53 protein-coding genes and 2 pseudogenes (2 of these 55 running past the window's edge) are annotated in these 56,281 nt (G+C 73.4%); 35 read left to right on the top strand and 20 right to left on the bottom strand.

The genetic code is table 11. From position 1 onward, the window contains the following. Positions 1-960, bottom strand: partial view of an amidase family protein gene (locus tag FHX44_RS08520; protein ID WP_147254986.1) — the 5' portion only. It extends 342 nt beyond the left edge of the window; the window shows 960 of its 1,302 coding nt (coding positions 1-960); it begins with the start codon at positions 958-960; its stop codon lies beyond the left edge, outside the window. Next, positions 957-2,150, bottom strand: a complete 1,194-nt coding sequence (locus tag FHX44_RS08515) for an MFS transporter (RefSeq protein ID WP_246170268.1) — start codon at positions 2,148-2,150, stop codon at positions 957-959. The genes FHX44_RS08520 and FHX44_RS08515 overlap by 4 nt, the downstream gene beginning before the upstream one ends. Before the next feature lie 71 nt (positions 2,151-2,221). Here FHX44_RS08515 and FHX44_RS08510 point away from each other — a divergent pair, with 71 nt between their 5' ends. The 8 genes from FHX44_RS08510 to FHX44_RS08475 all read left to right on the top strand — a co-directional run bounded on the left by FHX44_RS08510 (position 2,222) and on the right by FHX44_RS08475 (position 9,652). Further along, positions 2,222-3,178: a helix-turn-helix domain-containing protein gene (locus FHX44_RS08510; RefSeq protein WP_147254984.1), complete on the top strand. Its 957-nt coding sequence runs from the start codon at positions 2,222-2,224 to the stop codon at positions 3,176-3,178. Positions 3,179-3,222: 44 nt separating this feature from the next. Further along, positions 3,223-4,155 carry an ABC transporter ATP-binding protein gene (locus FHX44_RS08505; RefSeq protein WP_147254983.1) on the top strand — a complete coding sequence of 311 codons (933 nt, stop codon included), beginning with the start codon at positions 3,223-3,225 and terminating at the stop codon, positions 4,153-4,155. After that, complete coding sequence (locus FHX44_RS08500; protein WP_147254982.1) at positions 4,152-4,982, top strand: ABC transporter permease; 831 nt, start codon at positions 4,152-4,154, stop codon at positions 4,980-4,982. The genes FHX44_RS08505 and FHX44_RS08500 overlap by 4 nt, the downstream gene beginning before the upstream one ends. Then, the gene (locus tag FHX44_RS08495; RefSeq protein WP_147254981.1) at positions 4,979-5,824 is read left to right on the top strand and encodes an ABC transporter permease; all 846 of its coding nucleotides are present in this window, start codon (positions 4,979-4,981) and stop codon (positions 5,822-5,824) included. Before FHX44_RS08500 ends, FHX44_RS08495 begins: the two co-directional genes overlap by 4 nt. 45 nt (positions 5,825-5,869) lie before the next feature. Then, positions 5,870-6,646 (top strand): tryptophan-rich sensory protein, encoded by a 777-nt coding sequence (locus tag FHX44_RS42040; protein ID WP_170308834.1) that lies wholly within the window; start codon positions 5,870-5,872, stop codon positions 6,644-6,646. Positions 6,647-6,704: 58 nt separating this feature from the next. After that, entirely contained in the window at positions 6,705-8,663 is a 1,959-nt protein-coding gene (locus tag FHX44_RS08485) for a TIGR03960 family B12-binding radical SAM protein (RefSeq protein ID WP_147254980.1), read from the top strand. Continuing rightward, the gene (locus FHX44_RS08480; protein WP_147254979.1) at positions 8,656-9,174 is read left to right on the top strand and encodes a GNAT family N-acetyltransferase; all 519 of its coding nucleotides are present in this window, start codon (positions 8,656-8,658) and stop codon (positions 9,172-9,174) included. Before FHX44_RS08485 ends, FHX44_RS08480 begins: the two co-directional genes overlap by 8 nt. Before the next feature lie 148 nt (positions 9,175-9,322). Next, positions 9,323-9,652, top strand: a complete 330-nt coding sequence (locus FHX44_RS08475; protein ID WP_147254978.1) for an antibiotic biosynthesis monooxygenase family protein — start codon at positions 9,323-9,325, stop codon at positions 9,650-9,652. A gap of 58 nt (positions 9,653-9,710) precedes the next feature. On the opposite strand, the gene FHX44_RS08470 is transcribed toward FHX44_RS08475, so the two are convergent. After that, entirely contained in the window at positions 9,711-10,757 is a 1,047-nt protein-coding gene (locus FHX44_RS08470) for a class I SAM-dependent methyltransferase (RefSeq protein ID WP_147254977.1), read from the bottom strand. Between the two features lie 86 nt (positions 10,758-10,843). Between FHX44_RS08470 and FHX44_RS08465 the strand changes: the two genes are divergently transcribed. Further along, a complete protein-coding gene (locus tag FHX44_RS08465) occupies positions 10,844-13,690 on the top strand; it encodes an AfsR/SARP family transcriptional regulator (RefSeq protein ID WP_147254976.1) in 2,847 nt (948 codons plus the stop codon). Here FHX44_RS08465 and FHX44_RS08460 read toward each other — a convergent pair. Next, positions 13,648-14,349, bottom strand: coding sequence for a PIG-L deacetylase family protein (locus FHX44_RS08460; protein WP_212612383.1), 702 nt, complete (start codon positions 14,347-14,349; stop codon positions 13,648-13,650). The genes FHX44_RS08465 and FHX44_RS08460 overlap by 43 nt on opposite strands. Further along, positions 14,346-15,482 (bottom strand): MFS transporter, encoded by a 1,137-nt coding sequence (locus FHX44_RS08455; RefSeq protein WP_147254975.1) that lies wholly within the window; start codon positions 15,480-15,482, stop codon positions 14,346-14,348. The genes FHX44_RS08460 and FHX44_RS08455 overlap by 4 nt, the downstream gene beginning before the upstream one ends. A 101-nt stretch (positions 15,483-15,583) precedes the next feature. On the opposite strand from FHX44_RS08455, the gene FHX44_RS08450 reads away from it, so the two are divergent. After that, on the top strand, positions 15,584-16,186 hold the full coding sequence (locus tag FHX44_RS08450; RefSeq protein ID WP_147254974.1) for an HAD-IA family hydrolase: 603 nt from the start codon (positions 15,584-15,586) through the stop codon (positions 16,184-16,186). Positions 16,187-17,032: 846 nt separating this feature from the next. Further along, complete coding sequence (locus FHX44_RS08445) at positions 17,033-18,343, top strand: HNH endonuclease signature motif containing protein (protein ID WP_212612382.1); 1,311 nt, start codon at positions 17,033-17,035, stop codon at positions 18,341-18,343. A 37-nt stretch (positions 18,344-18,380) separates the two neighbouring features. Here FHX44_RS08445 and FHX44_RS08440 read toward each other — a convergent pair whose 3' ends face one another. Further along, the gene (locus tag FHX44_RS08440) at positions 18,381-19,175 is read right to left on the bottom strand and encodes an SAM-dependent methyltransferase (protein WP_147254972.1); all 795 of its coding nucleotides are present in this window, start codon (positions 19,173-19,175) and stop codon (positions 18,381-18,383) included. A 100-nt stretch (positions 19,176-19,275) separates the two neighbouring features. Between FHX44_RS08440 and FHX44_RS08435 the strand changes: the two genes are divergently transcribed. From FHX44_RS08435 to FHX44_RS08405, 7 genes are all read left to right on the top strand, one after another. Continuing rightward, positions 19,276-19,878, top strand: coding sequence for a helix-turn-helix domain-containing protein (locus tag FHX44_RS08435; RefSeq protein WP_170308833.1), 603 nt, complete (start codon positions 19,276-19,278; stop codon positions 19,876-19,878). Positions 19,879-19,978: 100 nt separating this feature from the next. Further along, on the top strand, positions 19,979-21,028 hold the full coding sequence (locus FHX44_RS08430) for a BMP family protein (protein ID WP_170308832.1): 1,050 nt from the start codon (positions 19,979-19,981) through the stop codon (positions 21,026-21,028). After that, on the top strand, positions 21,025-22,515 hold the full coding sequence (locus FHX44_RS08425; protein ID WP_147254969.1) for an ABC transporter ATP-binding protein: 1,491 nt from the start codon (positions 21,025-21,027) through the stop codon (positions 22,513-22,515). Before FHX44_RS08430 ends, FHX44_RS08425 begins: the two co-directional genes overlap by 4 nt. 53 nt (positions 22,516-22,568) lie before the next feature. Continuing rightward, a complete protein-coding gene (locus FHX44_RS08420) occupies positions 22,569-23,618 on the top strand; it encodes an ABC transporter permease (RefSeq protein ID WP_147254968.1) in 1,050 nt (349 codons plus the stop codon). Next, positions 23,618-24,490: an ABC transporter permease gene (locus tag FHX44_RS08415; protein ID WP_147254967.1), complete on the top strand. Its 873-nt coding sequence runs from the start codon at positions 23,618-23,620 to the stop codon at positions 24,488-24,490. The genes FHX44_RS08420 and FHX44_RS08415 overlap by 1 nt, the downstream gene beginning before the upstream one ends. Further along, on the top strand, positions 24,487-25,800 hold the full coding sequence (locus FHX44_RS08410) for an amidohydrolase family protein (RefSeq protein WP_147254966.1): 1,314 nt from the start codon (positions 24,487-24,489) through the stop codon (positions 25,798-25,800). The genes FHX44_RS08415 and FHX44_RS08410 overlap by 4 nt, the downstream gene beginning before the upstream one ends. Before the next feature lie 45 nt (positions 25,801-25,845). Beyond that, complete coding sequence (locus FHX44_RS08405) at positions 25,846-26,838, top strand: isopenicillin N synthase family dioxygenase (protein WP_147254965.1); 993 nt, start codon at positions 25,846-25,848, stop codon at positions 26,836-26,838. On the opposite strand, the gene FHX44_RS08400 is transcribed toward FHX44_RS08405, so the two are convergent. Next, positions 26,799-27,614 (bottom strand): helix-turn-helix domain-containing protein, encoded by an 816-nt coding sequence (locus tag FHX44_RS08400; RefSeq protein WP_212612381.1) that lies wholly within the window; start codon positions 27,612-27,614, stop codon positions 26,799-26,801. The genes FHX44_RS08405 and FHX44_RS08400 overlap by 40 nt on opposite strands. An 82-nt stretch (positions 27,615-27,696) precedes the next feature. On the opposite strand from FHX44_RS08400, the pseudogene FHX44_RS08395 reads away from it, so the two are divergent. After that, positions 27,697-28,023, top strand: a pseudogene (locus FHX44_RS08395) (SRPBCC family protein); the annotation flags it as partial. Between the two features lie 69 nt (positions 28,024-28,092). Here FHX44_RS08395 and FHX44_RS08390 read toward each other — a convergent pair. The 4 genes from FHX44_RS08390 to FHX44_RS08375 form a co-directional block, all read right to left on the bottom strand. Further along, a complete protein-coding gene (locus FHX44_RS08390; protein ID WP_147254963.1) occupies positions 28,093-28,515 on the bottom strand; it encodes a DUF6640 family protein in 423 nt (140 codons plus the stop codon). Continuing rightward, positions 28,512-29,087, bottom strand: coding sequence for a TetR-like C-terminal domain-containing protein (locus tag FHX44_RS08385; RefSeq protein WP_212612380.1), 576 nt, complete (start codon positions 29,085-29,087; stop codon positions 28,512-28,514). The genes FHX44_RS08390 and FHX44_RS08385 overlap by 4 nt, the downstream gene beginning before the upstream one ends. A 54-nt stretch (positions 29,088-29,141) precedes the next feature. Then, positions 29,142-29,342 (bottom strand): DUF559 domain-containing protein, encoded by a 201-nt coding sequence (locus FHX44_RS08380; protein WP_170308831.1) that lies wholly within the window; start codon positions 29,340-29,342, stop codon positions 29,142-29,144. 333 nt (positions 29,343-29,675) lie between these two features. After that, a complete protein-coding gene (locus FHX44_RS08375; RefSeq protein WP_147254960.1) occupies positions 29,676-30,596 on the bottom strand; it encodes a hypothetical protein in 921 nt (306 codons plus the stop codon). Between the two features lie 96 nt (positions 30,597-30,692). On the opposite strand from FHX44_RS08375, the gene FHX44_RS08370 reads away from it, so the two are divergent. The 9 genes from FHX44_RS08370 (at position 30,693) to fxlM (ending at position 40,025) form a co-directional block, all read left to right on the top strand. Then, positions 30,693-30,908, top strand: a complete 216-nt coding sequence (locus tag FHX44_RS08370; RefSeq protein WP_147254959.1) for a hypothetical protein — start codon at positions 30,693-30,695, stop codon at positions 30,906-30,908. Positions 30,909-31,088: 180 nt separating this feature from the next. After that, the gene (locus tag FHX44_RS08365; protein WP_147254958.1) at positions 31,089-31,274 is read left to right on the top strand and encodes a hypothetical protein; all 186 of its coding nucleotides are present in this window, start codon (positions 31,089-31,091) and stop codon (positions 31,272-31,274) included. Positions 31,275-31,306: 32 nt separating this feature from the next. After that, positions 31,307-32,086, top strand: coding sequence for a TIGR03936 family radical SAM-associated protein (locus tag FHX44_RS08360; RefSeq protein ID WP_147254957.1), 780 nt, complete (start codon positions 31,307-31,309; stop codon positions 32,084-32,086). 177 nt (positions 32,087-32,263) lie between these two features. Continuing rightward, positions 32,264-35,323 (top strand): translation initiation factor IF-2 N-terminal domain-containing protein, encoded by a 3,060-nt coding sequence (locus FHX44_RS08355; protein WP_147254956.1) that lies wholly within the window; start codon positions 32,264-32,266, stop codon positions 35,321-35,323. Positions 35,324-35,437: 114 nt separating this feature from the next. After that, a complete protein-coding gene (gene rplU / locus FHX44_RS08350) occupies positions 35,438-35,746 on the top strand; it encodes a 50S ribosomal protein L21 (protein WP_147254955.1) in 309 nt (102 codons plus the stop codon). A gap of 12 nt (positions 35,747-35,758) precedes the next feature. After that, positions 35,759-36,016: a 50S ribosomal protein L27 gene (gene rpmA / locus FHX44_RS08345; RefSeq protein ID WP_147254954.1), complete on the top strand. Its 258-nt coding sequence runs from the start codon at positions 35,759-35,761 to the stop codon at positions 36,014-36,016. Between the two features lie 81 nt (positions 36,017-36,097). Next, the gene (obgE, locus tag FHX44_RS08340) at positions 36,098-37,564 is read left to right on the top strand and encodes a GTPase ObgE (protein ID WP_147254953.1); all 1,467 of its coding nucleotides are present in this window, start codon (positions 36,098-36,100) and stop codon (positions 37,562-37,564) included. A gap of 37 nt (positions 37,565-37,601) precedes the next feature. Continuing rightward, the gene (gene proB, locus FHX44_RS08335; RefSeq protein WP_147254952.1) at positions 37,602-38,723 is read left to right on the top strand and encodes a glutamate 5-kinase; all 1,122 of its coding nucleotides are present in this window, start codon (positions 37,602-37,604) and stop codon (positions 38,721-38,723) included. 66 nt (positions 38,724-38,789) lie between these two features. Continuing rightward, positions 38,790-40,025 (top strand): methyltransferase, FxLD system, encoded by a 1,236-nt coding sequence (fxlM, locus tag FHX44_RS08330; protein ID WP_147254951.1) that lies wholly within the window; start codon positions 38,790-38,792, stop codon positions 40,023-40,025. On the opposite strand, the gene FHX44_RS08325 is transcribed toward fxlM, so the two are convergent. From FHX44_RS08325 to manD, 3 genes are read right to left on the bottom strand one after another with little or no spacing between them, the layout of a single operon-like run. Next, on the bottom strand, positions 40,009-41,034 hold the full coding sequence (locus FHX44_RS08325; RefSeq protein ID WP_147254950.1) for an L-idonate 5-dehydrogenase: 1,026 nt from the start codon (positions 41,032-41,034) through the stop codon (positions 40,009-40,011). The two genes, fxlM and FHX44_RS08325, sit on opposite strands and share 17 nt — an antisense overlap. After that, positions 41,031-42,386, bottom strand: coding sequence for an MFS transporter (locus tag FHX44_RS08320; RefSeq protein ID WP_147254949.1), 1,356 nt, complete (start codon positions 42,384-42,386; stop codon positions 41,031-41,033). Before FHX44_RS08320 ends, FHX44_RS08325 begins: the two co-directional genes overlap by 4 nt. Before the next feature lie 10 nt (positions 42,387-42,396). Continuing rightward, positions 42,397-43,608 carry a D-mannonate dehydratase ManD gene (gene manD / locus FHX44_RS08315; protein WP_147254948.1) on the bottom strand — a complete coding sequence of 404 codons (1,212 nt, stop codon included), beginning with the start codon at positions 43,606-43,608 and terminating at the stop codon, positions 42,397-42,399. A gap of 82 nt (positions 43,609-43,690) precedes the next feature. Here manD and FHX44_RS08310 point away from each other — a divergent pair, with 82 nt between their 5' ends. The 4 genes and pseudogenes from FHX44_RS08310 to FHX44_RS44165 all read left to right on the top strand — a co-directional run bounded on the left by FHX44_RS08310 (position 43,691) and on the right by FHX44_RS44165 (position 46,031). Next, on the top strand, positions 43,691-44,398 hold the full coding sequence (locus tag FHX44_RS08310) for a GntR family transcriptional regulator (protein WP_147254947.1): 708 nt from the start codon (positions 43,691-43,693) through the stop codon (positions 44,396-44,398). 31 nt (positions 44,399-44,429) lie between these two features. Further along, a pseudogene (locus FHX44_RS44175) lies at positions 44,430-44,828 on the top strand (AAA family ATPase); the annotation flags it as partial. Beyond that, positions 44,806-45,255, top strand: coding sequence for an alcohol dehydrogenase catalytic domain-containing protein (locus tag FHX44_RS44170; protein WP_425469181.1), 450 nt, complete (start codon positions 44,806-44,808; stop codon positions 45,253-45,255). The pseudogene FHX44_RS44175 and the gene FHX44_RS44170, both read left to right, overlap by 23 nt. A gap of 206 nt (positions 45,256-45,461) precedes the next feature. Continuing rightward, entirely contained in the window at positions 45,462-46,031 is a 570-nt protein-coding gene (locus tag FHX44_RS44165; protein WP_425469180.1) for a zinc-binding dehydrogenase, read from the top strand. A 33-nt stretch (positions 46,032-46,064) separates the two neighbouring features. On the opposite strand, the gene FHX44_RS08300 is transcribed toward FHX44_RS44165, so the two are convergent. Then, on the bottom strand, positions 46,065-48,152 hold the full coding sequence (locus FHX44_RS08300) for a RecQ family ATP-dependent DNA helicase (protein ID WP_147254946.1): 2,088 nt from the start codon (positions 48,150-48,152) through the stop codon (positions 46,065-46,067). 288 nt (positions 48,153-48,440) lie between these two features. Here FHX44_RS08300 and FHX44_RS08295 point away from each other — a divergent pair, with 288 nt between their 5' ends. Further along, complete coding sequence (locus FHX44_RS08295) at positions 48,441-49,823, top strand: MFS transporter (protein WP_147254945.1); 1,383 nt, start codon at positions 48,441-48,443, stop codon at positions 49,821-49,823. A 252-nt stretch (positions 49,824-50,075) separates the two neighbouring features. After that, a complete protein-coding gene (locus tag FHX44_RS08290; RefSeq protein ID WP_147254944.1) occupies positions 50,076-50,951 on the top strand; it encodes an AAA family ATPase in 876 nt (291 codons plus the stop codon). A 43-nt stretch (positions 50,952-50,994) separates the two neighbouring features. Here the strand turns inward: FHX44_RS08290 and FHX44_RS08285 are convergent, their stop codons facing one another. After that, the gene (locus FHX44_RS08285) at positions 50,995-51,651 is read right to left on the bottom strand and encodes a hypothetical protein (RefSeq protein WP_147254943.1); all 657 of its coding nucleotides are present in this window, start codon (positions 51,649-51,651) and stop codon (positions 50,995-50,997) included. 257 nt (positions 51,652-51,908) lie between these two features. Between FHX44_RS08285 and FHX44_RS08280 the strand changes: the two genes are divergently transcribed. Then, positions 51,909-52,766 carry a phytanoyl-CoA dioxygenase family protein gene (locus FHX44_RS08280; RefSeq protein WP_212612378.1) on the top strand — a complete coding sequence of 286 codons (858 nt, stop codon included), beginning with the start codon at positions 51,909-51,911 and terminating at the stop codon, positions 52,764-52,766. 118 nt (positions 52,767-52,884) lie between these two features. Here the strand turns inward: FHX44_RS08280 and add are convergent, their stop codons facing one another. The 4 genes in view from add to FHX44_RS08260 are tightly spaced (at most 21 nt apart) and all read right to left on the bottom strand, a layout consistent with a single transcriptional unit that may run on beyond the window. Then, positions 52,885-53,871 (bottom strand): adenosine deaminase, encoded by a 987-nt coding sequence (add, locus tag FHX44_RS08275; RefSeq protein ID WP_147254942.1) that lies wholly within the window; start codon positions 53,869-53,871, stop codon positions 52,885-52,887. Further along, entirely contained in the window at positions 53,871-54,920 is a 1,050-nt protein-coding gene (locus FHX44_RS08270; RefSeq protein WP_147254941.1) for an ABC transporter substrate-binding protein, read from the bottom strand. The genes add and FHX44_RS08270 overlap by 1 nt, the downstream gene beginning before the upstream one ends. A gap of 21 nt (positions 54,921-54,941) precedes the next feature. Further along, positions 54,942-55,679 (bottom strand): ABC transporter permease, encoded by a 738-nt coding sequence (locus FHX44_RS08265; protein WP_147254940.1) that lies wholly within the window; start codon positions 55,677-55,679, stop codon positions 54,942-54,944. Next, positions 55,676-56,281: the 3' portion of an ABC transporter permease gene (locus FHX44_RS08260; RefSeq protein ID WP_147254939.1), read on the bottom strand. The gene runs 138 nt beyond the window's last position; 606 of the gene's 744 nt are visible here — the last part of the coding sequence; its start codon lies beyond the right edge, outside the window; it ends in the stop codon at positions 55,676-55,678. Before FHX44_RS08260 ends, FHX44_RS08265 begins: the two co-directional genes overlap by 4 nt.

Raw genomic sequence — 56,281 nt, 5'->3', positions numbered from 1 at the left:
CTCCAGGATCTCGACGTGATGGGTGGCCGGGACCGGATCGCCCCAGAGCTGGTCGGCGAGCCAGCCGCGTTCGACCGGACCCGCCATCGCGTCGACGACCTCCTCGATCGTGACCGGGCAGCGATGGCGGGTGAGGTGCACCGCCAGCTCGCGGGGCCATTCGCGCAGCGTGAGGGCGAGGGAGTGGGGACCCGTGAGCTCCTCGAGGTCCGCGATGCCGGTCTCGACCAGCTCGGCCCCGGCGTCGGACAGCAGTCCGAGCGCGTCGTCGACCACGGCGGCGGTCTCGGCGTCGAGGTCGTCGTAGAAGTGGGCCCGCGGCACGCCCAGCCGCCGGCCCGCGAGCTCCACCCGCTCGGTCCGCACGCCGGTGATCAGCTCGTCGACGAGGGCCGCGTCGGCGACGGTCCGGGTGATCGGGCCGACCGTGTCGCGCGTGGCCGACAGCGGGATCACGCCGTCGCCCGGGTACCGCCCGGTGGTGGGGCGGAACCCGACGCACCCGCACAGCGCCGCCGGGATCCGCACGGACCCCGCGGTGTCCGCGCCGAGTGCAACGGACACCACGCCCGTCACGACGGCGACGGCGCTGCCGCCGCTGCTGCCCCCGGCGATGAGCCGCGGGTCGTGGGGGTTGCGCACGGCGCCATAGGCGAGGTTGTTCGAGGTGATCCCGGCCGACAGCTCGTGCATGCCCGTCTTGCCCACGACCACCGCTCCGGCCGTGCGCAGGATGCGCACCACGGTCGCGTCCGCCGCGGGCCGCCAGTCCCGCAACGCCGGGGTTCCCCCGGTGCACGGAAACCCGGCGACGTGGATGCTGTCCTTCACCGCGATCGGCACGCCGTCGAGCGGTCCGCCGGTGACGTGCGGGGCAGGCGCGTCGGCGAGTGCGACGAAGGCGTTGAAGCCGGCGGTCTCCTGGGCGCGCGCCATTGCGGCCTCGACCCGGTCGTTCATGCTCCGGTGCTCCGCTCCGCGTGGCTCGTCACGGCGAGGGTGAGGGCGGCGAGCGCGGCGAGGCCGAGCAGCAGGACGCCCGGCGGGACGACGTGGTCGGCGGCGGCCAGCGGCACCGCCGCGGCAAGCCCCAGATAGGAGATCGCCTGGTAGGCGGCGGTGAGGCCGGCGAGCTGTCCCGGCCGGGCGATGCGCTGCACCTCGGTGAGGCCGCACACCTGGCAGCAGCCGTAGGCCGCGCCGAGCACGAGGTCCGCCGCGACGACGAGGAGCGGGTCGGTCGTGGCGGCGGCGAGGGCCGCCACGAGCAGGCCGACGACCACGATGGACAAGGCCGTGGCCAGCAGGCGGCGGCTCCCAGCGCGGGCGACCCTGCGGGCCAGGGGCACCACGGCGATCCCAGCGGCGGCGCCGAGCAGCGTGATCAGCGTGCAGAAGATCAGCACGTACCCGCCGAGCCGAGGTGCGACGAGCCCGGGCAGGTACGCGATCCCGACCGCCACCGTGCCGAACACCCACGGTGCCAACGGCGCGACCACGGTGCGGAACCGCCGCGACGACAGGTCGGGGAGGCGCAGACTGCCGCCACCCGCGACGGGGCTGCGCGTCTCGGGCGTGCGTCGCACCAGTGGCAGGGCGGCCAGGGCCAGCAGCAGGTGCGGCAGGTAGGGCAGCACGGTGCGGGCAGGCGCCCATTGCGCCAGCACCCCCGCCACCAGCGGGCCGAGGCCGAACCCCGCGGTCATCGCGACGGTCGCCCGCCGCGGGCCGCGCTCGCCGCCGTCAACCGTCCCTGCGCTGAGCTCCCTGACCCAGGCCGCCCCCGCGCTGAAGCCGGCCCCGCTGGCGAACCCGGCGACGAGCCGGCCGGCGAACAGCCACACGACACCGTGGCCGCCGGCGAGCAGCAGGGCGGACGCGGCCAACGACGCGGCCAGCGCCGCCAGGACCACCGGGCGCCTGCCGTACCGATCGGACACGGGACCGCCGAACAGCAGACCGGGGATCAACCCGACGACGTACACGGCGAACACGGCCTGCACGGTCGGGCCGCTCACGCCCAGCTCGGCGCGGTACATCAGCAGGAGCGGCGCGAACTGCTGCGCTCCCCAGCCCACCGCGGCCACCGCCGCGCCCGCTCCCCACCACACCCTGCCCCGCTGCCGCTGCAGCACTCCCGGTTCGTCCACGGCGGGGATGCTGCGCCGTCGCGGCCCTCGCCACGAGTGACGGGAACGCCAACATGCGTACAGTTCCGGACATGCACACCGTCGCCCTCGCTGTGGCCGGAGGCCAGTCGCTGCTGGAGCTGGCCGTGGCGTTCGACGTCTTCGGGATCGACCGCTCCGCGCTCGCCGACCCCTGGTACGACTTCGCGGTCTGCGCCCCGGCAGGCGCGCGGGTGGGCGGCTGGTTCCAGGTGAGCACGCCGTACGGGCTCGACCGGCTCGTCACCGCGGACACCGTGATCGTGCCGTGGAGCCACGACGTCGAGCAGCCCCCGCCCGCGGACCTGGTGGACGCGGTGCGCGCGGCCCACGAGGCGGGAGCGCGTATCGCGTCGATCTGCACGGGCGCCTTCGTCCTGGCCGCGGCCGGGCTGCTCGACGGCAGGCGGGCCACCACCCACTGGATGCACGCCGAGCTGCTGGCCCGCCGCCACCCGCGGGTGCGGGTCGACCCGGACGTGCTCTACGTCGACGACGGCGACGTGCTCACGTCGGCGGGCAAGGCCGCGGGCCTCGACCTGTGCCTGCACCTCGTCCGCTGCGATCACGGCAGTGCCGTGGCCAACGCGCTCGCCCGCCGCCTCGTCGTGCCGCCCCACCGCGAAGGCGGGCAGGCCCAGTTCATCCAGGCGCCCGTGCCGTCCCGGGTGGACGGTGGGCTGGGTGCGCTGCTGAGCTGGGCCGTGGAGCGCCTCGACGAGCCGCTGACCGTATCCGACCTGGCCCGCGCGGCCCGCGTGAGCGAGCGCACGCTCACCCGGCAGTTCCGGGCCGCCACCGGCACCACGCCCCTGCGGTGGTTGCTCACCCAGCGCGTGCACCGCGCGCAGGAGCTGCTCGAGACCACCGACCACAGCGTCGAGCAGGTCGCGGCCCGCACCGGGCTCGGCACGGCGGCCACCCTGCGCCGGCACTTCCACCGCACCCTCGGCGTGCCGCCGGACGCCTACCGCCGGGCCTTCCACGCGCGATCGCGGGCCGCGGCGTAGCAGCTCCGGAACGTCCACGCCTTCTGTCGGGGAATCCGGCTAGCGTGCTGGGCGTGGGGGAAGGACTGGTCCAGGCGCGGGGGCTGCGCAAGCGGTTCGGCGCGTTCGAGGCCGTGCGGGGCATCGACGTCGACGTCGCGCGCGGCGAGGTGTTCGGCTTCCTGGGGCCCAACGGCGCCGGGAAGTCCTCCACCATGCGGATGATCGCCTCCGTCTCCCCGCGTTCGGGCGGCGAGCTGCAGGTGCTGGGCATGGACCCCACCGCCGACGGGCCGCGGATCCGCGCCCGGATCGGGGTGGTTCCGCAGCTGGACAACCTCGACCAGGAGCTCACGGTCCGGCAGAACCTCGAGGTCTACGGGCGCTACTTCGGCCTCTCCCGCGCCCACGTGCGCGCCAAGGCCGCGGAGCTCCTGGAGTTCGTCCAGCTGGCGGAGCGGGGGGACGACGAGGTCGAGCCGCTGTCCGGCGGGATGAAGCGGCGGCTCACCATCGCCCGGTCGCTGATCAACGACCCCGAGCTGCTGCTGCTCGACGAGCCCACCACCGGCCTCGACCCGCAGGCCCGCCACCTGCTGTGGGAGCGGCTCTACCGGCTCAAGCGCGAGGGTGTCACCCAGATCATCACCACGCACTACATGGACGAGGCCGAGCAGCTGTGCGACCGGCTCGTCGTGATGGACGGCGGGCTGATCGTGGCGGAGGGATCGCCTGCCGAGCTGATCGAGCGCTACTCCACGCGGGAGGTCCTCGAACTGCGGTTCCCGGCGGGCGAGGCGCCGTCGGCGGACGATCTCGCGCCGCACGTCGAACGGGTGGAGGCGCTGCCCGACCGGCTGCTGCTCTACACCGCCGACGGCGAACACGCGCAGGCCGCGGTGACGCAGGCCGGCCACCGTCCGCTGTCGGCGCTGGTGCGCCGCTCCTCGCTGGAGGACGTGTTCCTCCGGCTCACGGGCCGGAGTCTCGTGGAATGACCGCTCCCGAGCTCGTCGCACGATCCACCGGGCGGGCGCCCGGCGCGGTGCGGGGCGTGCTGCTCGTCGTCGAGCACGCCTGGGTGTGGTACCGCCGCAACTGGCGGGCCACCGTGGTGTCGTCGGTCCTGCAGCCGCTGCTGTTCCTGCTCGCGTTCGGTATCGGGTTCGGCTCGCTGGTGCAGGGTGGGGTCGGGACCGCGGCGGCCACCGGCGGGGTCGGCTACCTCGTGTGGCTCGCGCCGGCGCTGCTCGCGGTGTCGGCGGTGCAGACGGCGGCGTTCGAGTCGTCCTACCCGGTGCTGTCGGGATTCAAATGGCAGCGCCACTACCACGGGATGACGGCCGGTCCGGTCTCGCCGGCCCAGGTCGCGCTCGGCCACCTCGCCTGGGTGGCGATCAAGACTGCGGGCTCCGGCGCCGTCTACATCGGCGTGATCGCGCTGTTCGGCGGGGTGCAGAGCGCCGGCATCGTGGTGTCGCTCATCGTCGCCGTGCTCACCGGGGCCGCGGTGGCGGCGCCGGTCACCGCGTTCTCGGCCACCCTCGAGAGCGAGGGCGCGGCGTTCAGCGTGCTGTTCCGGTTCGTGGTCATCCCGATGACGCTGTTCTCGGGCACGTTCTTCCCGGTCGACCGGCTTCCCGACTGGGTGCAGCCGGTGGCGTGGGTGTCGCCGCTGTGGCACGGCACCGAGGTCGCGCGCGCCGCCGCGCTCGACCGGTGGCAGCCGCTCGCCGCGCTCGGCCACATCGCGTACCTGCTCGTGCTGGTGGTGCTCGGCGCGGCGCTGGCCGCCCGCATGTACACCCGGAGGCTTCAGCCATGACCGCGGTCGACGAGCCGGCCGCGACACCGGCGGCATCCTCGGCGGCGCTGGTGCGGCTGCTGGTGCCGGCCGGCAGCTACGCGGGGCGCTCGCACGCGTTGCTGATTCGTTCGGCCACCGCGTCGCGCAGGGCCTGGCTCGCGTTCGTGTCGGGGTTCTCCGAGCCGGTGTTCTACCTGCTCGCGATGGGGCAGGGCCTCGGATCCATGGTGGGCACGCTGCCCGGCCCGGACGGCGCCCCCATCAGCTACGCCGCGTTCATCGCGCCCGGCCTCCTGGCGGCGTCCGCGATGAACGGGGCGGTGTTCGACTCCACCTTCAACGTGTTCTTCAAGCTGAAGTACGGCCGCATCTACGACGCGATGCTCGCCACCCCGCTCGGTCCGGTCGACATCGCGCTCGGCGAGATCGGCTGGGCCCTGATCCGCGGCGGCCTCTATTCGCTCGGGTTCCTCGCGGTCATGGGCGGGTTCGGCCTGCTGGTCTCGCCCTGGGCGCTGCTGGCGCTCCCGGCCGCGCTGCTGGTGGCGTTCGCGTTCGCGGCTGTCGGCATGGCCGCCACATCGTTCATGCGGTCCTGGCAGGACTTCGATCTGGTCACGCTCGTGGTACTGCCGATGTTCCTGTTCTCCACCACCTTCTACCCGCTCTCGGTGTACCCCCGGTGGCTGCAGATCGTGGTGGAGTGCCTGCCGCTCTACCACGCCGTGGAGCTGATGCGGGGGCTCACCACGGGCGTCGTGCACGTCGGGTTGCTGGGGCACCTGGCCTACTTCGCCGTGATGATCGCGTTCGGCGTGGTCGTGGCGGCCCGACGGCTCGACGCGCTGCTATTGAGGTAGGCGGACCTGCCCTCCCCACTGCCCGGCGCGAGGGACAATGGCGCCATGACGGTCCTCTCGCCGGGCCCCACCCGGACCGATCTCGTACGGAACGTCGTGGTGGCGCTGCTCGCAATCACGCAGCTCGTGGTCGCGGTGGTGGCCGGCGATGCGGTCGGGGCGATCGCGCGCCAGTACGCCAGCCCGCTGCTCGCTGCCGGCTGGGCGTTCGCGGTGTGGCTGCCGATCTACATCGGGTTCCTCGGCTATGCGGTCTTCCAGGCACTGCCCGGGCAGCGGGCCCGCCGGATCCACCGGAGCACGGGATGGTGGATGGCGGCCTCCGCCGTGTTCAACATCGGCTGGGTGCTGTCGTTCGGGGCCGGGTGGTTGCCGCTCGCCCAGCTGATGATCGTCGGGCTGCTGGTGAGCATTGCCCTCGTCTTCGGCCGCTACATCCGAACGCCCGCCGAGGGCGTGGTGGAGCGCGTCGTCGCGCGCGGCACCGTCGCGCTCTACGCGGGCTGGGTCTCCATGGCCACGCCGATGGGCACGGCGGCCACCGGGGTGTGGATCGGCCTGCCCGGGGCAGGCGCCCTGGCCGCGATCGCCGCCGTTGTCGTGCTCCTCGCGGTCACCGCGATCGTGTCGTGGGCGGTGCTGTCCGGTACGGCCGTGGTGCCGTTCGCGGTGGGCGCCATGTGGGCGATCGTGGGCACGGCGCTGAACGAGCCCCCGTACGGCGTCGTGGTCGCCGGGGCGGTCGCGATCGTGATCGTCCTCGCCGCCACGGCGCGCCGGATCAGCACAGCCGGTTACCCCGTGCGTGCCGCCTGGGGCTGACACCAACCGGCACGGCCGAGGGCAAGGCTCGTCGAGCACGGGGCTACCCTGGACAAACATGACGGCACCGTCGATTTTCCCGGACCTCGAGCCGCTGCTGCCCCGCGTCTCGAAGCCGGTGCAGTACGTCGGCGGCGAGCTGAACGCGCAGGTGAAGGACTGGGAGGCGGCCGCCGTCCGGTGGGCGCTCATGTACCCGGACGCGTACGAGGTCGGGCTGCCCAACCAGGGCGTCATGATCCTCTACGAGCTGCTCAACGAGCGGCAGGACGCGCTCGCCGAGCGCTGCTACGCGGTCTGGCCCGATCTCGAGGCGCTGATGCGCGAGCACGGCGTCCCCGCGTTCACCGTCGACTCGCACCGGCCGCTCGGCGCGTTCGACCTGCTCGGGGTCAGTTTCTCCACCGAGCTCGGCTACACCAACCTGCTCACCGCGCTCGACCTCGCGGGCATCCCGCTGCACGCCGCCGATCGGGGGGCCGACCACCCGATCGTGGTCGCAGGCGGTCACGCCGCGTTCAACCCGGAGCCGATCGCCGACTTCGTCGACGTCGCGGCGATCGGCGACGGCGAAGAGGTGGTCGGCGAGATCACCGACGTCGTGAAGGCGTGGAAGGCGGAGGGCCGCCCGGGCGGGCGGCGCGAGCTGCTGCTGCGGCTGGCCGCGGTCGACGGCTGCTACGTGCCGTCGCTGTACGAGGTGAGCTACGGCGCCGACGGTGCGATCGATGCCGTCGTCCCGGTCGACGAGCGCGTGCCGCGCTCGGTCACCAAGCGCACCACCACGGACCTCGACGCCTGGCCGTACCCGAAGCAGCCGCTCGTGCCGCTGGCCGAGACGGTGCACGAGCGCGCGAGCGTGGAGATCTTCCGCGGCTGCACCCGCGGCTGCCGGTTCTGCCAGGCCGGCATGATCACGCGGCCGGTGCGGGAGCGGTCGCTGCAGGGCGTCGGTGAGATGGTCGACGCCGCCGTGCGCGCGAGCGGCTTCGACGAGGTCGGGCTGCTGTCGCTGTCGAGCGCCGACCACTCCGAGATCGCCGAGATCACCAAGGGCCTGGCCGACCGCTACGAGGGCACCAACACCTCGCTGTCGCTGCCGAGCACCCGCGTCGACGCGTTCAACATCGACCTGGCCAACGAGATCTCCCGCAACGGCCGTCGCTCCGGGCTCACGTTCGCCCCCGAGGGCGGTTCCGAGCGGATCCGGCGCGTGATCAACAAGATGGTGTCGGAGGAGGACCTCATCCGCACCGTCTCCGAGGCGTTCGCGCAGGGCTGGCGGCAGGTGAAGCTCTACTTCATGTGCGGGCTGCCCACCGAGGAGGACGAGGACGTCCTGCAGATCGCGGACATGGCGCACAACGTGATCCGCGCAGGCCGCGAGGCGTCCGGGCGCAACGACGTGCGCTGCACGATCTCGATCGGCGGGTTCGTGCCCAAGCCGCACACCCCGTTCCAGTGGGCCGCGCAGGCGTCTCCCGAGGTGATCGACTCCCGGCTGCGCAAGCTGCGGGAGAAGGTCAACAGCAACCGCAAGCTGGGCCGCAACGTCGGGATGCGCTACCACGACGGCGAGCCGTCGCTGATCGAGGGCCTGCTCGCCCGCGGCGACCGGCGCGTCGGGCGGGTGATCGAGCGGGTGTGGCGCGAGGGCGGCCGGTTCGACGGATGGAGCGAGCACTTCTCCTACCAGCGCTGGGTCGACGCTTGCGCGGCCGAGCTGGACCCGGTGGGCGTCTCGCTGGCCTGGTTCACCACCCGCGAGCGCGACCGCGACGAGGTGCTGCCCTGGGACCACCTCGACTCCGGGCTGGAGCGCGACTGGCTCTGGGACGACTGGCAGGACGCGCTGGCCGCCCGTGAACAGGACGACTGCCGGTGGACGCCGTGCTTCGACTGCGGTGTCTGCCCGGCCACGGGCACCGACATCGAGGTCGGCCCGAGCGGCACCACGTTGCTGCCGCTGACCGTGGTGGACCCGCTGACGAGGAAAAACGCGGGCGCAGGTGGCTGAGGTCGCCGATACGGAGTTCGGCCAGCAGGTCGCCATCCGCGTGGCCGACGAGCGCGATCTCAGCGCGCTCGCCGGGCTGCGGCGCGCGTGGCTGGAGGAGCGCCTCGGGTACCCGGTCGAGGACCCGGGGTTCGAGGCGTCGTTCGCGCAGTGGTGGCGGGTGGAGATGCCGCGGCGCACCTTCTGGATCGCCGAGGTCGGGTCGCCTCGCAGCGGCTACACCGCGGTCGGGTCGATCAACGTGCTGGAGATCGTCCACATGCCGCGGCCGGGCGCGCGGGGCGGGCGGATCGGGCACGTGGGCAACGCGTTCGTGCTCGCGTCCTTCTCCGACCGTGGGGTTCCCGCCGCGCTGCTCGAGGCCGTGGTCGAGCATGCCAAGGCGCGGCGTTTCCGCCGGCTGCTCCTGGCGCCCACGGCGGGCAGCGCGCCGTTCTACCGCCGGGCGGGGTTCGCGCCTGCGGGGGACGGGCTGTTGATGCTCGACCCTTCCACCCTCCCGCAAGCTTGACCCCTCCTGCACCGGGTGCAAGCGACGACGAGCTGCATCCCCTGCGCGAGGTCCCGCGCTGGACCTGGGCGGGCGACGGCTGAAGCCGCGACTGGAAGGCGCGCATCCGTGGTAACCGGAACCAGCCGAGCCGAAGGATGGTGCGCACATGATGACCGTCGTCACCCAGGTCACGCTCAAGACGGGCTGCGAGCCCGAGTGGGACGCCGCCATGCGCGAGCGCCTGGCGGCAGCGAGTGGGCGGCGCGGCTGGGTCGGCGGCCAGCTGTTGATCCCGTTGGACGGGCACAACAGGCGGGCGGTGATCGGGACCTGGGAGAGCCGGGCCGACTGGGAGGCCTGGCACGAGGACGAGCGGTTCCTCGAGTCCCGCAAGCGGATGGACGGCCTGCAGGAGGGCCGCAGCGAGATGGTCTGGTACGAGGTGGTGACCGAAGGCCGAGGCGCCGGAACGGCGTCGGTCGGTCCGCCGCAGTGATTGCCGGTCGTCCAGGCCCCCTTACGGCCATGGACGACCGGCGCCTCGGATCACGTGGTCATGGCCTGGCCTCGTAGACGAGGTTGAACGGGGTCTGCAGGACGCGCCGGAACCGGGTGAACCCGGCGTCGGTGACCACCCGGCGGATCGCGGCCTCGCCCGCCTGCGCGCCCAGCGCGTAGCCGCCGGACTGCGACAGCGCGTTCGGCACGCAGAGGAACGTGGACCCGTTGTAGTACAACCTGCCCACCGGGTTGAAGTTCTCCTCGACGACGTCCGAGGCGTACGGCTCGACGATCAACCAGGTGCCGTCGGGGGTCAATGCTTCCCGGATCCGTTTTGCGGCACCGAGCGGGTCGCCCATGTCGTGCAGGGCGTCGAACATCGCAACGAGGTCGTAGTCCGCGCCGGTGAAGGTCTGCGCGGTGGCAACCTCGAAGCCGACCCGGTCGCTCACGCCCGCCTCGGCGGTCTTCTTGCGCGCCAGCTCGATCGACTCGGCGTGGTAGTCCGAGCCGGCGACGGTGGTGTCCGGGTAGGCCTGCGCGATGAGCACCGAGGAGGAGCCGAGCCCGCAGCCGACGTCGGCGACCCGGCCGCCTGCGACGAGCTTGGCCTCGACCCCGTCCAACGCGGGGATCCACTCCGACACCAGCGAGGCCACATAGCCGGGCCGGTAGAACGCGTCGACCCCGACGTGCACGTCCTCGTGGTGCTCGTGCCATGCGACGCCTGCGCCGGTGCGGAACGCCTCGGCGATCTGCGGCTCGGCGCGCAGGTAGCCGAGCGCGGCGACGAACGCCGCAGGCACGTTGGGGCCGTTCGGGTCGGCCAGGCAGAACGCCTGCTCCTCGGTCAGCGAGAACTCGCCGGTGGCAGGGCTGTAGGTCACGTACCCCCCAGCGGCCTGGCCGCGCAGCCATTCGGTGAGGTAGCGCACGTCGCAGCCGGTGCGCTCCGCGAGCTGCTCGGGAGTAGCCGGCCCCTGCGCGAGCGCGCGGTAGAGGCCGAGCCGGTGGCCGACCACCGCGAGGCCGGCGGCGCCGGTCGCGGCGAAGTCGGTGACCACCCGCCCCATGAACTCCGCCACCTTGTCCTGATCCATGTCGGGTCCTTCCTGTTCGGTGAGAGGAAGGGTCGGCGCGCACGCTGTCTCGGCTCGTACACGCGCTTTCTCCGCGCTGACACGGCATGCTTGCCCTGGTGGGCGTGCGGGTGGAGGTGCTCGGGCCGCTGCGGCTGGTCGTCGACGGGGTGCCGGTCGACGTGCCCGGTCCGAAGCGGCGCGCGGTGCTGGCGTTGCTCGCGCTCGCCGAGGGCCGGGTCGTCACCGTCGATCACCTCCTGGACGCGCTGTGGCCGTCCGAGGTGCCGGAGTCGGGTCGCCAGGCCCTGCACACCCACGTCTCCCGGCTGCGCGCGCACCTCGGGACGGCGGCGGCCCGGCTGCAGACGGGGCACGACGGCTACCGGCTCGACGTCGCCGCCGACGAGCTGGACGTGGCACAGGCACGCGCCCTCCTGGCGAAGGCGCGCGCCACGACCGACTCCGATGCGTACGCCCTGCTCCGCGAGGCGCACGCGCTGTGGCGGGGGCCGGTGCTCGCCGATCTCACCGACCTCGGCCCGATCGCCACCGCGGTCGAGGCCTGCACGCGGCTGCACCGCGACGTGACGGACGCCCTGATCGCCGCCGCGCTCGCCTCGGGACGGGGCGGCGAGATCCTCGGCCTCGCCACCGAGTCCCTGGCCGCGGATCCGCTGCGCGAGCCGGCGGCGCTGCTGCTCATGCGCGCGCTGGCGGCGGCCGGGCGACCTGCGGAGGCGCTGCACACCGCGCGTGAGTTCCGAACCCGGCTGGTCGACGAGACGGGGCTCGACCCGACCCCGGCGCTGGGCGAGCTCGAGCGCGACATCGCCGGAGGCGCCGCCGGTCCGATGCCCACCCGGACCGATGTGCTCGCGCGCCCGACCACCCGGCTGATCGGCCGCGACGACGAGGTGGCGGCGTTGCACGGTCTGCTCGCACACGAACGGCTCGTCACGATCGCCGGACCCGGCGGGGTCGGGAAGACCAGCCTCGCTCTCGAGGTCGCCGGCCGACGCGAGGCGTCCACCGTGCTGCTGCTCGCGCCGGTCACCGACCCCGCCGCGATCCCGCACGCGCTGGCCGCGGCCCTGAACCTGAACGTGGTGCAGGGCGACGTCCTCACGGCATGCGTCGCCGTGCTGGCCCACCGCACCGGCCTGCTCGTGATCGACAACTGCGAGCACCTGATCGACGCGGTCCGCGATACCGTCGAGGTCCTCCTGGCCGGTTGCGCCGACCTGCGCATCCTCGCCACCAGCCGGGAACGGCTCGGGTTGGCCGCTGAGTACGCGTTCCGGCTCGCCCCGCTCCCGTTGCCCGGCCCCGACCAGGACCTGCCGGACGTCCCGTCCGTCGCGGTCTTCCTCGAGCGGGCTGCCCGTGCCCGCCCCGGCCCCGCGCCGACGCCCGCGGAGCTGCGGACCGTCGCCGACATCGTCCGGCGGCTCGACGGGATGCCGCTCGCCATCGAGCTCGCCGCCGGCCGGCTGTCCACCTTCTCGCTGACCGACCTGCACCGGCGGCTCGATCGTTCGCTGGACCTGCTCGGCGGCGGCCGGCCGACCGCCGACGCACGGCACCGGACCCTGCGCGCGACCGTCGAGTGGTCCTACGACCTCCTCACGGAGGACGAGCGGCGGCTCTTCCGGCAGCTGTCGGTGTTCGTGGACGGCGTCGACCTCGAGACCGCCGAGCGGATCGGCACCGAGATGGGGCTGCGCTCCGATCCCGGGACCGCCCTCGCCCACCTCGTCGACACCTCCATGATCGATGTCGCGTTCGACGGGGCCACCCGATACCGCATGCTGGAGACGCTGCGGGCGTACGGCCTCGACCGCCTCGCGGAGGCCGGTGAGGAGGAGGCTGCAGGCGAACGCTTCGTCCGTTGGGCCGTCGAGCTGGCCGACTGGATCGGGACCGTCCTGGCCACCGAGCGCGAACCCGATGCCGACACCGTCCTGCGGCGCGAGCTGCCGAACCTGCGGGCCGCGTGGCTGCTGGCCCGCAGCCGGGGGCGTCTCGACGCCGCCGCCGCGATGGTCACCGCGCTGTACGAGGCGATGAGCTACCGCGATCTCGTCGAGCTACGCGGCTGGGCGGAGCAGCTGGCCGACGACCCGGCGATCGCCGCCCACCCGAAAGCGGCCACCGTCCTCGGCACCGCGGCGGAGGCCGCGTACCTCCGCGGCGACCACCCGCGGACCGAGCGGCTCGCCCGCGCCGGGCTGGAGCGGGCAACCGATGACGCCGGGAGGTGGTACTGCCTGATCCCGCTGGCGTGGGCGGAGCTGGCCCGCGGGGCGTACGCCGAGGTCATCGAGCACTGCCTCGCCGCGACCGCGCTCGCTCGCAGGGCTTCCGAGGCACTCGGAGGAGCTGCCCTCGCGAGCGCCTACGCGGGCGATGCCGACGAGGCACGTGCGCTGATCGAGCGGGTACATGGTGGCGCAGCGTCGCCCTCGCAGCGTGCCTGGATCGCGTACGTGTCCGGGGAGATCGAGAGCCGCACGGGCGACAACGACATCGCCGAACGGCACTACCTCACCGCCATCGAGCTGGCACGCAGGTCGGGCGCGACCTTCCTCGTCGGCGTCGCGACCGTGGGCCTGCTGACGGTGCGGGCCGCCGCCGGCCGCGTCGGCGACGCGCTCCGCGGCTACCGCGAGGTGATCGAGTACTTCGCGCGCACCGGCAACTGGACCCACCTCTGGGCGACCCTCCGCGACCTCGCCGGCCTCCTGCGCACGCTCGGCGACCAGGAGCCCGCGGCGCTGCTCGTCGCGGCGGCCGCCGCGGCTCCGGACGCCCCCGTGGCCGTACCGCCGCCACCGGTCGTCGCCGGAACGCCGGTGCTCGACCGGACCGACGTGCTCGAGGTGGCTCGGCGGGCCATCGAGCGGAACGTTCACGCGCTCGCGAAGGACTCCGCGCCGACCCACGCCGTGTAGCGGGCCACGCCCAGCGTGGCGATGAGCCCGGCCGTCTGCGTCGTCTGCGCGGCCAGCGCGCGGACCTTGCGGGTGGCTGTGTGAGCGTCCAGTTCCAGGTCGATCGCGAGCCGGTCCACAGGCGTGACGACCGGGTAGCCGGGGAGGTAGATGCCGAGGCTCTCGCCCAGGCTCCGCCACCGCCTCATGCGCGGCTCGGAGAGCGCGGCGTATAGCAGGCGTGCTCCCGGCGGCGCGGCGTGCTCGAACGCCTTCGTGGTCCACGCGGAGATCGTCCGGTGGTCCGGGTGGCCGGTGATGCCGTCGGGGCCGAAGGTCAGCACGGTGTCCGGGCGGACCTCCTCGAACAGCTCGCACAGCCGCCCGACCGCGTCCGACGGGTCGACCTGCGGGCATTCGCCGTCGCGGTACCCGAGCCAGTGGTGCTCGGTGACACCGAGGATCTCCAGGCAGCGTGCCAGTTCGATCGTGCGCTCCGCGGCCAGGCGTTGCGGAGGCCAGGCGTCCGGGTCGGGGGTGCCGAGCTCGCCGCGCGTGGCCGTCGCGCACACCACGCGCGATCCGGCGTCACTGGCGAGGGCCATCAACCCGCCGGACAGGTACGCCTCGTCGTCGGGATGGGCCCACACCCCGAGAACGGTGCCCAGCTCGCTGATCACGACCGCACCTCCCTGGTGAGGATCCCGTGCAGGACCAGCCCGGCGCCACAGCACGCGACCGGGAGCAACCACAGCGAGCCGGCTCCGGCTCCGTCGACGACGAGGCCGCCGAGCAGCGCACCGGTCGCGAACCCGAAGTGGATCGCGGAGCTGTTCAGGGCGAGCAGCAACGGCGCGGGCCCCATCCCGGTCACCCGGTGCTGCTGCGCGGCCACGAAGCCCCAGGCGGCAATGCCCCAGGCCACCACGACCGCGAGTGCCCCGGACATCGCCGTGATGTGGGGGAGTGCCGCGAGACCGGTCCCCAGCACGACCACGGCGGCCACGGCCACTCGCCCGCTGCCGTGGCGGTCGACCGCGATCCCGCCCCACCAGGTGCCCGCGACGCCTGCGGCGCCGAACACGCTGATGTACAGCCCGACCGGCCCGCCCACCAGCACGGCGAGGTAGGTGTACGTGCTGTTCGACGCGGTCATCGCCAGGAACGTCACGGCGAGCGTTCCGGCGACGGCGGGGGAGCGCAGCGGCCGCAGCCGCTCCGCGAGCGTCGAGCGCTGCGGTGGGCCGGATCCGACGCCACTGCGCAACAGGCCGAGAACGGTGCCCACCGCGAGCACCGCGACCAGCCCGAAAGCCGCCCGCCACGAGAACAGCGAGGCGAGCAGCACGCCGAGCGGGGCGCCCAGCACCATCGCGAGCGCCGAGCCGGCCAACACCACGCCGAGCGCGCGGCCACGCCGGCCCTCGGGGGCGGCGGCGATCGCGGCAGCCCCGGCGGCCGGGACGTAGGCGGACGCGGCGAGCGCGCCGAACACCCGGGCCGCCAGCAGCACCACAAGGTCGGGTGCGAGGGCGGACACCACGTTGAACAGGGCGAACAGCACCAGCGAGCCGATCAGCACCTGCCGCAGCGGCCGGGTCCCGAGCAGAGCGCCGAGCACCGGCGCGCCGACCGCGTACGCGAGTGCGAACACGGTGACCGTCAGTCCCGCGGCTCCGACCGAGACCCCGAGGTCGGTGGCGAGGGCGGGGAGCACCCCGGCGACGACGAACAGGTCGGTGCCGATCGCGAACGCGCCGACCCCGAGCGGCGCGATGGCTCTCGATCTCAGTGTGCTCGCCGCGTCACGCATGTCGTCCTCCGGGTTCGTCGTGGGAGTCCGATGGTCCGGGGGCGCGCTCACAGCGCGCTGGCACCGCGCTGACACCGCTGACGGCCGGTTACCGTGGCCGCGTGGATCGTTCCCGAACCGTCGTCTTCGATCTCGGCGAAGTGCTCGTGCCCTCGGGTGGTGTGATGCCGCGCCTCGCGGCCGAGCTCGGCGTCACCGTGGCCGAGCTCGGCCCCGCGTACTGGTCCGGCCGGACCGCCTTCGACCTGGGCTGCAGTGCCGAGGAGTACTGGACGGGCGTGCTCGCGGCGCTCGGTCGCGATCCCGAGCCTGCGCTGCTGGCGGCGCTCTCGGAGACGGACTCGATCAAGTGGTCGACCTTGCCGCAGGTGAGCGCCGACCTGCTCACGCACCTGCAGGGCAGGGGCGTGCGGCTCGGCGTCCTGTCCAACGCCCCGGGCCCCCTCGCGGCGGCCGTCCGGGCGGCGCAATGGGCCGGGGGCATCGCGCATCTCGTGTTCTCCGCCGAGGTCGCGCTCGCCAAGCCCGACCCGGCGATCTACGCCCACGCCGACACCGTCTACGGCACGGAGCCGGGCGACGTCGTGTTCTTCGACGACCGCGTGGAGAACGTCGAGGCGGCTCGGGCACACGGCTGGGACGCTCATGTCTGGGCCGGCGCCGACGCGGCCCTCGACATTCTGGGCCGGTCCGTGGTGACGTGATCAGCGGTTCGGTGCATTTCCGACGGATGCCTGATCGGTGCGAGGTGCCTTCAGTGATCAAGGGGAGATGGTTGTCAAACGATCTTCGGGAGCAACCATTTGCCCTTGATCACCACTGTAGGACCCGACTGACCCTCCTAGTAGAGAATGCGCCCAACTGGTGAGCATGCCGGTGCGCGCGCCGTTCCCGACTCGGGCGCGCAGGCAATCGCTCCCCGCTTCAGGCCCCGTGCGCTGACGATTCCGGCCGCCGCTCCGTCACCTCGACCTGTTGGTCCGGTTGGCATCACCACCGAATGACGTGGTCGCGCTGACAGCCGTCCCCGACTGGAGGGCACGGCGGTGCACGACGAGACCGTCCCCGCCGGATGCCCACGCAACTATCCTGTGGCCCCGACCTCCCTCGCAGCGCAACCACACGCTAGTTGCCGGGCACCCCAACCGGACGGGCTCGCACGCAGGCCCGGCAGGCAAGACGAGCACCACGCAACGCAACCACGGAATCGGCAGTTCCCAACCCGGCCACCTACCCCGCCGGACACGTTCTCCCGCTCAAGCCGCGTTCACAATAGTGAACACCCCGATCACCCGAAAAGACCTACGGGTCGAACATCTGTTCGCGTAAACTGGAGGCATGTCGAAAACCGCGCCAACCCCACCAACCCCCGCCCCCACGCGAAGACCCGAGAAGCGCCCGCGACACCGGCGAATACCCGACAGCAAGGAATGCGCACCATGCTGACCGGGGCGCTACTCGTGACCCCAGCCGATCCGTCAGTCCCGGTCCCAGACGCGCTACCGGATGACCTGCTGAACTCCGCAGCGATCAACGCCTGGGTCGTTCGGTTGGCCCGGTTCGACCGGGACGTCCTCGACACCGAACGGATCGAGCAGCTGCGGGCGCTGGAACGGTTGAAGTCGGCCGCCGCGGCCGCCCAGGCCCGGATCGCCGTCGACCTGGACACCTCGATGCGGGCCGGGCAGGCCGCCGCCGGGATGCCGGCGCAGCGGCAGGGCCGCGGGGTGGCCGCGCAGGTGGCGCTGGCCCGCCAGGAATCCCCCTACCGCGGTGGCCGGCACCTGGGGTTGGCCAAGGTCCTGGTCGCGGAGATGCCCCACACCCTGACCGCCCTCGAACAGGGTGCGATCTCCGAATGGCGGGCCGGCCTGCTCGCCCAGGAAACGATCTTCCTATCCCGAGAGCACCGCCAGCTCGTCGACGCCCACCTGTGCGCCGACCCCACCGGGCTGCACGGGTGGGGGGACCGCCGGTTGACCGCCGAGATCCGCAAGATCGCCTACCGGCTCGACCCGGCCGGCTACACCAGGCGCCGCGCGAAGGCCGAGTCGGAGCGGCGGGTCACCTCCCGGCCGGCCCCGGACGTCATGGCCCGGGTCACCGCGCTGCTCCCGGTCGCCCACGGGGTCGCCGTCTACGCCGCCCTGCGCAAGGCCGCCGACACCGCCATCGCGGCCGGGGACGGGCGCACCCGGGGCCAGCTGATGGCCGACACCCTCGTGCAACGGGTCACCGGGCAGGCCACCGCGGCCGGGGTGCCGGTGGAGATCCACCTGATCATGACCGACCGCACCCTCCTCGGCGAAGGTCAAGGCGGGGGCGAAGACGGGGGCGAAGACGGGGGCAGGGAGCAGCCGGCGCTGCTGGCCGGGTACGGGCCGATCCCGGCCGGCCTGGCCCGCCGACTCGCCGTCTCCGCCGCCGAAACCGAGGTCGCGTGGCTGCGGCGGCTCTACAGCAGGCCGGACAGCGGGCGGCTGGTCGGGATGGACTCCGCCCGGCGGGTGTTCCCGGCCGGGCTGGCCCGGTTCATCGAGGTCCGCGACCAGTACTGCTCGACCCCGTGGTGTGACGCCCCGATCCGCCACATCGACCACGCCCTACCCCACCACCAGGGCGGGACCACGTCGGCGGACAACGGCAACGGGACCTGCGCCCAATGCAACTACGCCCGCCAAGCACCCGGCTGGAAGGTCCGGCCGGAGCCCGGGCCCCGGCACACCCTGCGGATCACCACACCGACCGGGCACGGCTACCGCAGCACCGCACCCCCACCACCCGGACACCCGAGATTCGAGAGACGCCGGCGCGGCGCGTCGAAACAGTCTCGGCCGTCGGCTCAGCGGTGCCGGCCGTAGTGCAGCCCGAGCCGGTAGTGGGCGAGGCCGTCGACGGCTACGGCTTGCGCGCCACCGCGCCGTACCCGGCCACGTCGACAGCGGTGGTGTCGACACCGCGGAGCTCGGGTCGCCACTGCGAGACCGGCACCAGGCCCGGCTCGATCTTCTCGAGGCCTTCGAAGTAGCCGTCGATCTGCTCGGGGCTGCGGGGGATGTAGGGCACTCCGCCGGTCGCGGCGTAATCGGCGTTGGCGCGGACGAGGTCCTCGCTGGTGTCGGTGCCGTCCCACAGGATGAGGTGGCTGCCGGACGGGGTCGCGCCCATCACCGTCGCCACGATGGAGCGTGCCTCGTCGTGGTCGGCGACGTGGCCGAGCACACCCATGAACAGCACCCCGATGGGCTCGTTGAAGTTCAGGATGTTCTTCGCGTCCGACACGATCTGGTCGGGCTCGTGCATGTCGGCGGCGACGTAGGCGGTGACGCCCTCGGGCGTGGTGTTCACCAGCAGGGCGCGGGCGTGCGCCAGCACGAGCGGGTCGTTGTCGACGTAGACGATGCGGCAGTCCGGTGCGGCGCGCTGTGCCACCTGGTGGGTGTTGTCCATGGTCGGTAGGCCGGTGCCGATGTCCAGGAACTGGCGGATCCGGACATCGGTCACCAGGTGGCGGACCGCACGGACGAGGAACTGCCGGGAGAGCTTCGCCAGCGAGAAGATCTCCGGGCACTTCGCGGCGAAGTCGTCCCCCGCCTCGCGATCGACCTGGTAGTTGTCCTTGCCGCCGAGCCAGTAGTTCCACACCCGCGCGGAGTGCGGGATGGTGGTGTCGACGGCGTTCGACTGCGTCACGTGACCGACGCTACCCCGATCGTGATGAGGTCGGCGGGGCGGGAACGCCCGTCGGCCGGGTGACTGTTGTCAGCTATCGGCGGTGGGCGAGGATGACGCCGTGACGGACGTGCAGCGGGACGCCGGCGAGGCGGCGGTGATCGCCGCCATCGGGTCGTCGGTGCGCCGGGCGCGACGGCGAAGCGGGCTGTCCACCCGCGAGCTGGCGCAGCGGGCGTCGCTCTCGCAGCCGTTCCTGTCGAACATAGAGAACGGCCGCTCGTCGCCGAGCGTGGCCACCCTCTACAAGCTGGCCGCCGCACTCGGGATCGGCGCCACCGACCTGCTTCCCCCGAGTCCCGACGAGGGCATCGTCGTCGTCCGCGCAGGTGAGGGCGTCGCCGTCGGGATGGACGAGACTCCGGGGGTCGCGCAGTCCGCGCTGCTGGCCGGCGCTCCGGGTCGGTTGATGGAGGCCCGCCGTGCCATGATCGAGCCTGGGCAGCCGGCAGGCAGCTGGTTCGACCACGGCGGTGAGGATTTCCTGCACGTGCTCGACGGGGTGCTGCGGGTCGAGTTCGGCACCGGCCGGGTCGAGGAGCTGCAGGCCGGCGACTCGATCTGGCACGAGGGAGCCATCCCGCACCGCTGGCGGGTGGGGCCCGACACCGGCGCGAGCCTGCTCCTCGTCACTGCCCGCGTGCCGAGGGACGACCATGAGTGATTTCTCTGAGAATTCGCAACATGTCGGAAACAAGACGACACCCGAACGTGACGGCCCCGACCTAGCGTTCGGATCCTCCCCGAACCGAAGGACACCGCCGATGCCTTCCACCCCCCGTCTCCGGCGGCGCTGGCGCGCCCTGCTCGCGGTCACCGCCGCGGCCGCCCTGCTCGTCCTGGCCGGCTGTGGTGACGCCGGCCGCCGCGACACCGCGCCGGCGGACGGCGATGCGGCGGCGTCGGACAAGCCGCGGCTCGCGATCGTCTACTACCCGCAGTTCAAGGACGGGTCCTGGGGCGAGGCGGCGCTCACCGGCGCGCAGAAGCTCAAGGACGCCGGCGTGATCGCCGACTTCGCCGTGCAGGAGAACGTGAACCCGGGCGCGGACGGCGTGCGCGCGCTGCGCAGCTTCGCCGAGCAGGGCTACAACCCGATCGTCGCCCACTCGTTCAACTACGGCGACGACGTGAAGCAGGTCGCGTCCGAGTTCCCGAACACGATCTTCGCCTACGCGGGCGGCTTCGGCGACGTCAAGGACAACGTCGCCGACTACTCGCAGCCGTTCTGGGAGGCCACCTACCTGGAGGGCATCCTCGGCGCCGGCGTGACGCAGGGCGGGAGCGTCGCAGGGGCGGGCGGGTTCGACATCCCGGTGTGCCGCGCGATGTACAACTCCTACCTGGAGGGCGCGAAGCTCGTGCGGCCCGACACCACCGGCTCGTTCGTGGCCGTCGGCGACTGGTCGGACGTGCAGCGGGCCAAGGAGGCGGCGCTCGCCCAGGCCGACCAGGGCGCCACGATGTTCGTCGGCTGCGGGCAGGGCCCCACGTTCGGCCAGATCGAGGCGGCCACCGAGCGCGGTGCCGTGGCCAACGGGTACACGGGTGACATGTCCGGGCTCTCGGGCCAGGTGCTGGCGTCGTTCACCTGGAACCTGGACAAGGTCTTCGAGGAGATGGTGGCCGACGTCGCCGCCGGCAAGACCAACCCCACGCGCTACTACGAGGTCGGGATGACCAAGGACGGCCTGGACGTCGTGATCAACCCGGCGTGGCAGGCCCGGATCCCGGCGGAGGTGATGGCGACCTACGAGCAGAAGCTCGCCGAGATCCGCAGCGGGGCGTTCACCGTCCCGATGAACACCCAGTGACATCAACCGCAGCGACCCCCGCCGCTTCTCTCCACGGGATCCGGCGCAGCTTCGGCGCCGGGGCACCCGCTCTGGACGGCGTCGACCTGGAGCTGCGGGCCGGCGAGGTCCACGCCCTGCTCGGCGAGAACGGGGCGGGCAAGACCACGCTGATGCGGATCCTCGCCGGCCTCGACCGCCCCGACGAGGGCACGGTCGAGGTGGCGGGGCACCCGGTGGAGGAGTTCAGCCCTCGCGCCCTGCGGGAACGCGGGGTGGCGATGGTCCAGCAGCACTTCACGCTGGTGCCGACGCTGACCGCGGGGGAGAACCTCGCGCTCGCCCGCCCGTCGGGTCGCCTGCGGCCCGGCGCCCGGCAGGCGCGCCGCCGGGTGGAGGAGCTGGCGGAGCGCTACGGGCTCCCGGTGCGCGCGGACGTGCCCGTCGACCGGCTCTCGGTCGGTGAGGAACAGCGGCTGGAGATCCTGCGCGCGCTCGACGCCGACGCCCGCCTGCTGATCCTCGACGAGCCGACGGCCGTGCTCGTCGACTCGGAGGCGGAGACGCTGCTGCGCGTGTGCCGCTCCCTCGCCGAGGACGACCGGGCGATCGTGATCATCACCCACCGGCTGTCGGAGGTGTTCGCCGGCTGCGACCGCGTCACGGTGCTGCGCCGCGGTGCGGTCGTGTGCGCGGGCGAACCGGTGTCGGCGCACGACCGGGCGAGCCTCGCGACGCTCATGGTCGGCACGGCGCCCACGGAGCTGTCCACCGGCACCCGCCCCTCGGATGGGGACGTTCGCCTCCGGCTGGAGGGCGTGGCCCGCGGCCGGCTGAAGCCGCTCGACCTGCAGGTCCGGGCAGGCGAGGTGCTCGGGGTCGCCGGCGTGGACGGCAACGGCCAGGCCGAGCTGGAGGAGCTGCTCGCCGGGATCGCGGCACCGGACCGGGGCAGCATCACCGTCGACGGGAAGCCGGTGCCGGTGGCCGCGCCCCGGGAGCGGGTGGCCGAGCGCATCGCCTACGTCCCTGCCGACCGCCACCGCCGCGCGCTCGCGGGGCCGCTCACGCTCGCCGACAACCTCGAACTGGGCCGCGGAGACCGGCGGCGCCCGCCGCTCGCCCGGCGTCAGGAGCGCGCCGAACCGGTCCTCGCGGAGTGGGACGTGCGCGGCAGCGGGCCGTCCGCGCCCGCGGCGAGCCTGTCCGGCGGCAACGCCCAGAAGCTGGTGCTCGCCCGCGAGCTCGCGGAGGGTCCGCGTCTCGTGGTCGCCGCCCAGCCGACCAGGGGGCTCGACCCGGAGGCCGCCCGCATGATCAGCGAGCGGATCCTCGCCGCGGCCGCCGACGGCGCCGCCGTCGTCTGGTTCGGTGCGGAGCTCGACGAGCTCTTCGCCGTGGCCGACCGGCTCGTCGTGCTCGCAGGCGGGCGGGCCACCGAGCCGTTCACGCCGCCGTACGACCGCGGCGCCATCGGGCTCGCGATGGCGGGAGGTCACGCGTCGTGACCATGACCAGGCCCCCCGCGTCGGCCCCCGCCGCAGGCCGCGATCCTGGCGGCGTGCTCGCACGCATCCTGCGCGGCCCGGACAGCCGGATCGGGCTCGTGACCGTCCCCGTCGCGGCGGTGCTCGCCGCGCTCGTCGTCGGCGGCGTGCTCATGGCCGTGGAGGGGGTTGCGCCGCTCTCGGCGTACGGCGAGGTGGTGCTCGGCGTCTTCGGGCGCACGCGCGGGCTGATCGACACCGCGGTGATCGCGACGCCGCTGATCCTCCTCGGGCTCGGCATCGCCGTCGCCTACCGGGCGCGGGTGTTCACGATCGGCGCCGAGGGCCAGTACATCGCCGGCGCGCTCGCGGGCACGGCGTGGGTCACGCTCGGCCCGCCGTTGCCGGGGCTCCTGCTGCTGGTCAGCGGGCTGGTCGTCGCCGTACTGACCGGTGCGGCGTGGGCCGGGATCACGGCGTGGATGCTTGCCCGGTTCGGGGCGAGCGTCGTGATCACGAGCCTGCTCCTCAACTACGTCGCGGCCGCCGGGCTCGCCTGGGCGGTGCGGGTGGGGATCCGCGACCCCGGCTCGTTCACCCCGCAGAGCAGGCCGGTGGGCGACGCCGCGCTGCCCGACATCCCCGGCACGACCATCCACCTGGGCTTCTTCTTCGCCCTCCTCGCAGTGCCCGCGCTCGCCGCGGTGCTCCGGCGCACCCGCTTCGGCTTCCGCGCCGACGTGCTCGGCGCCAACCCCGAGGTGCTGGCCGTCAACGAGGCCCGTCCGGCGTGGACCCGCTTCGCGGTACTCGCACTGGCCGGGTCGTTCGCGGGCCTGGCCGGGTTCGTCGAGGTCGCAGGCACGACCGAGCGGATGACGCCGGCGTTCGCCACCGGCTACGGCTTCACCGCGATCATCGTGGCGCTGCTCGGGCGGCTGCGCCCGCTCGGTGTGCTCGTCGCGGCGCTGCTACTGGCCGGGCTCACCGTCGGCTTCGACGAGGCCGAGCGCGTGTTCATCATCCCGTCGACGACCGTCGGCGTGATCCAGGCACTGATCGTCGTCTTCTTCGTGGCCGGCGACGCGCTCAGCAGACGTCCGGGCAGGCGGGGCAGGCACTGATGGACACCCTCTTCACCCTCGCCACCCTCGCGGCGGCGATCCGGCTCGCGATCCCCGTGGCCGTGGCCGCGCTGGGCGAGCTGGTCAGCGAGCGCGCGGGCGTGCTCAACCTCGGCCTCGAAGGCACCATGCTGTTCGGCGCGCTCGCCGGGTACCTCGCCACCCTCTCCAGCGGCACGCCGTGGATCGGCCTGGGCGGCGGGCTCGTGGCCGGCGCGGCGTGCGGCGCGGTGCTCGCGCTGCTCATGGTGGTGGTGCGGGCCGACCAGATCGTCACGGGCCTGGCGTTCACCCTGTTCGCGGTCTCCGCCACCACCTACCTGTTCGAGCAGTCGTACACGATCGGGCAGGCGCCGCCGCGGATCCCGAGCCTGTCGATGGCGCCGCTCGTCGTGATCGTGCTCGTCGTGCTGGCCGGGGTGTGGTTCCTGCTCACCCGCACCACGGCCGGGCTCGTGCTCAGCGCCACCGGCGAGGCACCGGAGGCCGTGGACGCGCTGGGGTACCGCATCCCGCAGGTGCGCACGCTCGCCACCGTCACGGGGAGCGCGCTCGCCGGGCTGGCCGGGGCGATGCTCGTCTGCGGTCCGCTCGGGCTGTTCGTCCAGAACGTCACGGCCGGGCGCGGATGGGTGGCGCTGGCGCTGGTCGTCTTCGCCCGCTGGCGGCCGGGACGGGCCGTGGCCGGGGCGCTCCTCTTCGGGCTCTGCGACGCCGCCCAGCTGCGGCTGCAGGGCACCGCCACCGCGATCCCGTACGAGGTGTTCCTCGCGCTGCCGTACGTGGTCACGCTGCTCGCGCTGATGGTGCGGGCGCGCCGCAGCGGCACGCCCGCTGCGCTCGCGGTGCCGTTCGTCCGGGGCGGGACATGACCGACCTGCGGATCGGGCCCGCGCTCGTCGTCCCGGTGACCGCCGAGCCGTTCACCGGGTACGTCGAGGTCACCGGCGGGGAGATCACCCACCTCGGTCCGTCGCCCACCGCCGGGCCGGCCGCGGAGACCGTCGCGGCGCCCGGCCGGATCGTCATCCCCGCGTTCGTCAACACGCACTGCCACACCAGCCAGCAGCTCGGCCGCGGCCTCGGTGACGACGTCGGCCTGCTCACCTGGCTGCACGAGCGGATCTGGCCGTACGAGCTCGCGCTCGACGAGTCCGACTCGGAGCTCTCGGCGCTGGTCTGCGCGATCGAGCAGGTCCGCAACGGCTGCACGCTGCTCGCCGACCCCGGTGGCCGGCACGTCGACGGGATGGCCCGCGGGATCGCCGCCGTCGGGATCCGGGCGCTGCTCGGGCGCAGCGCCATGGACTCCGGCGACGGCAGGCCCGATGGCGACCGGGAGTCGACCGCCGAGGTGCTCGACGCGCAGGACGAGCTCGTCGAGCGCTGGCACGGGAAAGGCCTGCTGCGCTTCTCCTACACCCTGCGCACGATCTTCAACTGCTCGGACGAACTGATCACCGCCACGATGGAACGGGCGCGGAAGCTCGGCACGGTGGTGCAGATGCACGTGGCGGAAGTGCCCGAGGAGAACGAGCACTCCGTCGCGACGCGCGGCACGACCACCGTGCGGCACCTGGACCGGCTCGGCGCGCTGGGCCCCGACCTGCTCGCGGTGCACGCCACCTGGGTGGACGACGAGGAGATCGCGTTGCTGGCCGAGCGCGGTTGCCCGGTGTCGCACAACGCCGCGTCCAACCTCAAGATCCTCGGCACGCCCCGGATCGCCGACATGCTCGACGCCGGCGTGCACGTCGCGCTCGGCACGGACGGGGCGCCGTCCAACAACCGCATGAGCATGATCGACGAGATGTGGCTCGCCGCGATCGTGCAGAAGGGCGTGCGGCGCGACCCCACCGTGCTCCCGGCCGGGAGCGTGCTGCGGATGGCCACGATCGACGGGGCCACCGCCCTCGGCATGGGCGGGCTCGTCGGCTCCCTCGAGGTGGGCAAGCGGGCCGACCTCGTGGTGCTCGACCCGTACACCCCGAACTTCGCCACCGCCGCCGACCCCGTGGCCGCGCTGGTGACCGCGTGCAAGTCCGAGAACGTCGAGTCCGTGCTCTGCGACGGCGAGTGGGTGCTGCGCGAGCGGCGCTTCACCCGCCTCGACGAGGCCGCCGTGCTCACCGAGGCCGCCGAGCGCGCGGCCGCGGTGCGCCGGCGCATGGATCGAACATAGGAGCCCGCCGGAGCGAAGCGAAGGCAATCCAACACAGGAGGAACCGTGTCCGAAACGCTGCCCACCGTCGACGTCTCCTCGTTCGCGACGGGTGCCCCGCCGAGCCCCGAGCAGGACACCGCGGCCGCGGAGATCGACCGGATCTGCCGGGAGATCGGCTTCTTCCTCATCGCGGGCCACGGCGTGGAGCCGGGGGTGAAGGCCGCGATGTTCGAGGCGATGAAGCGGTTCTTCGCGCTCCCGGTGGAGGAGAAGCTGGAGATCGCGATCGCGAAGTCGCCGGTCCACCGCGGCTACGTTCCGATCGCCGAGGAGATCCTCGACGAGAACACCGCGGGCGACCTCAAGGAGTCCCTGGACACCGGCGGAGAGCACGGCCCCGACCACCCCGAGGTGCAGGCGGGCGTCCCGACGTTCGGGCCGAACCAGTGGCCCGCCGACCCCGCGTTCCGGGAGGCATGGGAGGCCTACCGCACCCAGGCGATCGAGGCGGCGCAGCGCGTGCAGCGGGCGATGGCGCGGGCGCTCGGCCAGCACGACGAGTTCCTGCTCGACCGGCCCGGCGGCGAGGTCATGTACCACCTGCGCCACCTGCACTACCCGCCGCAGGAGACCGTGCAGCCCGGCCCGAACCAGCTCGGCTGCGGCGCCCACACCGACTACGGCACCGTCACCCTGCTCGCGGACGACGGCGTGGGCGGGTTGCAGGTGATGAAGCGCGACGGCACGTGGATCGAGGTCGGCATCCCCGACGACCTGCTCGTCGTCAACCTCGGTGACCTGATGGCGATCTGGACCAACGACCGCTGGGTGTCCAACCCGCACCGCGTGGTGAACCCGCCGCAGACCGACCGGTACTCGATGCCGCTCTTCGTCACCCCGCCGTTCCACGCGGAGATCAGCTGCCTCGAGTCCTGCCTCGGCCCGGGCGAGGAGCCGAAGTACGAGTCGCAGGAGGCCGGGCCGTACCTGATGAGCAGGCTCAACGCCACCCACACCTACCGCAACCCGCTCCTGGCGGCCGCGGAATCGGTCTGAGCACCGGCCTGAGTGAGCGCGCGCCGGAGCGCGCCGGGCGTGTGGCCGGTGTGCTCGCGCACGGTGCGCGTGAGGTGGGCCTGGTCGGCGAAGCCGAGGTCGGCGGCCAGCAGGGCGAGGTTGCGCTCGCCCTGCTCCAGGCGCTCCATCGCCCGCCCGACGCGGACCCGGTTGCGGTAGCGCGTGACCGAGACGCCCGTCTCGCGGGGGAACGCCCTGCTCAGCCGGTAGGGCGAGACCGCGAGGTGGTCGGCGAGGGGGAACAGACCGCGGGCGGCGGGGACCTCGGCGAGGATGGCCTCCCGGGCCGCCGCGACGAGCGTCCGCTCGCCCGCTGATCCGGCGGGGAGCAGACCGACCGTCGCGGAGAGCAGGGCGAGCAGCTGCTCGGCGAGCGCGTAGTCCGGATCGCTCCGCGTGGCGAGGAGCCTCCGGTGGGCGAGGTCGACTTGCGCGTCGACGTAGAAGTCGGAGCGGGCGGCGGCACGGCACAGCGCCGCCCACCGGGCGGGTGCGAAGGAGATCGACGTGCAGACGTCGCCGCCTGCGGGGTGGGCGAAGCGCTCCTCCACCCCGGGCCGCGCGAGGTATCCGAGCGTCGGGTCGAGATCGGTGGGGCCCTGCGCGCTCGTCCGGCGGAACCGGCCCGACCGGACGAGTACCAGGCGGTGCTCGCCCGGCACCTCGGCGGCGGACCAGCGGCGATGGTGCTCCCGGCACACCACCGTGCTCACGGTGAAGTCGGGCCGGGCGGCGAGTTCGGCGACCGAGAGCACGTTGCGGACGCTACGTGCGGGGTCCGACAACTCCCGCAAGGATCGTCAATACCTCGGCCGGGAGCGGAGCCAGGCTCGTGGCATGGCACATCTGCGTACCGAGATCTCCATCGCCGCACCACCCGCCGACGTCTGGGACGTGATCCGCGACTTCGCGGCCGGACCGCTGCGCATGGCTCCGGGGTTCGTCGTCGGGTGCGAGGCCGACGGGGACGTCCGGGTCGTCACGTTCGCCGACGGGACGGTCGTTCGCGAACGGTTCCTCGCGCTCGACGACGACGAGCGGCGCGTCGGCTATGCCGTCTTCGGAGGTGACGTCCGGCCCGAGCACGACATCGCGGAGATGCGGGTCGTCCCCGAAGGCGGCGGCTGCCGGTTCGTGTGGACCCACGACGTCCGACCCGACGAGCTCGGCCCCGGTTTCCAGGCGAACATGGACCGCGGGACCGAGGTCATCAAGCGCACCTTGGAAGGTCGCTCAGGCGGCGACCCGTGGCCGGCGCGCGTCTCCGGCGACCGCCACCAGCAGGGTCACCAGGAGGACGAGGGCCAGGAAGACCTGGCCGTGCAGCCCGAGGACGAACACCGTGTCGTCGGCGAACTCGGGGTCGTAGGTGGCGGTGCCCGGGAACAGCAGCGCCCCGAGCATGCCCAGCCACGGCGTGGAGAGCAGCGCCGCGGCCCAGACGAGCCGGTCGCGGGCGACGAGGGCGAGGCCGAGCGCGCCGAGCAGGAACGACATCACGACGTACTGGGCGTCGTGGAACTTGGCGTGCGGCGGCCACGCGTCGTTGAAGGCGTGCTGGGCGGCGAGGTCGGGCACCACCACGTCGGCGAGCAGGGCGCCGAGCGCGGTCACCACCGCGACGGAGCCGACGACGATCCTGGGCCAGGAGGTCATCTCTGTGCCCTCTCCTTCTTCTTGTGGGCGCGCAGGAAGGCATCGACGACCTCCGGCACGTAGCCGTCGGGGACGGGTCGGTTGGCGAGCAGGCGGCGGAAGAACAGCGGCCCGACGAGCTGGTCGACCGCGAGGTCGGTGTCGAGCCGCGCGGGGAGCTCGCCCCGCTCCTTGCCGCCGTCGACGATGTCGCGGAGCACGCGGGTGCCGGCCCGGAACAGGGCGTCCTTCATCTCGGTGAACGCGGGGTCCACCGCGGACCGCTCGACGACGACGCGGATCGCGCGGTCGGTGGCCGGCTCGTGCAGCATCGCGCGGCTGGCCTCAAGCTCGTGCAGGAGGTCGGCGCGCAGGTCGCCGGTCGGTTCCGTGTGGGCGACCGCGATGTGGTGCGCCAGCGTGTCGCGGATCAGGGACGGCGTGTCCGGCCAGTGCCGGTAGAGCGTTGTGCGCCCCACACCGCTGCGCTCGGCGACGGCCACGTGCGTGACGCCGGGCCACCCCTCCTCCATCAGGAGGTCCCGCGCCGCCGCCAGCGCTGCGGTCCGGCTGCGAACTGCTCGCGGATCCATGAGCCTCACTCTGAAACAAGTTGTCCCATATCTGTGGAACAGACTGTACCGGAGTCAGGCGGCGACGTAGCCACGGCGGCGGAGTTCGTAGGCGACGGTCCCGGCGATCCGGGCGGAACAGCAGTGGACCGTGCGGGCGTCGAACCGCAGGGACGTCCAGCCGAGCCTGACGAGGTCGGCCTCGCGGAGGAGATCCCGGTGCGCCTGCTCCTGCTCGCGGTGGTCCCGGCCGTCGTACTCGATCGCGAGGTTCACGGGGGGGTAGGCCAGGTCGAGCCTGCGGGTTCGGCCACCCGCTTCGACCTCGAACTGGACGTGCGGCGCGCGGGCCGCGGAGTCGGCCCCGCGTCAGGAGCCCGGCGGCGACGGCGGCGGAGCCGCGGAACGGGCGAGTGAGATCGATGGACATGCCCGGCACGGACGGCGGGGGCGCGCTTCCGGTTCCATGATCCGCCGTTTCGGTTCTCCACGGTCGTGGTCGCGACCAAGGAAGGACACCCGATACCCCAGATCTTGGAGTCGGATCCGCAGTATCGGTTGCTGATGGTAGGGAGCCGTGAGCAACCGAAAGTTCGGATCTTGGCCCCGTCACTCGGCCCGGTGCAGCTCCCAGCGGCCGGAGTCGATCTCGAAGTGGCGGTCGGGCCCGAGCCAGCGGCCGATCATGGAGCGGCCGGTGGGGTCGAGCACGAACTGGGCGATGCCGTGGTACACGGCGCCCCGGTAGTAGCCGGAGGGTGCGGTGCGCTCGGTCCAGCTGCCCGTGACCAGCATGCCGTCGACGGAGAGGTCGAGTTCGAGCGTGCCCGTGTCCGTCGGCTCGCTCCTGCCGGCGAGCCGGCCTCCCGCCGCGCCGAGCTCGATCCGGTGCACGCCCTCGAGTTCCGCGCCTCGGCCCGTGCTGACGTAGGTGTAGCGACTGGCCCACGGTCCAGCCAGTTCGTTGGGTGCGGGTCCTCGGCCGAGCGTGACGGGCGGTCGTCCGCCGGTGCGGCCGGCCGCCACGGTCGCGGCCGTGCTCAGCTTCAGCAGTAGAGCGCGGCGCTGGTCTCCCGGCAGCCGCTGTGCCCAGTCCGCGACGGCGCGGGTGAGCTGGTGGAGGTCGAGGTTGCTCACCTGCCACGCAAGCGTCTCCGGCTCGGTGCCGCCGTCGGAGCCCTGGCCGCCGCCGTGCTCGCCCCAGCCGGCGAGTAGGTCGGCGACGTCGCACTCGTAGATCTGTGCGAGCCGGTCGAGCACGTGCAGCGACGGCATGTGCCCGGTGGGGCTGGGCCAGTTCTCCCAGTAGGAGATGTTCTTGAACGTCTTCGGCTCGTCGGGCCAGCAGCGGTTCCACGCCTGCGCCGTCTCGGTCTGTGTCCAGCCGTGTGCGATCCGCATCGCGACCCGGGCGTTCAGCCCGTAGCGGGTGCGCAGGGCCGCGGCGACCTCGCTCCACGGCCGGCCGTCGGTGCGCAGGGACTCGGCGAGGGCCAACTGCTCGCGGAGCCGGGCGGAGCGGGCGACCATGGCCGGGAACGTACTCCCTGTCGGACCGGGAATCACGGCGCGGGATCGCGGTGTCACAGGGTGTCGATGGACCTGCTGCGGCACCACGCTCGGTGCGTGCGCGAGGACGAGGAGCCATGGCGGGACTGGCCCTTCGCGGTGGAGCTGGCCGCGATGCCCCAGGTGTGGGCCGCGTTGCTGGAGCTGCACGTCAGCGGCCGGGACGGCCGGTGCCTCGGCTGCCGCTCGCAGGTGCGGATCGCGCCCTTCTGGCCGTGCACCCTCTACCGCGCCGCGGTCCAGGCGCGCCGCATCGCCGCTGAGCGACCATGATCCGCCGCATCGGTTGCTCATCGTCGCGGGCACAACCATGGACAACCGCTACTTCGGACCACGGCTGCGCATGCCTTGCCGGGTCGAGGGAGCCGGCGCCTGCGGACCGAACGGATCGGTGTCCGCCGTCGTACCCGGAGGGCCGGGGTGCATCCGGCCGGGTCCACGGAAGGAACTGACATGACCCACCACGAGACCGGCGACCGCCGGGGCGGCGCGCTCCGAACCGCCCGCCGCCTCGGCCGCGCCGTGGGCCGGATGCTCGACGGCCCGAGCAGCCCGCGCTGGGCCGTGGTGCCGTACCCCAGGAGCGGTCGTGTCCCCGGCCACCCGCTCGCCTGCGACGCCGCCCGTTGGCGGCACTGAGCGGGTTCGCGCGGCTGCCTAGACTGCCCGCCATGGCTCGTGTGCGTCCCGGGGAGGCCGCCAACCCCGCCCCACCCACCGTCCAGCGGGTGCGGTTGCGCTTCGCCAAGCGGGGGCGGCTGCGGTTCCTCTCCCACCGGGACGTCGCGCGCAGTTTCGAGCGGGCCGTGCGGCGCGCGGGGGTCCCGGTGGCCCACTCGCACGGGTTCAGCCCGCACCCGCGCCTGTCGTGGATCGGTGCCGCGCCCACCGGCACCGCGAGCGAGGCCGAGTACGTGGAGATCGGGCTGACGCGCCCGGTCGACCCTGCGACGCTCGTGGCCGCCCTCGACGCGGCCCTGCCCGACGGGTTGGACGTCCTCCAGGCCGCCGTCGCGGAGGGCGCCGCGCTCGCCGACCGGATCGACGCCAGCAGTTGGGAGGTCGAGCTGCCCGGGGTCGAGCCGGCTGAGCTGCGGGCTGCGCTCTCCGCGCTGCTCGAGCGGGAGTCGGTGGTCGTCGAACGCGTCACACCGTCGGGGCGTCGCAAGATCGACGTACGGGCCGCGCTCGTCCGTGCGGACGTGCGGGATCCGGCCCCTGAGGACGCGGCACCGTCGGGTGGCGCGGGCGCGATGCCCCCCGATCGGGCGGGAGTCTGTGCGATACTGACGGCGGTCGTGCGGCAGACGACACCCGCCGTTCGACCCGACGACGTGTTGGGTGCACTCGATGTTGTCGCGGGCCTCAGGCCGCCATCGCCCGCCAGGGCGACCCGGACGGCCCAGGGACTGCTCGACCATCGGGGCGACCTGGCCGATCCTCTCGGCTGAAGACCGGGTCACCACCCGGGCCTGATCCGGCGGACCGGCTCGTCGTCGAGGAGTGACCGCCCTCCCCGGGCGGAGCGAGACCAGAGGATTGCTCGTCGCGCAGCGCGTCGAGAGAACTGCACGTGGCCCCTGCGCGGCCGCCTCCGAACCGGAGGCGCCCGGGGGCGGAGGAGCTGGATGTCGAATACTGAATCGCCCGCCGGTACATCCGGCGGGCCCGTCACCGTACCCGCCCTTGATGATCTGCCGGAGAGGATGCGGGTGCACGCGCTCGCCAGAAGGCTCGCACGTACCAGCCGTGAGGTGCTCGCGGCACTGGCTTCGCTGGGCGTCGAGGTGCGCAGCGCTCAGTCCAGTGTCGAGAAGAAGGTGGCCGAGCAGGTAGCCGCCAAGCTCGGGCCCGATCAGGCGCACGAGCCGGAGCAGGGCGAGCAGCCCACGAGCGAGCCGGTCGCCGAGCCCGGTGCCCCGCTGGCGCCGTTGTTCGCCCCGCCCACCCCGCTGTTCCAGGCCCCCACCCGCCCCGCCCCCGCCCGCCCGGCGCCTGCCGCCGCGGAACCGGTCGTCGAGCCCCCCGAGCCCGCCGCCGAGGCCGCGACCGCCGAGGACGACGGCGACGACACCGACGAGACCACCGGACGCCGGCGCAGGCGCCGTGGCCGCCGCGGTCGTGGCCGGGGCCGGGGCGCCGACGGCACCGACGACGAGACCGGTGACGACAACGGCGACGACAACGGCGAGTCCGACGAGGCCACCGACGCCGAGGACGAGTCCGGCGAGGGCGACAGCGACACCGAGGACGACACCGAGGACGGCGACCAGGACGAGGCGGCCCAGGACGGCGAGTCGGGCACCTCACGCCGGCGCAGGCGCAGGCGTCGCCGCCGGGGCCCGGGCGACGAGGCCGCCGACGGCGGTGACGAGGCCGATCCGCCCAACACGGTCACCAAGGTGCGGGTGCCGCGCGAGGTGCGCGACGACGAGGGCGACGGCGTGCAGAGCGTCCGCGGCTCCACGCGGCTGGAGGCCAAGCGCCAGCGCCGCCGCGACGGGCGCGACGCCGGGCGCCGGCGGGCGCCGATCCTGTCCGAGGCCGAGTTCCTGGCCCGCCGCGAGTCGGTCGACCGCGCGATGGTGGTGCGCGAGCGCGGCGACCGCGTCGAGATCGCGGTGCTCGAGGACGACATCCTCGTCGAGCACTTCGTGAACAGCACCGGCGGCAGCCGCGACGGCAGCACCGGGAAGTCGCTGGTCGGCAACATCTACCTCGGCCGCGTGCAGAACGTGCTGCCCAGCATGGAGGCCGCGTTCGTCGACATCGGCCGCGGCCGCAACGCGGTCCTCTACGCGGGCGAGGTCGACTGGGACGCCGCCGGGCTCGGGGGCAAGCAGCGCCGCATCGAGCAGGCGCTCTCCAGCGGCGACAGCGTGCTCGTCCAGGTCACGAAGGACCCGATCGGCCACAAGGGTGCCCGGCTCACCACCCAGATCAGCCTGGCCGGCCGGTTCCTCGTCTACGTGCCGAGCGGCGGCGCCGCCGGTATCAGCCGCAAGCTGCCCGACATCGAGCGCAAGCGGCTCAAGGACATGCTCAAGGAGATCGTCCCCAGCGAGGCCGGGGTGATCATCCGCACCGCGTCGGAGGGCGTGAGCCAGGAGGCCCTCGAGCGCGACGTGCGTCGGCTGCAGGCGCAGTGGGAGGTCGTCAAGGGCAAGGCGGAGGCCACCGGCCCGAACAAGCCCAAGGCGCCCGTGCTGCTCTACGAGGAGCCCGACCTGCTCATCAAGGTCGTGCGCGACCAGTTCAACGAGGACTTCTCGCGCCTGATCGTCGAGGGCGACGACGCGTGGGACATCCTGTCCAACTACGTCGGGCACGTGGCCCCGGAGCTCTCCGAGCGGCTTCACCGCCACGTCGGGCCGAACGACGCGTTCGCCGAGTACCGGATCGACGACCAGCTGCTCAAGGCGCTCGACCGCAAGGTGTGGCTGCCCTCCGGCGGCACGCTGGTGATCGACCGCACCGAGGCCATGACGGTCATCGACGTCAACACCGGCAAGTTCACCGGCTCCGGCGGCAACCTCGAGGAGACCGTCACCCGCAACAACCTCGAGGCGGCCGAGGAGATCGTGCGCCAGCTGCGGCTGCGCGACATCGGCGGCATCATCGTCATCGACTTCATCGACATGGTGCTCGAGGCAAACCGCGACCTCGTGCTGCGCAGGCTCACCGAGTGCCTGGCCCGCGACCGCACGCGCCACCAGGTGGCCGAGGTCACCTCGCTCGGGCTCGTCCAGATGACCCGCAAGCGCGTCGGCGGTGGGCTGCTGGAGCACTTCTCCACCCCGTGCGAGCACTGCCGCGGGCGCGGGGTGATCGTCAACGCCGAGCCCGTCGTGAGCGCCCCCGCCCGTCCGGACCGCTTCGAGCGCACCGAGCGGGAGGGGCGCCGATCCCGCGGCGGCCGCGGCCGCCGTGAGGGCGAGGACCGCAACGGCCACGACGTGCGCAAGGCCGAACCGGTCGCGATCGCGCACGGCACCGGCAACGGCAACGGCAACGGCAATGGCAACGGCAACCGGCCGGACACCGCCGAGGCCGCCGTGGACGTCGGCGCGCCCGCCCCGGTCGTCACGCCCGCGGTGCTCGACCCGGCACCCACGCCGCCCGCCGAGGCCCCGGCCGCCGAGCCCGCAGCCCCCACCGGCAGGCGGGTGCGGCGCAGCGCTCGCCGTGGCGTGGTGCAGACCTCGCCCGCGGCCGGCCCGGTGGACGTCGCCGCCGACGTGGTCGAGGAGGTCGTCGTCGAGCGCTCGATCGCCGCGGCGCACGACCGTCCCGACGCGGACGCGGACGCGGCCGTGGCCGAGGTGCCTGCGCCCCAGGCTCCTGCACTCGAGGGAGCCGCAAAGCCCGACATCCCCGAGCAGGTGGCCGACGAGCAGACCGCGGGCGAGCCGGAGCAGCGGCCCCGTCGCCGCCGCGGCCGGGTCACCCGCACCGCGGGCGCGCCCACGGCCACGGTGGGCGACGCGCCCGTCGCCGCCGTGCTCACGGTGCCGGTCACTGCGGAGCCCACCGCGGAGCCCGTTGGGGAAGCCACTGCGGCACCCGCGCCGGTGGCCGTGCCGCCGCAGCCCGAGCCCGCCCCTGCCGCCCGGCCGCGGCGCGCGCGGCGGGCGGCGTCACGGCCGGCAGGCCCGCCCGCGGCCGAGGCCGGAGGAGACCCGGCATGACCGGCCCTCGAACCCGTCCGGTAACCTGGGACATCAGTGCCGCGCTCCGAAGCAGTCGCGGCCCGCACAGGGTGCCCTGTGCTATGACCCCCGAGCTTCAGGAGCAGTGCGTCGATGTACGCAATCGTCAAGACCGGCGGTAAGCAGTACAAGGTGGCCGTCGACGACGTGGTCACCGTCGAGAAGATCGACGGCGAGCCCGGCGCCGAGGTGAGCCTGCCGGCCGTGCTCCTCGTCGACGGTGACGACGTCACCACCGACTCGGCGGCGCTCGCGGCTGCCTCGGTCACCGCCAAGGTGGTCGAGCACACCAAGGGCCCGAAGATCCGCATCCACAAGTTCAAGAACAAGACCGGGTACCACAAGCGGCAGGGCCACCGCCAGCCGCTCACCAAGGTCCAGGTCACCGGCATCGCGAAGTAGGAGGACGACACCATGGCTCACAAGAAGGGTGCGTCCAGCTCGCGCAACGGGCGCGACTCCAACGCACAGCGCCTCGGCGTCAAGCGCTTCGGCGGCCAGGCCGTCAACGCGGGCGAGATCCTCGTCCGCCAGCGCGGCACCAAGTTCCACCCGGGTCTCGGCGTCGGCCGGGGCGGCGACGACACGCTGTTCGCGCTGGTCGAGGGCTCGGTCGAGTTCGGCTACGCGAAGGGCCGCAAGGTCGTCAACGTGGTACCGGTGCAGGCCTGAGGCCTGCACACCCTTTCAGTAGAACCTGACAACGGCGGGCCGCCCGGGTGGTGGCCCGCCGTTGTCGTGTGAGGAGAGTCGATGTCGAGGTTCGTGGACCGCGTGGTGATTCACGCCACGGCGGGCGCGGGCGGCAACGGCTGCGCCTCCGTGCACCGGGAGAAGTTCAAGCCGCTCGGCGGCCCCGACGGCGGCAACGGTGGCCGCGGCGGGTCCGTCGTGCTGGTCGTCGACCCCGGCGTGCACACGCTGCTCGACTTCCACCACCGCCCGCACGCCATGGCCCGCAACGGCAAGCAGGGGCAGGGCGGGTTCAAGGCCGGCGCCAACGCCGAGGACCTGGAGCTGCGGGTCCCCAACGGCACGGTCGTGTTCGACACGGACGGTGAGATCGTCGCCGACCTCGTCGGTGCCGGCACCCGGTTCGTCGCCGCGGCAGGTGGGCGCGGTGGCCTGGGCAACGCCGCCCTCGCCTCGTCGGCCCGCAAGGCGCCCGGGTTCGCGCTCCTCGGCGAGCCGGGCGAGAGCCGCGACCTGGTGCTCGAGCTGCGCTCGATGGCCGACGTCGGGCTGGTCGGCTTCCCGTCGGCGGGCAAGTCGTCGCTGGTGGCGGCGCTGTCCGCGGCGCGGCCGAAGATCGCCGACTACCCGTTCACCACGCTCGTTCCGCAGCTCGGCGTGGTCACCGCGGGGGAGGACGTGTTCACCGTCGCCGACGTGCCCGGCCTCATCCCGGGCGCGTCGGAGGGGCGCGGCCTCGGGCTGGACTTCCTGCGCCACATCGAGCGCTGCTCGGTGCTGGTGCACGTCGTCGACTGCGCCACCTACGAGCCTGGCCGCGACCCGGTGTCGGACGTGCAGGCCCTCGAGGACGAGCTGATCCGCTACACACCCGCACTCGGCGGCGAGCTCGCCGACCGGCCGCGGCTGATCGCGCTCAACAAGGTCGACGTGCCGGACGCGGCCGAGATGGCAGAGCTGGTCAAGGCCGACCTCGAGGAGCGCTACGGCTGGCCGGTCTACCCGATCTCCACCGCCTCCCGGGCGGGGCTGCGCGAGCTGTCGTTCGCGATGGCCGAACAGGTCCGCGCCCACCGTGCCGCCCAGCCGGTGGCCGAGCCCACGCGCATCGTGCTGCGCCCGCAGGCAGTGGACGACTCCGGCTTCACGATCGAGCCCGACCCGGAGCTGCCCGGCGGCTTCATCGTCCGCGGCGCCCGGCCCGAGCGCTGGATCCGCCAGACCGCGTTCGACAACGACGAGGCCGTCGGCTACCTCGCCGATCGCCTCGCCCGCCTCGGGGTGGAGGACGCCCTCGCCGAGGCGGGCGCCCAGCCGGGCTGCCCGGTCACGATCGGCGACGTCACGTTCGACTGGGAACCGAGCACTCCCTCCGGCGTGGCCGTGATGATGTCCGGCCGCGGCACCGACCGGCGGCTGGAGCAGAGCGGTCGCACCAGCGCGTCCGAGCGGAAGGCCGCGCGCGCAGAGCGTCGCCGTCACCACTCGGACGAGGAACTGTGGGCCGCAGCGGACGAGGACGAGTGATGCCGCGGCCAGCGTACGCACGCGGGGGAGGGCAGGCGTGAGCACCCGCGCCCGGATCGCCGCCGCGCGGCGCGTCGTCGTGAAGGTCGGCTCCTCCTCGCTCACCAGCCTCGACGGGGGCCTCGATCCGGCGCGACTCCAGGCGCTCGTCGACGCCCTCGCCGCGCGGCGGGAGGGCGGGAGCCAGGTGGTGCTGGTCTCGTCCGGGGCGATCGCGGCCGGGCTCGCCCCGCTCGGGCTCACCCGCCGTCCCCGCGACCTCGCCACGCAGCAGGCCGCGGCGTCCGTCGGCCAGCTGCTGCTCGCCGAGGCGTACGCCGCCGCCTTCGCGCGGCACGGGCAGCCGATCGGGCAGGTGTTGCTCACCGCGGACGACATGATCCGTCGCGCGCACTACCGCAACGCCCAGCGCACCCTGGAGCGGCTGCTCGGGCTCGGCGTGCTGCCCGTCGTCAACGAGAACGACACCGTGGTCACCGACGAGATCCGGGTCGGCGACAACGACCGGCTCGCCGCGCTGGTGGCGCACCTGATCGGCGCCGACGGCCTCGTCCTGCTCTCCGACGTCGACGGCCTCTACGACGGCGATCCGCGGCTCCCCGGCTCCCGCCTGCTGTCCGAGGTGGACGCCCCGGCCGACCTGGAGGCGGTGCGGGTGGCGCGGGCACGGGCCGATTCGCTCGGCACCGGCGGCATGGCCACCAAGATCACCGCGGCGGCGATGGCCGCCGCCGCGGGCATCCCGGTGCTGCTCGCCTCGGCCGACGACGTCGTCGCGGCGCTGGACGTGGCCGAGGCGGGGCCGAAGGTCGGCACCGCGTTCCGCCCGTCGGGACGGCGCATGTCGGCGCGGCGGTTCTGGCTGCGGCACGCCGCGGACGTGCGCGGCGCGCTCGATCTGGACGCCGGCGCCGTTGCGGCGGTGATCGGCCGCAGGCGGTCGCTGCTCGCGGCCGGCATCCACGGCATCTCGGGTGACTTCGTCGCGGGCGACGTCGTCGACCTGATGGACCCGGACGGCGTGGTCGTCGCGCGTGGGGTGGTCGGTTTCGACGCCGCGGAGCTGCCGGAGCTGATCGGCCGCCGCACCCGCGACCTCGCCCCAGAGCAGCGCCGCGAGGTGGTGCACGCCGACGACCTGGTGCCGATGACCTCCTGAACCGGCCGGGAGGCGGTCGGGGGTCATGAGTTGTCGGGGCCGGATCCGGGCGTCAAACTCCCCTTGATGGACGCAGAGCGGGCTCGTACGCGGATGGTCGACGCCCTGCGCACGGCGGGCAGGGTCCGCTCGGCCGCCGTGGAGGAGGCGTTCCGGACCGTTCCGCGCCACCTGTTCCTGCCGGGTCTCGCCGTCGCGGACGCCTACGCCGACGAGGCCGTGGCCGTGCAGTTCACCGCCGGCGTCGCCACGAGCTCGGCGTCGCAGCCCTCGATGATGGCGATCATGCTCGAGCAGCTGGACCTGCGGCCCGGCCACCGCGTGCTCGAGATCGGCGCAGGCACGGGCTACAACGCCGCGCTGATGTCCCGGATCGTGGGCCCGGCGGGCGCGGTCACGTCCGTCGACATCGACGAGGAGCTCGTCGACCGGGCCGCCGTGCACCTGGCGTCCGCGCAGGTCTCCGGCGTGGACCTGGTGGCGGCCGACGGCGCCCACGGCCACCCGCCCGGCGCGCCGTACGACCGGATCGTGCTCACCGTGGGCAGCGACGACGTGCAGCCCGAGTGGGTGAGCCAGCTCGTGCCGGGTGGGCGGCTGCTGCTGCCGCTCGCGGTGCGCGGCAGCCAGCTCTCGGTGGCACTGGACCTGGGACCCGACGGGGTGCTCCGCTGCGACTCGGTGCGCAGCTGTGCGTTCATCCGGCTGCGCGGGGCGGCCGCGCGCGCGGACTCGAACCGGTTGGTGGAGGAGCTGGGCGTCGCGCTCCAGACGCCGGACGACTACCCGGAGCCGGACCTCGCCGCGGTGGCCTCCGTGCTGGCCGATCCGCGGGAGCGGCGTGCGGCGCCGGTGCCGCTGGGCGCGGTGGACGTCTGGGACGGGTTCGGGCTGTGGCTCGCCCTGACCGAGCCGGGCGCAGGCCGGTTGCTGGCGGCGGAGCCGGAGACCGGCCTCCCCGACGACCTGTTCCCGCTCGGCTCCACCGGCGGCACCGTGGCGCTGGCGGCCGAGGACGGCGTGGCCGCGGTGGTGCTGGCCGGGCCGCCGGGGCCCGGGCCGGGAGCGGTGGCCGTGCGCGAGTTCGGACCCGGCGGTGCCGCGCTCGGCGATCGCCTCCTGGCTGCGCTGGACGAGTGGGCGGCGGCCGGGCGCCCGGGCGCCGCCGACTGGCGGCTGACCGTCGTGCCGACGGGAGTGGACGCCCCTGCGCTGCCGGCGCCGCAGGTGATCGTCAAGAAGCACTGCCGGGTGCTGGCCGAACACCCTCGGGCCTCGAGCAGTGCTATCCGGCGAGGTTGAGGAGGACCTTGCTGCTCCCGGTGCTGCGGTCCGCCGCGGTGTTGAGGGCCTTCTCCGCTTGGTCGAGGGGGTACCGGTGGGTGATCACCGGCGAGACGTCCAGGCCGTCGCGCATGGCGTGCAGGGCGTCGTCGATCTCGTCGACGAAGCGGTAGGAGCCGACCCAGGTGATCTCGCGGGTCACCAGGTCGCCCAGCACCGCCGACACCGCGCTGCCGGGCAGGTTTCCGACCTGCACCAGCGTGCCGCCGCGAGCGGTGGCCCGCAGGACCGCGCCGATGGCCGCCGCCGCGCCGGACGCCTCGATCACCACCTCGACGTCCTCGGGGAGGGCGCTCTCGGTGAGGTCGATCGTGGTGTCGGCGCCCATCGCGGCCGCCACCGCCAGCGCGGGCGCCGCGACGTCGGAGGCCACCACGGCGGCCGCACCGCGGTGCTTCGCGGCCGCCACCACCAGCGAGCCGATCGGACCGGCCCCGTTCACCAGCACCGTCCTGCCCCTGACGTCACCCGCCCGGTGCACGGCGTGCAGCGCGACGCCGAGCGGTTCGGCGAGGGCGCCGTGCTCGGTGCTCACGCCGTCGGGCAGGAGGCGGATCTGGTCGGCGCGGACCACCCGGTAGTCGCTGAACCCGCCGTCGGTGTGCGGGTCGAGCGCGGCCGAGCCGAAGTAGCGGACGCACGGGTGCAGGTTGGTGCGCCCGGCGATCCGGTCCGGCAGACGCGGGTCGCCGACGAGGGTGGCCGGGTGGACGGTGGCGGCGTCCCCCTCGGCGACCCCGTCGACGCCGGGCCCGATCGCCGCGACGCGCCCCGCCACCTCGTGCCCGAGCACGAGCGGGTGGCGCAGCACGGCGGTGCCGGTGGCGCCGTGCCGGAAGTAGGCGATGTCGGAGCCGCAGATGCCGCCCCACTCCATCGCCAGCAGCACCTCGCCGGGGCCGGGCCGCGGGTCCGGCCGCTCGTCGATCCGGACGTCCCCCGCGGCGTGCACGACAACGGCTCTCATGCGGCGTCCTCCAGCGCGACCAGGTCGCGCCCGCGCGTCTCGGGGGAGAGCACGGTGGCGACGAGCGTGATCAGGGAGTAGGCGACGAGCATCGCGGCGATCGGCCACCAGCTGCCGGTGACCGCGGTGAGGGTGGCCGCGACGACCGGCCCGATCGCCGTGGCGAGTATCCCGCCGATCTCCTTGGCCAGCGCGAGCTGGGTGAACCGCGTGCGGGCGCCGAAGAGCTCGGCCATCGTGACGCTCTCCAACGAGAACAGGCCGAGCACCCCGATGTTGAGCGCGAGGATCATGCCGATCACCAGCGCGACCGTGTTGCCGCTGGTGATCAGCAGGAGCAGCGGGAAGGCGAGCACGGCGGTCAGGACGGAGAGGCCGATGTACATCGGGCGGCGGCCGAACCGGTCGCCCAGCAGCCCGAGGATCGGCACCGTGGCGAACCCGAGCAGCGACCCGTACATGATCGCGTCGGTCGGGACGGACCGGTCGATGAGCAGCGTCGAGGCGATGTAGCCGACGAGGAATGTCTGCACCAGGCCCGAGTTGCCTGCCTGCCCGAACCGCAGGCCAAGCGCGAGGAAGAACGCCTTGCCCTTGCGCTGCTGCAGGCCGGCCTCCAGCGCACTGCTGCCTTCCACCTCGGCACGACGCAGCGCCCGGCCGTCGACGACGTCGGCGCGCTCCTCGAACACCGGGCTCTCCTTGAGGCTCCGGCGCAGCCACACCGCGAAGATCATCAGCACGAAGCTGAGGAGGAACGGGAGGCGCCAGCCCCACGACAGCAGCTGCTCGTCCGACAGCACGGCCAGCAGGAACGCCCAGAGTGCGGACGCGGCGAGCGTGCCGGAGTTGGTGCCCAGCGACACCAGCGAGGCGATCAGGCCGCGGCGGCGCACCGGCGCGTACTCGGCGAGCATCACGGTGGCGCCCGCGATCTCGGCGCCCGCCCCGAAACCCTGGACCAGCCGCAGTGCGACCAGCAGGATCGGCGCGAGGATGCCGATCTGCGCGTACGTCGGAAGCGCGCCGATCAGCGTGGTGGAGGCGCCCATCAGCAGGATCGTCAGGTACAGCACCCGCTTGCGCCCGATGCGGTCGCCCATCCGTCCGAAGTAGATCGCTCCCGCGAGCCGTGCCACGTACCCGACGCCGTAGGTGGCCATGGCGGCGATGAGCCCGATCGCGGGGCTGACGTCGGGGAAGAAGAGCTCGTTGAAGACGATGGCGGCTGCCAGCGAGTAGAGCTGGAAATCCATGAACTCCATCGCCGTGCCGAGCCACCCGGACGTGGCGGCCTTGGCCAGGTCCCGCGTCGTCCGCGTGACGGGTCCCGCCTTCGTGCTCTCGGTCATGAAGGCCTCCTCACCAGTCGTGCACGGAGCCGTCGAGCCGGCGCGCGACGGGCAGGTAGCGGGGTTCGTAGGGGAAGCGGGCGGCCGCCTCGGCGTCGTACTCGACGCCGAGGCCGGGTTCCTCGGACGGGACGAGCATCCCGTCGGCGAACCGCACGCCGGAGTGGAAGACGTCCAGGGTCTCCTGCGCGTGCGGCATGTACTCCTGGATGCCGAAGTTGGGCACCGCGGTGTCGAGGTGCACGGCGGCGGCCAGCGTGACGGGGGAGAGGTCGGTGGCGCCGTGCGAGCCGGTGCGCACCTGGTAGAGCGCGGCGAGGTCGAAGATCCGCCGCAGGTGGGTGATCCCGCCTGCGTGGACCACGGTGGTGCGCACGTAGTCGATCAGCTGCTCGGTGATCAGCTGCTGGACGTCCCAGATCGAGCTGAGCACCTCCCCGACGGCGATCGGGGTGGTGGTGTGCTGGCGGATGAGCCGGAACGCCTCCTGGTTCTCCGCGGGCGTCGGGTCCTCCATCCAGAACAGTCGGCACTCCTCCACCCGCTTGCCGAACCGCGCCGCCTCGATCGGGGTGAGCCGGTGGTGCACGTCGTGCAGCAGGTGGAAGCCGAACCCGAAGCGCTCCCGCACCGCCTCCAGGTAGGTCGGCGCGAAGCCGAGGTAGGCCTCGGTGTCCCAGGGTTGCTCGTCGGGCAGCGCCGTCGAGGCGGGCTCGTAGATCCCCTCGCCCTTGCGCACGCCGTATGTGCCACCGACGTCGGGCACGGCGGCCTGCGCCCGTACCGCGCCGTAGCCGAGGTCGAGGAAGCGTGCGACGTCGTCGAGCAGCGACGGCACGTCGGTGCCGCTGGCGTGCGCGTAGACCGTGACGCCATCCCGGGACCGGCCGCCCAGCAGCTGGTACAGCGGCAGGCCCGCGACCTTGCCCTTGATGTCCCAGAGGGCCGTGTCGACCGCCGAGATCGCGGTCATCGTGACAGGCCCGCGGCGCCAGTAGGCGCCCTTGTAGAGGTACTGCCACATGTCCTCGATGCGGGCGGGGTCGCGGCCGATGAGCAGCGGGACCAGGTGGTCGCGCAGGTAGGCCGCGACGGCCAGCTCGCGGCCGTTGAGGGTGGCGTCGCCGAGGCCGGTCACGCCGTCGGAGGTCGTGATGCGCAAGGTGACGAAATTGCGTCCCGGCGAGGCGACGAACACCTCGGCACGTTCGATGCGGCTCACGGTTCCACAACCTCCTTGTCGCGCAGTACTGGTATACAAGCAGATGTCGCAAAGAGGTCGCAAGGGCGGATAGGCTGGCGACGTGGCGACGGAGACCCGGCGGACCAGCCGCAGGACGGTCTACGAGACGCTGCGGCGCAAGGTCCTCACGTTGGAGTTCCCGCCGGGCTCGGCGCTGTCGGAGAACGAGCTCGCCGCCCAGCTCGGGGTCAGCCGCACACCCGTGCGCGAGAGCCTGATCCTGCTCGCCGAGGAAGGCCTGGTGCAGGTCTTCCCGCAGGTCGGGTCGTTCGTCTCCCGGGTCGACCCGGCCCGGGTCGCCGACGCGCAGTTCCTGCGCGAGGCCGTCGAGCTCGCCTCACTCGATGACCTCCCCGCGCAGCTCGACCCCGACATCGTCCGCGAGCTGCGCGACAACCTGGCCGAGCAGCGGCGCCCCGACCTGGACGTCGAGGAGTTCTTCGCGCTCGACGAGGCCTTCCACCACGCGCTGCTGCGGCTGTCCGGGCACGGCAACGCGTGGGCGACGGTGGTGTCGGCCAAGGGGCACCTGGACCGGGCCCGCCGGTTGGGGCTGCAGGCCACCGCGCCGCCCGCGTTCACCGACCAGCACGTGGAGATCTTCGACGCCGTGCTCGCCGGCGACGTCGCCGCGGCCAGGACGGCGATGCGCGCCCACCTGCGCGCCGTTTTCGACGACGTCGAGCGCATCCGGCAGCGCTCGCCGGAGCTCTTCGCCCGCAACGCCGACTCGGTGCCCGTGCGCCGCAACGTGGTGGTCTGGGAGTAGGTCCCGCGTCACTGCCCGCCGACCTGAACCCGTGGAGGCGACCAGCTTCGTCGGGCGGCGGTACGAGCTGGCCGAGGCGAAGCGCCTCCTGGCCGCCGCCCGGCTGGTGACGCTCACCGGCCCGGGCGGGGTCGGCAAGACGCGGCTCGCGGCGCGCCTGGCCCAGCAGATCGCCCGTGCGTTCGCCGACGGGGTGTGGTTCGTGCAGCTCGCGGCGGTGCAGGACGACGCGATCGTCCCGCACGCCGTCGCCGACGCGCTCGGGATCCGGGACGAGGGGGACCGTCCGCCGCTGGACGTGCTCGTGGAGCACCTCGCCGGCCGGCGGCTGCTGCTGGTGCTGGACAACTGCGAGCAGGTGCCGGACGCCTGCGCGACCCTGATCGGCACGGTGCTGGCCGCGACCGATGGGCCGCGGGTGCTCGCCACCAGCCGTCACCGCTTGGGCCTCGCCGAGGAGCACCTGTTGCCCGTTCCGCCGTTGCGCGTCCCGGCTCAGGGCACGCCGCTGCAGCAGGGGGACTCCGACGAGTTCGCGGCGCTCCAGCTGTTCGCCGACAGGGCGGCCGCCGTCGTGCCGGGGTTCGCCATCGGCGCGGAGAACCACGCGGCCGTCGCCCGGCTGTGCCGCCGCCTGGACGGGCTCCCGCTGGCGATCGAGCCTCGGCGTGCAGACGGGCGGCATCCCCTTCAAGCTGCCGGGCATACTCGGCCACGAGGGCGCCGGCGTCGTCGAGCAGGTGGGGGAGGGCGTCACAAGGTCGCGCCCGGCGACAAGGTGCTCCTCAGCTTCACCTCCTGCGGCAGGTGCGGCTCCTGCCGCGCGGGCTATCCGGCCTACTGCGACACCTGGCTGACGCGCAACCTGCTCAGTGGGCTTCGCGACGACGGCACGCCCACCGTGCACCGCGACGGGATCGCGATCGGCGCGCACTTCTTCGGGCAGTCCTCGTTCGCCGGGCACGCACTCGCCGACGAACGCGCCGTCGTGAAGGTCGGGATCGACGCCGACCTCGCCGTACTCGCGCCGCTCTCGTGCGGCGTGCTCACCGGCTTCGGCACGATGTGGAACGTCCTGCGCCCTGCGGCGGGCTCCACTCTCGCCGTGTACGGCGCAGGCGCCGTCGGGCTGTCGGCCGTGATGGCCGCCCGCCTGCTGCCGCTCCGCGCCGTGGTGGCCGTCGACCGCGTGCCCGAGCGGCTGGCGCTCGCCGCCGAGCTCGGTGCGACGTACACCGTGGATGCCGCCACCGAGAACGTCGACGCGAGGATCTCGGAGATCACCGGCGGGCGGGGCGTCGACCACGCCGTGGAGACCAGCGGGGACCCCACCGTGCTGCGCACGGCCGTCGACGCCCTGGGCATCCGCGGCACCTGCGCCGTGGTCGGCGAGCCGCCCGCGGGCACCGAGGTGACGCTGGACGTGCAGGGGTTCATGTTCGGCAAGCGGATCGTGGGGGTGACGCTCGGTGACAGCGAGCCGGAGACGCTGCTGCCGGTGCTCGTGACGCTGCACCGGCAGGGACGCCTGCCGCTGGAGCGGCTCGTCCGGTACTACTCGCTCGACGAGCTCAACGCGGCCGCCGAGGACATGCACGCCGGGCGCGTGGTCAAGCCGGTGGTCCGGTTCTGATCCGATCCGCGTCGACCCTTCAGCCGCGACCCCTCAGCCGCGCTGCGCCAGCGCGAACGGCAGCACGGCCGACGCACCCGCGCGGCGGAGCAGGCGGGCGGCCACCGTGGCCGTCCAGCCGCTGTCGATCACGTCGTCGACCAGCAGGACCGGCCCGTTCGGCACCTCGAACGCAGGTGGCTCGAACGCCGACCAGACCGCGGCGAGCCGCTGCGGGCTGTTGGCGTGCTCCTCGGGGCGCGGACCGGCCGGGGTGAGGGTGCCGAGCAGGGGGAGGCGGCCGATCTCGGCGATCCGCCTGACCAGGTGATCGAGCTGGTGGGGCCGGGTGCGGGATCCGATCCCGACCACGCCGACCGGTCGCTCCGCCCAGCCCCACCCGGCGAGCACGCGCACGCACGCATCGAGCACATCGCCGGGGACGGGGGTGTCGTCCCCGCCGACCAGCTCGCGCAGCCGGGTGCCCCATCCGATGTCGGACAGGCGCCCGATCACGCGGCCCGGCTCGGCCAGCTCGCCCGCGGGGATCCGCCCCGACGCGGAGACGCCCAGCTCCGCCATGCCACTCGGCCACTGCTTGCGCGGCGCGACCTCCACGCCGGGACGGCTGATCCGCTCCTGCGCGGCCGCGGCCGCGCCCTCGTCGACGTCGGTGCTCCACGCCGGGGTGGTGCAGGTGTCGCAGCGGCCGCACCGCTCGGCTGCCGGGTCGTCGAGCTGCCGGCGCAGGAACTGCATGCGGCAGCCGGTGGTGTCGATGTAGTCGAGCATCGCCCGCTGCTCGGCGCGGCGCGCCTCGGCGATGCGCTGGTGGCGCTCCCGGTCGTAGACCCACTCCTCGCCGGTGGCCACCCACCCGCCCTTGACGCGACGCACGGCGCCGTCGCTGTCGAGCACCTTGAGCAGCATTTCGAGGCGGGTGCGGGACAGGTCGACGCGCGTCTCGACGGCGGCGGTGGACAGCGGTTCCTCACCGAGCACGCTCAACGCCTGCCGCACCATGGGCTCCGGTGGGAACGCGAGCGAGGCGAAGTAGGCCCAGATGTCGCGGTCCTCCCGGCCGGGCAGCAGCACGACCTCCGCCCGTTCGACGGCCCGGCCCGCGCGCCCGATCTGCTGGTAGTACGCCACCGGCGACGCGGGCGCCCCGAGGTGCACGACGAACCCGAGATCTGGCTTGTCGAACCCCATCCCGAGCGCGCTGGTGGCCACGAGCGCCTTGACCCGGTTCTCGAGCAGGTCGGCCTCGGCCGCGAGGCGCTCTGCCGGGTCGGTCTTCCCGGTGTAGGAGGCGACGGGGTGGCCGCGCTCGCGCAGGAACTCCGCCACCTCCTCGGCTGCCGCGATCGTGAGCGTGTAGACGATGCCGGCGCCCGGCAGCGCGTCGAGGTGGTCGGCGAGCCAGCCGAGCCGCTGCGCGGGCGTGGCCAGCCGGACGACCGACAGGCGCAGGCTCTCCCGGTCGAGCGAACCGCGCAGGACCAGGGGTTCGCCGGATGCCAGCCCGAGCTGCTCGGTGACGTCGACGACCACCCGGTCGTTGGCGGTGGCCGTGGTGGCGAGCACGGGGATGCCCGCAGGCAGCTCCGCGATGAGGGCACGCAGCCGCCGGTAGTCGGGGCGGAAGTCGTGGCCCCAGTCGGACACGCAGTGGGCCTCGTCGACGACGAGCATGCCGGCCGTTGCGGTGAGCCGCGGCAGCACCCGGTCGCGGAAGTCGGGGTTGTTGAGGCGCTCCGGGCTGACCAGCAGCACGTCGACCTCGCCGTCGGCGACGGCGGCGTAGGTGCGCTCCCAGTCGCTCGTGTTGGCCGAGTTGACGGTGGCGGCGTGGATGCCGGCGCGCCCGGCGGCGTCGATCTGGTTGCGCATGAGCGCGAGCAGCGGCGACACGATCACGGTGGGCCCCGCGCCTGCCGCCCGCAGCAGCGCCGTGGCCACGAAGTACACCGCCGACTTGCCCCACCCGGTGCGCTGCACCACGAGCGCGCGCCTGCGCTGGGCGACGAGCGCGTGGATGGCCGTCCACTGGTCCTCGCGCAGCCGTGCTCCCGGGCCCGCGAGCGTGGCGAGCACGGCCTCGGCGCGTTCGCGGGGATCCGATGTGACGGTGGGGGTCATGTGCCCATGGTGGACGAGGGCACCGACAGCGCCCGTGGCGGGCGCCGCGAAGTGTCCGGTTCCCGTCCTGTCGGTGTCCGGGTCCCGGACGCTAGCGTCGGATCACAGGGCCGGCGGGGGTTCGGCCCTGTTTGGGGGGTCCGATGAACAAGGACTGGGAGACCGTGAGTGCCCGCGTGCCGGGGTTCGGCACGAGGGTCACGTTCGCGGGCACCCGCGTGACGTTCACGGGCACGCGGTGACCTTCCGCTAGGAGGCACCTAGTGCCCCGAACCGGAAGTCCACCACATAACTCGACGGCCCAGCTCCCCGCTGAGCACACCGGCGAACCGCCCGAGTACGCCCGGTACGAGGCCGGCCCGCCGGCGCACTCAGCGGAAACCTGGATCCGCCGATTTATGCACCGGACTTCCGGTTCGGGGCACTAACACGGCGCCCGCCCCGCGGGCGCCGTGCTGCTGCTCGGGGGGAATCATCACGGTCTACCGCCGCGTCGTCGCGGCGTCCGGACTCGCGAACCTCGGAGACGGTGTCCGCCAGGTGGCGTTGCCGCTGCTTGCCGCCGCCATCACCCAGGACGCAGTTCTCGTCGCCGGGCTCACGGCCGTCGCGTACGTGCCGTGGATGCTGCTCGGCCTGCCCATCGGGGCCCTCGTCGACCGCGGCCGTCCAGAACGGTTCGTCCTGTGGGCGGCGGTCACGCGCGGCGTGCTGTTCGGCGTGCTCGCGCTCGCCCTCGTGCTCGACGTCCGGTCGATGCTCCTGCTGTACGCCGTCGCGTTCCTGCTCGGCGTCGGCGAGGCAGCATACGACAACGCGAGCCAGTCGCTGATCCCGCGCGTCGTGCCGGACGCCGACCTGGAACGGGCCAACAGCGCGCTCGTGAGCGTGGAGCGGCTCGGGCAGGACCTCGTCGGGCCCGCCGTCGGCGGCGTCATGTTCGCCGCGGGCGCGTCGCTCCCCTTCGCGGTGAGCGCGGCCGCGCTCCTCGTCGCCGGGGTTCTCGTCACGGGTCTGCGCACGCCCGCACCGGTCGTCGAGGGCCGTCCCACCCCCCGCGCGGTTCTCCGGGAGGCTGCCGACGGGATGCGGTGGCTCCTCCGCGCCCGGTTCGTCCGCACGATCATCCTGACGGGTGCGGGGCTCACGTTCTTCACCCAGACGTGGGAAGGGCTGCTCGTCCTGCTCGCCGTCGGCCCGATGGGCACGTCGGAGACGGTGTTCGGGCTGATGCTGGCCGGTGGTGCGGTCGGCGGCATCGTGGGCGCGATGGCCACCGCGCCCCTCGTGCGCCGGTTCCCGCAACGCGCGCTCCAGATCACCGCGCTCGCGGTGGCCGCGGTCGGCAACTTCGTGCTCGCGGCGTTCCCCGCACCGGTGGTCGCCGCCGTCGTCCTCAGCACGACCAGCTTCTCGTTCGCCCTGTGGAACGTGCTGTCGGTGACGATCCGGCAGCGGCTCGTGCCCGGGGCCGTGCTCGGTCGCGTCAACGCGGCCAGCCGCACGCTCTCGATGACGGCGGCCCCGCTCGGCGCGCTGGCCGGCGGCGGGCTCGCGGCGGCGCTGGACCTGCGTGCGCCCCTGTGGGTCAGCGGGCTGGCGATGGTGGTGATCACCGGCCTGTTCGTCGCGGCCACGCGGGACGTCGGCGCTCTGAGCGAACGCAACTGACAGCGACCGCGGGGTGTGGAGTCACCCGGACGGGGAATCCGGTCGGCATGAGCAGCCCCCTATGGCCCTTCGCGGTGCGGCGATGCACCCGATGCACGAGGGAGGCCGTCGTCGTGGTCGCCTCGGACGACGGATCCGGAACCGTAGCGGCCTGTTCCGAGCACCTCGAGTGGGCGTTCTTCCTCGGCGTCGACGAGTGGAGCGGGCGCCGCCCGGCGTGACCTTCGCGTGCCGTGGAGGCACGATGGTCGGGTGAGTCAGCCCCAGCCCGCGCTCTTCGGCTCGGTCGACGAGGTCGCCGAGCGCCTGGCCACCGTCGGCTACCTCGCGTCCGCGGCCGTCGCCACCACGGTGTTCCTCGCCGACCGCCTCGGCAAGCCGTTGCTCGTCGAGGGTCCGGCCGGGGTCGGCAAGACCGAGCTGGCGAAGGCGGTCGCCGAGACCACCGGCTCCGGGCTGGTGCGGCTGCAGTGCTACGAAGGCATCGACGAGGCCCGCGCGCTCTACGAGTGGAACCACGCCAAGCAGCTGCTGCGGATCACCGCGGGCCAGGGTCGCGAGTCATGGGACGCGACCCGCGACGACGTGTTCTCCGAGGAGTTCCTGCTGCCGCGGCCGTTGCTCACGGCGATCCGGCGCACCGAGCCGACCGTCCTGCTGGTGGACGAGATCGACAAGGCGGACGTCGAGGTCGAGGGCCTGCTGCTGGAGGTGCTCTCCGACTACCAGGTCACGGTGCCCGAGATGGGCACGGTGCGGGCGTCGCGGCGCCCGTTCGCGGTGCTCACGTCCAACTCCACGCGCGAGCTGTCCGAGGCCCTCAAGCGGCGCTGCCTGTTCCTGCACCTCGACTTCCCCGACGCCGACCTGGAGCGGCGGATCGTGCTCAGCAGGGTGCCCGAGCTGCCGGAGGCGCTGGTGGACGCCCTGGTGCGCACCGTGCGCGTGCTGCGCGGGCTGGAGCTGCGCAAGGCCCCGTCGGTGGCCGAGACCATCGACTGGGGACGCACGCTGCTCGCGCTCGGCATGGACACCCTCGACGCCGACGCCGTGCGCGCCACCCTCGGCGTGGTGCTCAAGCACCGGTCGGATGCGGAGCGTGCGGCGAGGGAGCTGCGGCTCGACTGAGCCGGGTGTGGGCCTGGCGTGCCGCTCGACGGCCGCCCCGTCATCATCGCCGGCGGCTGCGGGGCCGCGGTGGCACGGGGGTGAACCGGCGGCCCGCCGGGTCGAGCACGAACCGCTCCGGCTCGTCGAGGAGCTCGGCGAGCATCCGCTGGGCGGCGTCGCGGTCCAGCTCCTCGGGCACGGTGATGCCGGCGAACTGCACACCGCGCAGCTCCGCGCAGAAGCTGTAGCGAAAGTCCTCCTCACCGGCGTAGTAGAGGGCGAGCGCACCGGTCCAGGTCACGTCGTGGCCCGCCGCCGTCGGGGTGAACGTCACCTCGTGCCCCGCAGTGGCGTCGTGGCCGAGCAGGTAGACGAAGAAGGCGGGCTCCTCCTCGAAGTCGACCTCCTCGACCGGGTCTGCCATGAGCGTCTGCGGAGCGGCCATCCGGAACGGGCGGCCCGGCTCACCGGCCAGCAGGCCCCGGCGCCACCCCGGGCTGAGCGTGCAGCGGTGGTAGTTGTTCCACACGACCGGGCTGCGCCAGTCGCCCTCACCGTCGCCCTCGAAGGCCGGCTCGCGCGCGCCGTACTCCTCCGAGCGCAGGCTCAGCTCGAACCACAGCGTGCCGTCCGGGTGGATGCGCCCCGACCAGCCGAAGTCCTCGACCGCGTGCCCGTCGGGCCACGGGTTGCCGGGGAACCAGATCCTGCCCTCCACGGCGAGGAACCCTAGGGTCGACGGGGTGAGCTCGTCCGCGCAGGTGCGCGCTGACCGCACCCATCCGGGCCGGTTGCGGTAGGTCGAACGGAACGCGTCGGCGGTCTCGTGACGGGCGATGCCGTACACGAACCCGCCGAGCGAGCCCGCCCCGGTGGAGGGCGGTCGCTGATCCCGGTTTTCACGCGAGCGTAACTCCGACCGGCCCGGAGCAGGCGACACTGTGTGAACCGCTCGGTTCAACCGGAGGAGTCGCCGTGCCCGATCTCGACCTGACCGCCTTCGCCGACCTCGGCGTCTTCACCCCCGCCGACGGCCCGGACGCGGCCGAGGCCTTCTACCGCCGCTGGGGCTTCGTGGTGCTGCGCGACCTCGTGGCGCCGGAGCTGATCGACGCGATGGAGGCGGAGTGCGTCGCCGCGCAGCGCGGCGTGCTGGGCTGGGACCTCGATCCGCGGTACGGCTCGACGAAGTACCTCGACGACGAGTCGAAGGCGGAGCGGTTCGTCAACTACGTCGAGCACGTCGAGGAGCTCGCGCCGACGATCCCCGCCACGCTCGCGACGCCCGCCCTCGTCGAGCTCGTGGGGCGGATCCTCGGAACGGACTTCTGGCCGGGGCGGAACGGGGTCGTCTACCAGGACGCCCGGCCGGGCCGCGAGTCCGGCTACACGCGGATCGGCTGGCACGCCGACTGGCAGGCCGTCCCGCACCTGGACATCTGGCCGGGCACCGCGTTCACGATCCACATCGACGGCACCAGCCCGGCCAACGGCTTCCTGCGGGTGGTGCCCGGGAGCCACCTGTGGGCCACGGCCTCGCCGTTCGAGAACATCAACAACGCGGCCGTGCCGGACGGCGCGCCGCAGGCCCGCGGCTACACCGACGTCCCGCCGCCCGCACCGATGCCGCTGGGCTTCGAGAAGATCCGCGGCGAGATCCCGGTGTACGTCGAGCGCGGCGACGTGATCCTCCACGACGCCTACCTGTGGCACGCCGCGGCCCGGGCCACCGACGACGACACGATGCGCCGCCACGTCCGCGGCGGCTGGCACGGCGGCGACCGCTCGCTCATGGACCGGGAGACGGGCTTCGTGAAGAACGCGGCCCGCTGACGTTTCCGACGAACGGCGCTGTTGTGCCACTGAGAGCTGCGCGCTTGCTTCGCGGCGCGCGCAGCTCTCAGACATGCATGGCGTCGGTACCTATCCGACGAACGCGCCGTTCGTCGGATCAGGCCGCTGCCGTGAGCCAGTCCTCCACCTGGTCCGCGGCGTCGGCGATCAGCTCGGGCGGGGCGCCGGAGCCCACCAGGCTCGACCTCGCCAGCTGGGCCAACTGCTCGTCGGAAAGGCCCATCGTGTCGCGCACCAGCTCGTACTCGGCGAGCAGGCCGGGCCCGAACAGCAGCGGGTCGTCGCCGTTCAGCGAGCACCGCACGCCCGCCTCGAGCAGCTTCACGAGGGGGTGCTCCTCGATCGAGGGCACCACGGCGAGCATCACGTTGGACGTGGGGCAGACGTCGAGCACGACCTCGTCGGCGGCGAGCCGCTCCACCAGCGCCGGGTCCTCCAGCGCCCGCACGCCGTGGCAGATCCGCCGGGCGCCCAGCGCGTCGAGCGCGCCGTAGACGCTCGCGGGCCCGGCGAGCTCGCCCGCGTGCGGAGCGGAGATCAGCCCGGCGTCGCGGGCGATGGCGAACGCCTCCGCGAACGGCTCCGGCGGGAAGAGCGCCTCGTCGGCGGCGAGCCCGAACGCCACCACACCGGACCCGGCGTACTTGGCGGCGAGCTGGGCCAGGTCGACGGCCTGGGCCACCTCGAAGTCGCGGAGCGCGGACACGATCCACCCGCACCCGATGCCGCGGGCGGCGGCGGCGCGCTCACCCTCGTCGATGACGATCTCCAGCACTTCCTCGACGGCGCCGAGCGTCCCGGCGTAGCGGGGCGGGTAGAAGTGCGGCTCCACCCATACCGCGCCGTCGTCGGCTGCGTCGTCGACCACCTCGCGGACCACGCGGCGCAGGTGCGCCTCGGTCTCGATGAGCGCCGAGGCGGCGCGGTACTGCAGCCCGAACTCGCCGAACGAGGTGTAGCCCCGGATCGGTGGCGTGGGGACCCCGGCCTCCGCTGCCAGCTCGGCGAGCGTGGACGGCCGCATCGCGCCCTCCAGGTGCAGATGCAGGTGGGCCTTCGGGAGCTGCCGGAGATCGCGAGGCATCAGATGGTCGACCTTCCCTGGAAGACGGCGTCGAGCACGCCTGTGTCGATGATGCGCGAAATGTCCGGAAGTGGGGAGACACCCGCGGCGGCGTAGGCCGTGTACATCGGGCCGGCGATCCGGTCCGGGTCGACGCGGAAGAGGCCGCTGGCCTGCGTCAGCTCGCTCTGCGTGTACGGGATCTGCAGCTCGTTCTCGCGGGTCTGCTGGGCGAGGTCGAGGCCGAGATCGGCGCCGTAGTTGTCGACGGCGAGCCGCGCCGCGACGGACGGGTCGGCCGCGTTGTCCTGCCAGCCGCGGATCGTGGCGCGCATGAACCGCTCGACGACGGGCCGGTTGGCTTCCAGCCAGGAGCGCTGGCTGCACAGCAGGCTCGCGTACTGCGGGAGGCCGAGCTGCTCGTAGGTCGTCACGACGAAGTCGCGGTCGGCGACCATGCCCTGCTGCTCCAGCATGATCGGCTGGTTGGTGGCGAAGCAGGTGTAGACCTCTCCCTGCCCCTCCACGAGCGGGCTCGGCTCGTAGCCGACCGGGATGAACTCGTACTCCACCGGCACCCCAGCCAGCCGCATCGCCGCCTCGACGTAGGGCTGAACGCCCTGCTGCCCGAGCACCCGGCCGCCGACGGCGTCCTGCGCGCTGCGGACGGGGTGGCGCGCGAGGGACAGCCACGCCGCGGGCGAGTTCTGGAACATCGCCCCGTACGCGACGAAGTCGTTGCCGTCGTTCACGGCCGAGAGGAACTCCTGCATCGCCACCGGGATGGCGATCTCGGCACCCCCGGCCGCGAGGGTCTGCGCGGTCCGCGGGGCGTTGGGGCCGCCCGGGAGGAACTCGACCTCGAGGCCCTCCTCCGCGTAGTAGCCGCGGTCGTCGGCGATCCAGAAGCCGGCGAACTCGACGTTGCTGATCCAGCCGAGCGCGACGCGCAGGGAGGTGGTCGCGCCACCTCCGGCCGGGGTGTCGCCGCCTCCACCGCACGCGGCGGTGAGGCCGAGGCCTGCGAGGCCGGCCGTCTGCAGGAACCGGCGGCGGGACCAGTCGGACATGGTGATCTCCTCGGGGTGGGATCAGGTGAACCGCGCGACGCCCCAGCGCTCGACGGCGCGGGCGGCCACGAAGCAGGCGACGGAGACGACGGTCGCGACGAGCGCGGTGCCCCACGCCCGGTCGACCTGGTAGAAGCTGACCGACTGGGCGAACAGCGTGCCGAGGCCGCGGCCGCCCATCAGGTACTCGGCGAGCATCGCGCCGAGCACGGCGGTGGACGCCGTCAGCCGGAACGCCACGAGCAGGCCGGGCACCGCGTGCGGGAGGAGCAGGCGCCGCAGCAGCGTGCCGCGGGAGGCGCCGAGCACGGCCATGAGGTCGGACGTGGCGGGCGGCGCGTCCCGCAGGCGGGCGCCGACCAGCACGAACGCCGGGAAGAACGAGACGACGCTCGTGATCACCAGCACGGTGGTCCAGCCGTAGCCGAACACCCTGGCCAGCACCGGGATCATCGCGACCACCGGCACCGAGCGCATGATCAGCGCGAGCGGCGTCATCATCCCGGACACGACCCGCGACGACCACACCGCCACGGCGAGCGCGGTACCCAGCGCCATCCCCACCGCGAGCCCGGCCGCGGCCATGCCGAGGGTCCAGGCGAGGTCGGGCAGGTAGACGCCGACGTTGGTGACGACGTCGCCGAACACGCTGACGGGCCCGGGCACGACGATCCGGTTGAGGCCGGAGAGCGACGAGTACAGCTGCCAGGCGACGAGCAGCGCGAGCACCGTCCAGTAGCGGGAGAGCGCGGTTCTCACGAGAACCTCCGGTTCACCACGCCGCGCAGCGCCACGAGCAGCACGTAGGCGAGCAGCGACACCGCGGCCGCGGTGAGCGCCGCCGCCCACAGCTGCTCGACCTGCAGGTTCTGCATCGAGCTGACCAGGAGCACGCCGATGCCGCGGCGCGCCCCGAACCACTCGCCGATCACGGCGCCGAGCACCGCGGCCGGGGCGGCGAGGGTGAGCCCGTCGACGATCAGCGGCACGCCTGCCGGCAGCTGCAGCCGCAGGAGCGTGACCAGCCGCCCCGCGCCGAGCACGGCGAACACGTCGCGCTGGGCGGCGTTCGTCGCGGCGAGCGCGGACGTGGCCGCGACGAACACCGCGAACCCGGCGGCGAGTGCGGCCACCAGCGTCGGGGTGGCGTCCCGGCCGGCGATCGTGATCAGCAGCGGGCCGACGGCGATGAGCGGCACCGCGTGGACCACGGCGGCCAGCCGGTCCAGGCCGGGCGCCGTGCTCGGGAGCAACGCGCCCAGGGCTGTGACCAGCAGCGCGACGATCGTCCCGAGCACGAAGCCCGCGCCAGCGGCCGCCCCGGTGGCGGCGAGCGCCCTGCCGAGCAGCTGCCGGGCCGA

It is taken from the genome of Pseudonocardia hierapolitana, assembly GCF_007994075.1.
GTDB lineage: Bacteria > Actinomycetota > Actinomycetes > Mycobacteriales > Pseudonocardiaceae > Pseudonocardia > Pseudonocardia hierapolitana.
This window is presented reverse-complemented; position numbering and strand designations above follow the sequence as displayed.

What these genes read in the sequence shown, in the direction of transcription:
- FHX44_RS44165 (WP_425469180.1), top strand. Translation starts at nt 45,462, where the DNA reads ATGTGGAACGTCCTGCGCCCTGCGGCGGGCTCCACTCTCGCCGTGTAC.
- FHX44_RS08510 (WP_147254984.1), top strand. Translation starts at nt 2,222, where the DNA reads ATGCACACCGTCGCCCTCGCTGTGGCCGGAGGCCAGTCGCTGCTGGAG.
- FHX44_RS44170 (WP_425469181.1), top strand. Translation starts at nt 44,806, where the DNA reads ATGGGCCGCGGGTGCTCGCCACCAGCCGTCACCGCTTGGGCCTCGCCG.
- obgE (WP_147254953.1), top strand. Translation starts at nt 36,098, where the DNA reads ATGTCGAGGTTCGTGGACCGCGTGGTGATTCACGCCACGGCGGGCGCG.
- FHX44_RS08455 (WP_147254975.1), bottom strand. Translation starts at nt 15,482, where the DNA reads ATGCGTGACGCGGCGAGCACACTGAGATCGAGAGCCATCGCGCCGCTC.
- FHX44_RS08430 (WP_170308832.1), top strand. Translation starts at nt 19,979, where the DNA reads ATGCCTTCCACCCCCCGTCTCCGGCGGCGCTGGCGCGCCCTGCTCGCG.
- rpmA (WP_147254954.1), top strand. Translation starts at nt 35,759, where the DNA reads ATGGCTCACAAGAAGGGTGCGTCCAGCTCGCGCAACGGGCGCGACTCC.
- FHX44_RS08360 (WP_147254957.1), top strand. Translation starts at nt 31,307, where the DNA reads ATGGCTCGTGTGCGTCCCGGGGAGGCCGCCAACCCCGCCCCACCCACC.
- FHX44_RS08470 (WP_147254977.1), bottom strand. Translation starts at nt 10,757, where the DNA reads ATGGATCAGGACAAGGTGGCGGAGTTCATGGGGCGGGTGGTCACCGAC.
- FHX44_RS08390 (WP_147254963.1), bottom strand. Translation starts at nt 28,515, where the DNA reads ATGACCTCCTGGCCCAGGATCGTCGTCGGCTCCGTCGCGGTGGTGACC.
- FHX44_RS08355 (WP_147254956.1), top strand. Translation starts at nt 32,264, where the DNA reads ATGTCGAATACTGAATCGCCCGCCGGTACATCCGGCGGGCCCGTCACC.
- FHX44_RS08385 (WP_212612380.1), bottom strand. Translation starts at nt 29,087, where the DNA reads ATGGATCCGCGAGCAGTTCGCAGCCGGACCGCAGCGCTGGCGGCGGCG.
- FHX44_RS08300 (WP_147254946.1), bottom strand. Translation starts at nt 48,152, where the DNA reads ATGACCCCCACCGTCACATCGGATCCCCGCGAACGCGCCGAGGCCGTG.
- FHX44_RS08465 (WP_147254976.1), top strand. Translation starts at nt 10,844, where the DNA reads ATGCTTGCCCTGGTGGGCGTGCGGGTGGAGGTGCTCGGGCCGCTGCGG.
- FHX44_RS42040 (WP_170308834.1), top strand. Translation starts at nt 5,870, where the DNA reads ATGACGGTCCTCTCGCCGGGCCCCACCCGGACCGATCTCGTACGGAAC.
- FHX44_RS08415 (WP_147254967.1), top strand. Translation starts at nt 23,618, where the DNA reads ATGGACACCCTCTTCACCCTCGCCACCCTCGCGGCGGCGATCCGGCTC.
- add (WP_147254942.1), bottom strand. Translation starts at nt 53,871, where the DNA reads ATGCCTCGCGATCTCCGGCAGCTCCCGAAGGCCCACCTGCATCTGCAC.
- FHX44_RS08325 (WP_147254950.1), bottom strand. Translation starts at nt 41,034, where the DNA reads ATGAGAGCCGTTGTCGTGCACGCCGCGGGGGACGTCCGGATCGACGAG.
- FHX44_RS08365 (WP_147254958.1), top strand. Translation starts at nt 31,089, where the DNA reads ATGACCCACCACGAGACCGGCGACCGCCGGGGCGGCGCGCTCCGAACC.
- fxlM (WP_147254951.1), top strand. Translation starts at nt 38,790, where the DNA reads ATGGACGCAGAGCGGGCTCGTACGCGGATGGTCGACGCCCTGCGCACG.
- rplU (WP_147254955.1), top strand. Translation starts at nt 35,438, where the DNA reads ATGTACGCAATCGTCAAGACCGGCGGTAAGCAGTACAAGGTGGCCGTC.
- FHX44_RS08485 (WP_147254980.1), top strand. Translation starts at nt 6,705, where the DNA reads ATGACGGCACCGTCGATTTTCCCGGACCTCGAGCCGCTGCTGCCCCGC.
- FHX44_RS08495 (WP_147254981.1), top strand. Translation starts at nt 4,979, where the DNA reads ATGACCGCGGTCGACGAGCCGGCCGCGACACCGGCGGCATCCTCGGCG.
- FHX44_RS08320 (WP_147254949.1), bottom strand. Translation starts at nt 42,386, where the DNA reads ATGACCGAGAGCACGAAGGCGGGACCCGTCACGCGGACGACGCGGGAC.
- FHX44_RS08270 (WP_147254941.1), bottom strand. Translation starts at nt 54,920, where the DNA reads ATGTCCGACTGGTCCCGCCGCCGGTTCCTGCAGACGGCCGGCCTCGCA.
- FHX44_RS08500 (WP_147254982.1), top strand. Translation starts at nt 4,152, where the DNA reads ATGACCGCTCCCGAGCTCGTCGCACGATCCACCGGGCGGGCGCCCGGC.
- FHX44_RS08375 (WP_147254960.1), bottom strand. Translation starts at nt 30,596, where the DNA reads ATGGTCGCCCGCTCCGCCCGGCTCCGCGAGCAGTTGGCCCTCGCCGAG.
- FHX44_RS08475 (WP_147254978.1), top strand. Translation starts at nt 9,323, where the DNA reads ATGATGACCGTCGTCACCCAGGTCACGCTCAAGACGGGCTGCGAGCCC.
- FHX44_RS08410 (WP_147254966.1), top strand. Translation starts at nt 24,487, where the DNA reads ATGACCGACCTGCGGATCGGGCCCGCGCTCGTCGTCCCGGTGACCGCC.